This window comes from Variovorax nitratireducens (genome assembly GCF_051216545.1).
Classification (GTDB): domain Bacteria; phylum Pseudomonadota; class Gammaproteobacteria; order Burkholderiales; family Burkholderiaceae_C; genus Variovorax.
Window position 1 is genome coordinate 55735 of record NZ_JBPJZO010000009.1, and the last position, 55174, is coordinate 110908.

Consider the following 55174-nt stretch of genomic DNA (forward strand, 5'->3'; position numbering starts at 1 on the left):
TTGTTGAACACCGCACCGACGGAGGCGATTCTCGCGCGCTATGTGAGCCGACAGTGGGCAAAGCGGCGGGCGTGATGCTCGAGGCGGCGATCCGGCGGAACGAGCACGCCGTAGTATCAGCGTGCCGTGCCGGTCGCCACGGCGGCTGTGCCGGCCGGGTGACGATCCGCCCGCGCGATGCGCAGGTGTGCCCATTCGGCCACGAACAGCGCCACGGCGATGAACACGGCGCCGACGGGGCCGAGGTAATGGCTGTTGATCCACGTGAGGGCCGCGCCGCCGACGAGCCCCGACATCGACACACCGACATAGATGGCTGTCGAATGCAGCCCCAGCAGCAGCGGCGCCGCCGCAGGCGTGATCCCGATCAGACGGTGCTGCTGCGGCACGAGCAGGCCCCAGCCACACAGGCCCCAGACGACAAGGGCGGGCAGGGCGGTCGCGAGCGAGGCCGAGCTCCAAGGGAGCAGTGCGAAGTCCAGCGCGACCACTGCGATGGCAACGTTGATGATGCGGCGGCTGCCGAAGCGGTCGGTCAGTCGGCCGGCGACCAGATTGCCGACAGTCGCGGCCACGCCCCAGAGCAACAGCAGAGCGGCGAGCACCCGCGCGTCGCCGCCAGTGGCCCGGTCGAAACTCGATCCGATGTAGGAGTAGACGAGGAAGAGGCCTGCATAGACTAGCCAGGTGGTGAACAGCGTCAGCAGCACGCGCGCATCGCCCAGCGGCGCGAGTCGGCGCGCGAGGCTGACGGCCGGCGGATTCGGGATGTCCCGCAGGTACCATGCCACTCCGATCGCGGCCAGGGTGCCGACGGCGGCGACGAACCACATCGTTGCGCGCCAGTCCAGCCATCCTCCGATGAAAGTTCCCAGCGGCGCGCCTAGCGCGGTCGCGCTGGACAGGCCGGCTATGACGATGGCGAGCGCACGGCCGCGCTGCTCCGCCGGCACCAGCGACGCGCCGGAAGCCGTCGCCGTCGGGCTGAACATGGCTGCGCCCAGGCCGGCCAGCAGCCGGCTGGCCAACACGAGTTCGATGCTCGGCGCCACGGCGGTGATGACATTGCCGAGCACGAACACCGCGAGTCCAGCAAGCAGCACCCGCTTGCGCGGCCAGTGCGCCGCCGTCGCCGCGATGACCGGAGAAAGCAATGCATAGCTCAGCGCATAGACAGTGATCATCTGCCCGGCCATCGCGATGGACACATCGAGCGAGGCGGACACTTGGCCCAGCACGCCGGCGACGACGAAGCTGTCGGTGCCGATCGCAAACATGCCGCCGGCCAGAACAAGAAGGCGTTTGTCCATGAGAAGAACTCCAGAAAGCCTCGAGCCGCAGATGCGGGAGTCGAGTGAGCGAAGTTGCGTGACGAAACTTACTAAACCATCAAAGTTTCATCACGAAACTATTCTTCACGAGCATGGCCCTGTCACCGGGCGCCCGCGAAGTTGGCCTATTTCGACGCTCCCGCAAGCTTGCCGGTGTAGTCCGGCAGATGCTTTTCGACGTCCGGATCGGTCTGCAGGCCAAGCTCCATCAGTTGTCCGATCCGCTGCTGTGCCGCGGGGCGTTTTACCGAGCGGAGGAAGGCATCCCATTCAGCGCCGATCTGATCGTTCGGCGGCAGGCTGTTGCGATTCACCAGGCCCTTGATGTCGCCGATGGTCTGCTTGTCGAACCCGGCGATGCGACGGGCCATCGAGTCGACGAAGGCGTCCAGCTCGGCGTCCGGCAGCGCACGGTTGACATAGCCGTAGCGCTCGGCGAGCTCGCCGTTGATGTCACTGCCGGTCAACAGCACTTCGAGCGCACGGCCGCGTCCGATCAGCCGCGGCAGACGGGCCATCGGGCCACCGCCGGGAACAAACCCGGCGCCGATCTCGAATTGCGACAGCATGGCCTTCTCGCGGCTGGCGAATCGCATGTCGCTGGCAAGGGCAAGCTCGCTGCCCACGCCGCTGGCGCGCCCGCGGATCAACGCAATAGACACGACCGGCGCCTTGCTGATTCGCACCAGCATGTCCGGCAGCTGCGGCAGCCCGGTCGGCCCGGGAGGCAGGCTGGTCGTGTCGGCCAACGGCGGCACGAAGTCGTAGTGGGTCAGGAAGAAGTTGGGGACGTCGCTGTCGAACACGACAACCCTGACGTGCGGGTCGGCTTCGATCGCAGTCACGACCTTGTTCAACTGCGGGGTCGTATTCGGCCCGTAGATGTTGAACGGCGGGTTATGAAAGGTGACTCGCCAGTATTCGGGCGTCACTCGCGTGAGACGGATTTGGTCCTTGGCATCGGTGGATGACCGAGGCTTCGAAGTCTGCTGGGCTGCCGCTGAGGTGTTCTGCGCATGCGCAGGTGCCGTGATAGCGAAGATGGAGGCGAGCAGTGCCGGAGCGAGAAGGTGAAACTTCATACTGAACTCCTAAGGCGATGGTGAAAAGTCCGCGAGTCGTACGATTCGAAATTGATCGTCGTTGTCAACGGTTCTGCTTAATCAAACCAGACTCGTGACGTCACGTCCATTGGACGATGGTGTTGAAATAACTTCGTATATGGCGGCACGAGGTCGGGTCAGCTCGGTGCCGTTCGCCATGAAACGTGCGATCTCCTGGCTCGATCGACCCCGGGGGCGGGCGTCGATGCCGTAGCAATCGGTGCGCACGCGCAGACCGCCTCGCGGAGGATCGGGCGCGGGCTACTTCGCCTTTGCGTCGCGCTGTCGACGAAACTCGAGCGCCGGCAGGCCACCCCATCCCCAGTTGTCGGTATCGACCTCCTCGATGATTACGAAGGTACTTTCGAGCGGCTTGTTCAGCACGCCGCGTAGCATCTCGCTGGCCCCTTTGATCAATGCAGCCTTCTCTGAAGCCGTGACTGCACTGGCTCCAGGTTGACTGCCTTCGCGGGTGACCTGAATGGTGACAATAGGCATGGGCTGTTCCTTAGGTTGCCGGCGCGGCATCTGGCTCGGTGCGCTCGTTGGTCTCGAGCCGCGCCATCGTGGATCACATCAGAAGTACCAAGTCGAGTCCATTGGACGATGGTGTCGCTCATGCCAGCCGCTCACACCAACGAAAGCTCATCGGTCGGATGCTGAAGAAGGGCTATACGGAGGAGTCGAGGAGCAACTTGGGCGGACCAAGGCGCGGTGCGCGCCGTAGCCAGCTGGGTGGCTCGGGCCATCATCTGTCGCGACAGAAGACCTTCCCCGTGAAGCACGGAGAAGGGCGTTCTGAGCAGTCTCACCAACGACCAGCAGACTGGCCGCCATCGACGTGGAGGATCTCCCCGGTCACGAACGAAGCCCCCTCGAGGAAGAGGACCGCCTTCACGATATCGTCGATCTCGCCCATTCGTCCCACCGGATGCAGTCCATTGAGCGCCTCGTGGGTTTCAGGCGGGTTCATCGGCGTCTTGATGATGCCGGGCGAGACCGCATTCACGCGGATGCCCCGCGCCGCATACTCGATGGCGAGCGACTTCGTGGCGGCGTTCAGCCCGCCTTTCGTCAGCGAAGCCAAAACGGAGGGAACGCCTTGGATCGGTTGATCCGCGAGACTGGTCGTAATCTGAACGATGTGGCCGGACCCCTGCTTCTCCATCCGTTTCACGGCCTGCTGGCTGACGTGGAAGAAGCCCTCGAGGTTGGTCGAGATGTTCGCCGCCCAGTCGGCCGCGGTGAAATCCGTGAACGGCTTGGCCATGAAGATCCCGGCGTTGTTGACCAGGGTGTCGACGCGCCCGTAGCGTTCCACGCCCGACTGCAGGATGCGCTCGGCCGTTGCCGCGTGGGCAATGTCGCCTTGGACTGCCAGGATGTCCGGATCGTCGCTCGGACGAATGGACCGCGAGTTGGCGACGACCCGGAAGCCGGCCGCCCGGTAGGCCTTGACGAGGGCGGCGCCGATGCCGCTGGAAGCGCCGGTGATCACGGCGACTTTGCTAACGCTATTCATGATGCTGTCCTTGGAAGAGGGTTCGGAGGCTTTGCTTTGTTCGATGACGCCGGTCAACTACAGCGTGCCTTCGGTGATGCCGCGCGCAGCGGTTGCGCGCGCCTGGGCACGAACGGCCTCGCGGTCGATCTTGCCGGTGGAGGAGGGCGCCACGCCGGCGAAAGATCCGTCGGAGTAGATGTTGCCTGCGATGGCGGAGGCGAGTGCTTCCGAACGAATGGTGGCCCGATCGCGCCGACTCGGAATGGCGCTGGCAGGGCCAGTCGATGCGCCTTCGCGATAGGGATCGGCGCTGCGTGCGGCGCGCACGGCCTCGCTGCGCATTTCGGCGCGGCTGGAGGTGGATTGGGGTGTGAGCACGCCCTGGTACTGCTCGGCACTGGCGCTGAAAGCAAGCAGGGTCGAGATGGCGGTGGCGGTCAGGAGGGTAGAGGTCTTCATGAGGTTTCTTTCGGATGGAGGAAGATCGGGCAATGGTGGATGGATGCGCCGTCTGCGTTGCATTGCTAGAGACAGACAGGTGGATTGTTGGGCGTGCCACCTGCTTCGGATCCGATTGCTGTACGTTCTTGTATCTCCGCCGACATCCGCGACATTACTTTTCACATTGGCCAATCGCTTGAGTCGTGGGCAATGCCAAATGACGTCCACTCCTGGCATTGGAGTCGCATGGTGCTCTCTGCCTCTCCATTCAAGTCCGCGGCATAGAGCCAGTGCGGGACGAATCTATCGACAGTGACGAACACCGATGCCAGAAACGCCATGGCGCAGATGACGGACGGCATCGAGACGGGTCCCCACTCGGATTGAAGCTAAAGTCACCTTGACTAAAATGCGGGAGGCAAGATCGCCCGCTTTCAGCGTGAACAGCGGCCAATCTACGTTGCTACAGACCGGGAGCTATCGCAGTGATCGAAACGCCGCACGCAGTTCCGCCGCGAAGAGTTCTGGGTGTTCCCAAGCCGCGAAATGCCCGCCTCTGTCGACTTCGTTGAAGTAGATTAGATCCCGGAAAGCTCGCTGGGCCCACGTCTTCGGAGGTTTGTAGACCTCATCCGGAAATACAGTGATGGCAACCGGCACCTTGATGTCGGCCGTCATCTGCGAGCTTGAGCTAGTGAGGCTCCGGCCGCGATTCTCCCAATAGATCCTCGCGGCCGAGGCAGCGCTGTTCGTCAGCCAATACAGCGAGAAGTTGTCGAGTACGTCATCTCTCGTCGGCAGTTGGTTGGGATCCTTTCCGTACGCCCAATGCTCAAATCCCGGATGTACGAGCATGAATCCAGCGAGGCCAGCGGGTGAATCAGTGTGGCCATAACTGACGCCCTGCGGTCGTGCGGTCATCATCGCGACGTAGGTCAAGTTTCCACTCTTGATGAACGATCTCAATGCGTCAACAGAAATGCGTTCCTGCTCCGAGAGTCCCGTTGGTGCGGGTGCGCCTCCAAGCGTAGGTCCTACTTCATCGGGAATGGCTGCCGGTAGATTGGTGTGAATGCCGAGCAATCCTTCAGGGCCCTGCCGACCCATCGCCTGAACGATGCCCGCTCCCCAGTCGCCTCCCTGCGCAACGTAACGCGTGTAACCCACTCGCTTCATCAGAATATCAAACGCCTTGCCCATGCGCTCTAACCCCCAACCCGCTTCGGTCGGCCGCCCGGAGAAGCCAAAACCTGGCAAGGAAGGAATCACGACGTCGAAGGCGTCCTCTGCTCTTCCTCCATACTTGGTTGGGTCGGTAAGCGGACCGATAAGTTTGATCTGCTCAAAGATCGAACCTGGCCAACCATGGGCGATGATCAATGGGGTCGCGCCTTGATGTCGAGAGCGGACGTGAATGAAGTGGATGTCCACCCCTTCAATGTTGGTCATGAACTGGGGTAGCGCATTCAGTTTCGCTTCGGCCTTGCGCCATCTGTAGCCGGTCCCCCAGTATCGAACAAGCCCCTGGAGCTCAGCAAGCTGCGCTCCTTGCGACTGATCATTGACCGTCTCTTTGTCAGGCCACCTGGTCGCGGCAATGCGCCGACGGAGGTCGGCGACTGCGGCTTCCGGAATCGCGACACGGTAGGTGCGAACTGCGGTGTCTGCATCAAACGCGCGCCTCTGGGCAGGACTTGAGGAAGCGAGAACTGGAATACCTAAAACGGCTGCAGCACCGATGAAAGTAGAGAATCGACGCCGCGGGAGGGTCTGAGCAAAGCCGCTTTCGCTCGCGACGTGGAGGGCAGCGCCTTCGGATGCTGAGTTTGGGCGAGTCATGATGGTTTCTCCTTGCAGACGTTGGAGCAGCTCGGATGTTTGGACGCGGAGGTGATCACACCAGACTTATTGGGTTGAGCCTATTGTCCAATGGTGTCGTTTTTGACAGCCTTAGCAAGTTCGCGAGCTTCGCGTTTCAGCATTGCATCCATCAGGTCGATGTGCCATGTTCGGGAGCAGCTACTGTCACCTGATGCGTTATGGCAAATGCATCAGTGCTCTGCATCTTCGTCGCCCGATTTGAGGGTCGGTGTCAACCACACAGCAGGTATCGTTCGGCCCTGGCAGCATCGATTACCGAACGCAGATCGCGCTCGAGGACATCGACTGGCGCAGTGCCAGCAAGCCACGCGTTCGAGTGGGCGAACCAGATGGAGACGTCCCAATCGCCTAGTGCAGGAACCAGCTCGCCGATCACTGCCGTGACGGATGGGCGAATGGTCATGCTTGACAGGTCGAACTGGAACAGCGGGAGCATGGTGCGCGATTCCCAACGAAAACTCAGTACATCATGGTCCACGATCCAGCGCGCCAGTTGCGAGATGGGCTGATCTGTATGCCTGATGAGCAATGTGACAACTTCATCCGAGCTCACGATGCCTCCGCTTGCACGGAAGGCGTTTTCCATTTCGCGGTACTGACGGACGCCCGACGCCTGAAACAGCGCAGGCGCGCAGGGACGCGAAGGTAACGAACGCTGCAGGAAGGGAGTAGGAAAATGTTTTGCGGAACGCACGGCGTATTCACTCATGACGGCTCCTGTTTGGATCGCAAGCTCGCGATCGGTGCGGACGTGGATTCCTCGTGGCTGTCGCCTTCGGGTTCCCGCTCAACGGGCTCAAAGACGTGTTGCATCCAGAACGGCAGCTGCGAAGGCTTCAGGAGCTTCCTGAGGCAGGTTGTGGCCAATGCCACCCTTGATGTGTCGATGCTCGTAGGGCCCAGAGAACTTCTTGGCGTAGACGCTGGGTTCGGGATGGGGTGCGCCGTTGGCATCGCCTTCGAGCGTGATGGTCGGTACGGCGATGACCGGAGCTTTTGCCAGCCGCGCCTCGAGATCGAGATACCTCGTCTCGCCCTCCGCCAGGCCGAGGCGCCAGCGGTAGTTGTGAATCACGATGCTCACGTGATCGGCATTGTCGAGGGCCACTGCGCTGCGATCGAATGTGGCGCTATCGAAAGCCCATTTCGGCGAGGCGATCTGCCAGATCAGCTTGGCGAAATCGTGTCGGTTCTGGTCGTAACCCGTACGGCCGCGCTCCGTCGCAAAGTAGTACTGGTACCACCATTGCAGCTCGGCTTGCGGCGACAACGGCATCTTGCCGGCTTCCTGGCTGCCGATCAGATAGCCGCTGACCGACACCAGCGCGTTCACGCGTGCTGGCCACAGTGCGGCCATGATGCAGGCCGTCCGTGCGCCCCAGTCGCACCCAGCGACGGTGGCCTTCTCGATCTGAAGCGCATCCATCAAGGCGATCATGTCCACGGCGACGGCCGCTTGCTGGCCGTTGCGGACCGTGTCGCTGGAAAGGAATCGGGTTGTGCCGTATCCGCGCAGATGCGGAACGATCACCCGGAAGCCGGCTGCAGCCAGCATGGGCGCAACGTCGACATAGGTGTGAATGTCGTACGGCCAGCCGTGCAGAAGAACTACGGGTGGGCCATTGGCAGGGCCAGCTTCGAAGTAGCCCACGTTGAGTACGCCGGCGTCGATGCTCTTGACCGGCTCGAGGCGTTGCTTCGACGCAGCGCGGCGTGTATTCGCAGGTCCCGGCGGATTGGGCAAGCCGGCAGACTGGGCGAAGGCGGGCATTCTCGCGACGAGCTGAGAAGCGGCGACGCCGATCGCCGTGGCTCCCAGGAACGACCGACGGGGCAAGTTGGATGGGTTGGACATTGATAGCTCCTCGAGGTCAGAGGTCCTGCGATACGTGAGATGCTGTTCGGCGGAAGCGAGAGGCCTTTCGCGTTGTCGACGGGTTCTTTTGCTACGCCATCGCCGCATAGCGCATCACATCAAACGACGACGTAGTTGTCGATTGGACGAAGGTGTCGCCTCTGGACTTCTTCCGACAGAGGTCCCGGCCAAGCAGCCTTTGCGGCTGAGTGTGTGCCGATGGGGCGGTCGCGGCTGCGCTGTGGGAGCCATCTCAGTGCTCCGGTACCTTGAATAGGAGTTTGTTGTCCTGGATGGGATCTCGACGCGACATCAGTGTGGTCTTTGATTCCACTGGGCCTTCGCCCACGCACCCCGCAATGAAACGTATTGTTTTGATTTCACGGGCTGATACAGAAACATACGAGCCCTTCGGCAGCGCCCCGGTTCCGTCACAGAATTCCGCCGTCGCCATCCCAATTCCCATCGAACTCGACGGAGACCTTCATGAAGCTTGCTCGCATTGCCGCGGCCGTCTCGCTCGCTGCGCTTGCCCTCACATCGCTACCAGCCGCCGCGCAGACCGCGCCGGACATAGGCCGTCCAGCGGCAGTCATTCCGCTTGCATCAGAAGCGGACGCGAAGCTCGTCGTGTATCCCCCGTTGCCCGAGCCTCTGGCTCGCGGGGTGGTCATCGTCCAGTACCGGACAGAGAACGTGCGGATCATTCCGATCTTCGGCGAGGCCGCCCGTGGCGTATCGCCGCGTGTTGGTCACCTCCACGTCACGGTCGACGACAAGCCGGGGACTTGGGCTCACACCAGTGGAGATCCCATCATTGTGGTCGGTCTGACGCCGGGCGTGCACAAGATGCTGATTGAAATCGCCGATCCGACGCACAGGATCCTGACCAGCGAAACGATTGCTGTGAAGGTTCCGGAGCGAGCACCGACCCCGTCCCACACGCATTGACTAGCGCCCCCACGCGACGCCTTCCCAACCCTCAACCCAACCTCTTCTCAACCACCCAAAGAAAGTAAACCATGTCACAGATCAACAAGATCGTCTACACCGCCAAGACCCACACCACAGGCGGTCGTCACAACGGCGAGTCGCGCAGCGACGATGGCCGCCTGAAGGTCCAATTGTCGACGCCCGGCTCGACCGGTACAGGCACGAACCCCGAGCAACTGTTTGCAGCAGGCTGGTCCGCCTGTTTCATCGGCGCGATAGGCAAGGCAGCCCAGGCCATGAAGGTGACTCTGCCCCCAAATCTCGCCGTCGACACCGAGGTCGATCTCGCGCTCGGTGACGATGGCTACTCGCTGCAGGCCCGCCTGAACGTCTCGATGCCTGGTATCGACCGGGCGGTCTCGCGGGCGCTGGTGGATGCGGCACACCAGACCTGCCCCTACTCGAAGGCCACGCGCGGCAACATCGATGTGTCGATCAACCTCGCCTGAGCGGTGGGGCGGCGAGCGGTCAACGGAGGCTCGGCTACTTCCATCCGGTCGACTGCATCAACCATCTCGCGCAGGCGTTTGAGCGGGAAGCGACAACACACCGGCCGTTGTTCACATGGGGGTTGTGCCTGAAGACCGACTCGACGTCACCATGATGGCCAAGGGCGGGGCAGCGAGAACAGGAGCAATTGTGTTGTTGGTCTCGCCAATCCTGCGGAATGCCGTGGCATGGATGACGCGCGGGTCGAGCGCGCCGCCGAAGGGCTGAGTTCTCAAGACCGATTAGACGGGATGCCCCGCCGGCGCCTGCCGGGGCCCGGCCCGGTTACCTGGCGAGCCGAAATGCACTGGCAGCTCACCGGGTTGCGCAACTCGTGAGCCACGCCGCCCGCCAGGAATAAAAGCGAGAGAAGCAGTCTCTTCATGTCATGACCCGACCGGTGGTTCCTCGGCCAGAAGCTGCTGGATCTTCTTCTCGGTCGTGCCATAGCTTCCCTCGCCGAAATGCGAGTAGACGATGCGGCCCTGCTTGTCGATCAGGTACACGGCGGGCCAATAGCTGTTGCCGTAGGCCTTCCAGGTGGCGTAGCTGTTGTCTTGCGCCACGGCATGCTTGATTTGCAGCCGGTTGATGGCCGCCTGGACGTTGCGGGTGCTCTTTTCGTAGGCGAACTCCGGTGTGTGCACGCCGACCACCACGAGGCCTTGGTCCTTGTACTTCTCATGCCAGGCTTGAACGGATGGAAGATGGTTGAGACAGTTGATGCAGGTGTAGGTCCAGAAGTCCACCAGTACGACCTTGCCGCGCAGTTGGTCGAGGGCCAGTGGTTTGGAGTTCAGCCACGTGTCGATGCCCTGGAACTCCGGCGCCCGCCTTGATGCCTCGATTGAACTGACGTTGCCAGCCGGTGGCGCGGCGTAAGAAAGCGCCCCGGCGGCGGCGAAGGCGGCGGCGACCAGGAAGCTGGGGACGATGACGTTGGATCGAATGCGCATGATGTTCACTCATTGGTTTGGATTGGAGAAGCTTGTTTTTAAACCCGGGATCCTCCGGCGATGCGCTGGGATGTACGGCTTCGTACCGTGCGCCGATGTCGACACGATCGGATTCAAAGTCCGAGCGGCGGCTCGCAACTTAGTGTGTGCCCGGCACCGCTGGATACATGGAGGTACAAGGTGGGGTGCGATCGGCTCTCGCAGGTCTACAAGACGATTCATGCACTTCCGCCACGCTACTTCACTCCTGATGCGCGCGGCGCTGTCGATGGCGCTGGCCGCCCTGTGCGCTTGCGGTTCCCTACCGCCTGCGCGTGACCGGGCGGCTGACGCGGCTGGCCCATCTGATCCCTCCACCGCTCTGGCGCGGATCGCCGCGGCTTCCACGCCGCCCGGAGAGCATTCGGGCTTCAGGCTCATGCCGTTGGGCGTCTATTCGCTGGACGCCCGAATACAGCTTTCGGCGCGTGCTCAGCGAACCCTCTTGGTCCAGTACTACCACTTCGAAAGCGACGCCACGGGGCGGCTTCTGATGCGAGCCCTGCGCGCGGCCGCGGCGCGCGGCGTCAAGGTGCGCCTTCTGGTGGATGACCTCTACACGACTAAGAGCCAGCAGTCCCTTCTGGCGCTCTCGCGCGTGCCTAACGTCGAGGTCCGGCTGTACAACCCGTTCTGCTGTGGCCGCGGCGGCTTTTTGTCGCGCTTCGCCGCCTCGCCGCACGAGATCGGCCGACTCAACCATCGCATGCACAACAAGCTCCTGGTTGCCGACGGATCGATGGCGGTGGTGGGCGGTCGCAACATCGCGGACGACTACTTCGTGCTCGCCGAGGCGCACAACTTCATCGACATGGACGCGCTGGTCGTCGGCAAGGTCGTACCGCAGTTGGAGGCGGTCTTCGACGCCTTCTGGAACAGCGAAGAGGTCTGGTCCATCGCCGACATCGTGGCGCTCGAAGGCAGCCCGCAAGCCGGTGCGGAGGAATTCGACCGCTGGATTGGCATGGAGATGCCCGCTCCACAGCTGATGTTGCCACCTTCGGACATCCTGGGCTACGGCCCCATTGCGGAGGAACTTGACGACGGACGCATCGGCTTCCTGTGGGGTGAGGCGCGGGTGATCGCTGATCCGCCCTCCAAGCCGCGCACCATGTCCGCCGCGGAAGCTCTCGCAAGCAGCGTCACCATGAAAGTCTGGCGCCTGATCCGCGATGCGAGGAGCGATGTGGCGCTGACCTCGCCCTATCTGGTGCCGGGCGAGCGGGGCATGGAAATTCTCAATGAACTTGCCGGGCAGAAGGTCAAGCTGACGCTGCTGACCAATTCGCTCGCCGCCAACGACGTTCCGCTGGTCCATACGGCCTACGTGCGCTATCGAAAGCGCCTGCTGGTCAGCGGCGTGGAACTCTATGAACTCAGTCCTGCAAAGACCATGGCCAACCTGCGTTTCGGCGAGTTCGGAGCCTCGTTGGGGCGATTGCACGCCAAGATGGTGACGATCGATCGCCGCCAGGTCTTCATCGGGTCCATGAATCTCGATCCGAGATCGGCCACGCAGAACACCGAGATGGGGATCGTCGTCGACAGTCCCGAACTCGCTTCGGAGACGCTGCGGATCCTCAGCATCAGCAAGCTCCAGAATTCGTACCGGCTGCGGCTCGCGCCGGGGACGGGCGATCTGGAATGGTTGACCCACGACGACGGCAAGGAGGTCGTGCTCACGACGGAACCTGAAACCACGTACTTGCAACGGCTCTATATCCCCCTGGTCGCGCCATTCGTGCCCGAGTCGCTGCTGTGAGAAACGAAAGGAAGTGTGTGTTCCGGCATTCCGGATACGCAAGCGTACACAAGGTGCGGCTGCAGCGATTTCGGAGCCTATAACCCAGTCCATGCGACACCCCGCATGCCCTGTGGATCGACGACCATGCTTTTCTTGATAGCTGCCTATCTGGGTGGTGTGCTGACCATCCTGAGCCCCTGCATTCTGCCGGTGCTGCCATTCGTGTTCGCCCGCGCCGATCAGCCCTTTCGCTCGCACGGACTGCCCCTGTTGATTGGCATGGCGGTTTCGTTCGCCGCCATCGCCTCGCTGGCGGCGGTCGGCGGCGGCTGGGTGGTCGAGCTCAACGCGTACGGCCGCTACGCGGCGATCGCGGTGCTCGCCTTGTTCGGTGTCACGTTGCTGTTGCCTGGCCTTGCAGACCGGCTCACCAGGCCGCTGGTGGCGCTCGGACTTCGACTGTCGAAATCCTCGTCCTCGTCCGGGCGAGGGGCCATCTTCTCGCCGCTCTTGTTGGGCGTCGGAACGGGATTGCTCTGGGCGCCGTGCGCAGGCCCGATTCTCGGCCTGATCCTGACCGGCGCGGCGCTCAACGGCGCCAGTGCGGGCACGTCCCTTCTTCTGCTGGCGTACGCGGCGGGCGCCGGAACCTCGCTGGCACTGGCATTGCTTTTCGGCGGTCGGCTGATTGGGCTCCTGAAGCGCTCTCTGCCCGTCGGCGACTGGGTGCGTCGCGCAGCCGGCGTGGCAGTGCTGGCGGGCGTCGGCGCAATTGCACTGGGCCTGGACACCGGGGTGCTGAGCCAACTTTCGCTGGCGACCACCTCGGGGCTCGAGACGCGCATCCTCGAACGCAGCGGCCTGCGGATGCCTGCAACCTTGCCGCCCAGCATCGGCAGCGACACCGATGAATCCCTCATGAAGGTGGCCGGAGTCCGCCCTGCGCCCGCCCTGGCGACCGAGAGAGTCCTGCCGTCGCTCGAAGGTGCAACGGAATGGATCGCTTCGCCGGCGCTCAGTCGGGAGGGCTTGCGCGGCAAGGTGGTGCTGATCGATTTCTGGACCTACTCCTGCATCAACTGCCTGCGGACCTTGCCGTATGTTCGTGCCTGGGCGCAGAAGTACAAAGACGCCGGACTGGTGGTCATCGGCGTCCACTCGCCAGAGTTTGCCTTCGAGAAGCGCTCCTCTAACGTGCATCGGGCCGTCAGGGACCTGGGGATCGACTTTCCGGTCGCCGTCGACAGCGATTTAGCGATCTGGCGCGCCTTCGGTAACCAGTACTGGCCGGCGTTCTATTTCGTCGATGCGAAGGGGCGCATACGACATCACCAGTTTGGTGAAGGCCAATATGCCCGATCGGAGCAGATCATCCAGCAGCTTCTCGCGGAGGCGGGCAAGGATGCCGTGCCACGTGAGTTGGTCGCGCCGGTCGGCCAAGGCGCCCAGGCCGCACCAGCACCATCGCCTGCACTGTCGCAGGAGACCTACCTCGGCTATGAGCGGACGCGCAACTTCGTGCCGCGCGGAGGCATCGCGAGCGACGGCGTGCATCGCTATCAGGCTGCTGCTTCACTCAAGACGGACCAATGGTCGCTCCAAGGCGATTGGAAGGTTGAGCGCGAGCGTGCAGTGGCCAGCGGTGCCGACGGACGCATCGCCTATCGCTTCGAGGCGCGCGACCTTCACATGGTGTTGGGCCCGGCGGCCGACGGAAAGCCGGTGCGCTTCAAGGTGCTGGTGGATGGCAAGCCTCCGCTGGCCGACCACGGCGCCGATGTCGACGCTCAAGGTCGCGGAACGATCGATGTCCAGAGGCTGTACCAGTTGGTGCGCCAAACCAGGGAGCAGGGGGCGCGCCTGTTCGAGATCGAGTTCGCAGATCCCGGCGCCCAGGCTTATGTATTCACCTTCGGCTGAGCGGGTGCGGTGTTGCCGGGGACGTTGAGCAGTAGGGCTTGGTTCTTTGGTATCGGTCCACGCGCAGCCTCACCAAGCGACACCTTCGTCCAATGGCCTCCAGGCCGGGTTTGCGTTCAGATCGTGTCCGCGCATCGCATCCGGTGGCTGGGAGCCTCGAGAAGCGCGATGCCGGAACAGGATTGGAGCGCGCAATGAACATCTCTCAATGGCTTCCTGCAGTGCTGGTCCTGCTGCTGGCGCTGCTTGCGATCGGGAGTTTCCTTGCCTTGCGGCGCGCGAACCAGTCGCTGCGGCGCCTTGCCAACGCAGCGCAATCGTGGCGACCGGATCTGGAGAGCACGGCGTCACCGGTACGGGGCTCGCAGGAGGCGCGGCGCGCTCACGCGGCCTTCATTGAGATGCAGAACCGGATCGCTGGATGCCTGGCCGAGAGAAACCGGGTCTTGGCCACGATCGCTCACGATCTGCAGACACCGATTTCCCGGATGCGTTTGCGCGCAGAAATGATGGGCGACCAGGAGCAACGCGGCAAGCTGGTGGATGACCTCGAGCAGATGGTTGCATTGGTAAGTGAGGCACTGACCTATGCGCGCACCTTGCATGGGATCAAGGAGAGTCCGCGCCGGATCGACCTCGACGCGCTTCTTGACAGCCTGCGCTGCGATTACCAGGACGCCGGCCATACCGTCAACGTGGTCGGCCAGGTCGGGCGTCCGGTCGGCGTCCTGCCGCTGGCGCTGCGCCGCATCGTGACCAATCTGGCCGACAACGCGCTCAAGTTTGACAATGTGGTCGAGCTCACCGTGCAAGTCGATCGCCAGGCGGACATCGAGATCTGCGTGCTCGACCGCGGCCCGGGAATTCCGGAAAGCGAACTCGATGCCGTGATGCAGCCCTTCTATCGTCTCGAAGGCCCTGCTCGGCAGTCGGCTGCGGGCACTGGCCTCGGCCTGGCAATCGCGAAACAGCTGGCGTCCTCGATGGGGGCTCGACTCAAATTGTCGAATCGGCCTGGAGGCGGTCTTGCCGCAAGCCTTTCGATGCCACTTCACGGGTGATGCGTATCGATTGTCAGTCGGGCTTCGAGCCCGCCTTCGCTGCGGTTGGACAGTTTCAGTTCTGCTTTTATTGCCGCGGCGAGTTGATGCGCGATGGCCAGGCCCAGGCCGGTGCCGCCGGTGCCCCGGTTGCGCGAATTCTCCACTCGATAGAAAGGCTTGAGGACAGCCTCTAACTGGTCGGCTGGTATTCCAGGCCCGTTGTCCAGTATCGAGATCACGAGCCGACCGGGCTCGACGAGCGTTCGCAGGCGCACCTCGCTTCCGAACTTCAAGGCGTTGTCGATAAGGTTCGTCAGAATCCGGCGCAGTGCGTGGGGCCGCGTCATGACCGGTTCGCCGATCCGGCCCTCGAGCACCACGGCCTGGCCGGAATCCTCGTAGTCCGCGACCATGCTTTCCAGGAGCGCATCGGCATCGATCCGGCAAGCCGGCTCCTTGGTGCCGTGGAGGGTTCTTGCGTAGGTGACGCCTTCCCTGACCAGCGCATTCATGGCGTCGAGATCCTGGCGAAACTTGAGCTGATCCTGTTCGTTGTCCATCATTTCGGTTCGCAGCCGCATGCGGGTGATAGGCGTCTGGAGGTCGTGCGAGATAGCCGCCAGGATCTCCACGCGCTCCGCCATGTAGCCAGCGATGCGGCGCTGCATCGCATTGAACGCGCGCGCGGCATGCGCCACTTCGGTCGGCCCGTCTACCCCGAGTTCGCGAGCCATGAGGTCGGGGCCAAGGCCATCGGCCGCAGCAGCGAGCCGCGCAAGTGGTCGTGTGACCAGTCGGACCGCGAGCCAGCCACAGATGGCAAGGACGGCGAGCTGTGCCGCAAGCACCCAGACGACCCAGTTGGAGACCGGCATGCCGACTCGCCGCGCGTCGACCACCACCGGGCTGCCGTCGCTGAGCCTGATCTGGATCTGAAGTTCTTCAGCCGGATCGGTGGCCAACGCCACCTTCACGACCTCGAACGGATGCACTGCCTGGACGATCGCGGCGGCGAACTCCTTCAGCGGTGGAGATTCAGGCGCCGCACCTGTGACGCTCCCGCCGAGTGCGAAGCGGTAATTGCGCCGTTCGAGTCGGCTCAGCCAGCCCTCCCGATCGGCGGCGGGCAGGCGGTCGAGGATCGCTACCGAGCTTGCGATGTCTCGCTCAAGTCCATTCATCATCAACTCGCGCATCGCGATGCCGCGTTCATAGCGGATTGCCGCAAAAGTCAGCAGCTGCGCGATCGTCAATCCGATCACGATGATCAGCGTCACGCGAGAAAACAGGGTGCCGGGCATGAGTCGGCGAAGGGCGCCCTCCAGTCGGGCGGCCGGGCCGACGGGCGCGCCTAGCTTTGCCGGCCCGGTCGGGGCCGGGGGACCGATGTCGGAAACATTCATGGAATGGCTTATAGGCCCTGCTGTCGCCGCTAGGCGACTTGGGTGTATCCCAGTGTGTTGCGCTGCAACTGCGACATGGAAGATTACCGCATGGGCCAACGCAGTCATTGTGTGCCACTTGTCGGAAGTGACGCAGCGGCGGCAGCCGACACCAAAGTACGGGTTACATGTCGCCCTCGTTTGTTGCATCCTTGGGTTCTGGCCGGCGCGAAAGGACTGAAATGGACAACGAGCTCGACCCAACGGCTGGTGCGCTGCCGCCGCGGCGGATTCCCTGGCTGGGAGGGACGTGATGGTCCCAGGCCCACTCGTTTCAGTCGTCGACGACGACGAATCCGTGCGCGAATCCCTTCCCGACCTGCTCAGGGAGTTCGGCCTCAGGGTGGCGGTCTTCACCTGCGCAGAAGAGTTTCTTGCCTCCGATCAAATCGAACACACCAACTGCCTGCTCCTGGATGTCGCCATGCCGGGCATGACAGGCCCTGAGCTAAAACGGGAATTGACGGCTCGTCAGCAAGAGATTCCAATCGTTTTCATTACTGCCCAGCGCGAGGAGGCCGTCCGTGCGCGGCTGATTGCGCAAGGTGCTGTGGACTGCCTGTTCAAGCCGTTCAGCGAGGCGGCATTGCTCGAGGCGCTCAAGGCGGCGCTTCAGGTGCGCTGAGCCACCACTAAGCTCCGCAGATCGGAGATGACGATGACTTCGAGGAGAACACCGGCCGGCGATTCGCGACCGTCGCCCATTTCGCATGCCACGCCCATCGTGTACGTTGTGGATGACGACGTCTCTGTGCGCGAATCGCTCGATCCACTGTTTCGCCTCGAGGGCTGGGAGCCGGAGATATTCGCGTCGGCGCAGGAGTTCCTGGCACGGCCACGGCGCCTTGCCCCGGGTTGTCTGGTGCTGGACGTCAATCTTCCCGGTCTCAACGGCCTTGAACTTCAGCGGCGCATCGCTGGTGACCGGGTCGACCTGCCGGTTATTTTCATCACGGGCTATGGTGGCATTCCCATGACGGTCCAAGCCATGAAGGCGGGCGCACTCGAGTTCTTGACCAAGCCTTTCTCCGCTGAAGTGCTGCTGAACGCCGTGCGGATTGCGATCGACCGCCACCGTACTGAGATGGATGACGAGGCAAGAATTGACGTGCTCCGGGAACGACATGCTTCACTTAGTCGCCGCGAACGCGAAGTCATGGCGTTGGTCGTGTCCGGCCTGCTGAACAAGCAAGTGGGATGGGAACTCAACATCAGCGAGATCACGGTGAAAGCACACCGAGGCAGCATGATGCGGAAGATGATGGCCGACTCTCTGCCGGACCTGGTGAACATGGCGGCGGACCTCGGTCTCGCCACGGCAGGCAAGGGTTGATCTGTGGGGCGGCGGCGAACAAAGGTCGAGGCGCCTTCTCAGGCCAGCGTCGGCATTTCAGTCCTTGGGCTCCACAGTCGACGCAAAGACATAGCCTTCGCTCCGTACCGTCTTGATGTAGCGGGGATAGCGTGCGTCGTCTCGGAGCCGCTGGCGCAGCCGGCTGATCAACAGGTCGATCGACCGCTCGAAAAGCTCTGCTTCCCGACCCTGGGTGAGACTCAGCAACTGGTCCCGGCTCAACACCTTGTGCGGGTGGTCGAGAAAAGCGCGAAGTAACCGGTACTCGGCGCCGCTCAAGGCAACCATCACGCCGTCGGCATCGAGCAGATGGCGTGCGTTCGTGTCCACCTGCCATTCGCCGAAGGCGAGCTTGTGGGCGGCCTCTGTGGACAGCATGTTCGGCGGCAGCATTCGCGTCCGGCGCATCACCGCGCGCAATCGAGCGAGCAGCTCTCGCGCAGCGAAAGGCTTGGCCAGGTAGTCGTCGGCCCCCATCTCAAGGCCGAGGATCCGGTCAGCTTCTTCGCTGCGCGCCGTCAGCATCAGGATGGGCGTGGCCTTGTACTTGCCGGTTCGGAGATCGCGGCAAAGTGTCAGTCCGTCCTCACCCGGCAACATCAGGTCCAGGATGATCAGATCGAAGGGACCGGACTCCTCGAGAGCGGCTCGCATGTGACGCCCGGTCGGAACCGCGACCACACGCAGACCGTTCTTGACGAGGTAGGTGGTGAGCAACTCGCGGATCTCTCGGTCGTCGTCGACGATGAGGATGTGATCGGAAGGCCTTGTCATCATGGCGGTGATTCGGAAGTGCTCGAGGGGTTACTGTAGATCACATGGCGTGCCAGGTTGATCTCCTTGTATGCGCATGTATCTGGCATGCAGGAAGCGACATTGTGTTGCGCTGTGAGTCATATGGCGTGGCCGCCGCGGCGAAACAGCGCCACGGCTTTCACGCCCCAAGGTATCTCCCTGAGAATGCCAGCGCTGTGAAAGATGAAACAGCGATCGCCTGTGGTGGCGAGCAGATGAAGGAGCACTCGTCCGACGGCGAATCCAGCAAGACTCACCATGACCCGGCTGCCGAGGTCAGTCCAGGCTGCGGTCAGCGCGATAGCCCCATGACCGTTCCGGGTGAAGGTTTCAGTGTTGTCGAAATCGTGAGTCGTCATGGTGATCCTCGCTATTGCACGTCCTGTTGTGCCAATGCCATGAGACTCCAGGCTCGGTGCCGAGTCCATCGGACGTTGGTGTCGGTCGATACCTATGTACTGCCGCCAGCGCGGCGAAGAGTACCGGCGACTCAACTACCAAGGGGCTGATCTTGAGCCACTACTCCACGCGAACCGAACCGCGGGCTCACACCCCGGTCGCCCGACACTTTTCCGGCACGACGAATTCCGGCAGTCAGCCCCGCGTTTGGGGATGACCGTCTTCTAGCCCTCGAGGATGCCTTTCGCTCGACGGGAGGGATCGCATCTGGTGACGAGATGGTGGCGGCTGTAGACGATGGTGTCGTGCGGCATCTTGCAAGCGTTAGTTTTTCAGCGCTCGCGTTCAAAAGGACCAGCATGAAACGTATTGTGTTGAGAGATCGAGCAGATACAGAGGTATACGCAGTCTCTCTCGGCGCTTTGATGCCAGCGGACAATTCCACTCACTTATCGAATTTCCTCAAACTTTGGCGGCAATCGCCGCTGTGTCGTTCATTCTCTGCGGCGTCGTCGTCACATCCAGCGTCTTCTGAACCTCGAAAGGGCAAGCCATGCCGCATTCGCTCATGAAGAAACTTCTTACCGCGGCTTTTGCACTCTGCCTCTTGGCGTTGCTAGGTTGCGGACACCAGAACATCCAAGAAAAGAAGCCGCAAGCGCAAGTCGGCTTCATAGAATTGAATGCGGGCATCACGCTGAGGAGGGCGGTCGTCCACAACTCGAAGCCAAAGGGGACTGTGCTCCTGTTGCATGGCTTCCCTGAGACTCTTTATGCGTGGAAGGATATGTGGCCGGACCTCTCGAGAGACTACGAAGTCCACGCCTTCGACTGGCCGGGATTTGGTCTTTCATCGAGGCCATCCGCAGACAAATTCTCTTATGCACCCATGGACTATGCGCGCGTTCTCAAGGCGTATATCGAAAAGTCTGAAATCGACACGTCGAGCCTGATCATCTACGCAACGGACATCGGCGCCTTGCCAGCACTCCTTCTTGCCCTCGATGAGCCGACGATCGCAAAAGCGATCATCGTGGGCGATTTCGCCCCCTTTGACAGGCCGCAGTACATGGTTGACTACCTGCAAGCACTGAAGTCCAAGCCTTCTTCTGATGTGGTGAACGCCGCCATGAACAAGAACAGGGACGAGATCCTGGAGAACGTGTTCACGAGAGGCCTTTCCAAAGACGAGAAGTTTGAGATATCGCAGGAATTCAAGGACGACCTGGCTCGGGGCTGGACTCAAGGCCACCTGACTTCAGCAGATGCGTTCTATTACTACTATTCACACTTCACGGCAGATCAGGCGTATTTCGAGAAGAATCTGGCCAAGCTCAAGACGCCCGTAAAAATCATCTGGGGCGAGAAGGATTTTTACATCACGAAAGAGATGGGAATCGAACTCGCCCGGAGGGCTCGGGTGGGATTGACTGTCCTTCCCGGCGTTGGACACTATCCGCATTTGCAGGATCCCAAGCGAGCTATCGCGGAGATTCAAGCGCAAACTACAAAAGAGGGACGGACATGACGGCCCTATTGGATATTGCGATCGATGCCCATGGCGGGTGGGAACGCTGGAAGGATCTCAAGAAGTTGACCGCCCAGGTCTCGGTCGGCGGAGGGCTCTGGCCTCTTAAAGGGAAGGTCGGGATACTAGATCACGTTCAGGTGGAAATAGATTGTCGTCGGCAACGCACGGTCTTCACCCCTTTCCTGGATGCAGGAAAGAAGGGTATCTACGAGCCCAACCGCGTAGCGATTGAACTGGAGGACGGGTCAGTGTTGGAGAGTCGGGAGAACCCGCGTGCTGCGTTCGCCACTCACGTGCGAGAGACTCAGTGGGACAACCTGCATCTGATCTACTTCAGCGGATACGCGATGTGGACCTATCTCACGATGCCGTTTCTTCTCAGGATGCCAGGCTTCAAAGCAGAGGAGATCGAGCCCTGGAGGGAAGGCGATGATGAATGGCGACGCCTGCATGTCACGTTCCCCGCGGATGTTCCCAGTCACGGTACCGAACAGACGTTTTACTTCAACAAGGCTGGCATCCTTTCGAGGCATGACTACAGCGCCGACGTTCTGGGCGGCACGCCAGCAGCCAACTATGCTTTGGACCCCAAAACGTTTTCTGGCCTTGTCGTACCTACAAAGCGGCGTGTGTACGGACGCGCGCCCGATGGTTCGCCGATGCGAGATCTACTCGCCGTCTCAATCGATTTCCACAACATTGTCGCAACGTGACGCTTGATCGAACCGCTGGGCTCATGGGCGATCGCGTCCAGATCCAAAGGGTCTTGGGAAGGCGAAGTCGGCGACTCACTCCAGCCCGAGCATGACCCGGTTGCGGGCCTTGAGCAGTGTGGTGGGGGCCTAGCGCGCCCAGATGTCGTCGTCGACCACGAACACGATGGGCCTGGCCTCCGGGCTTCCGAGGCTCTTCCTCCGATGATTCTCCGTTTTGGAAAGAACGTCCATGGTGGTCGGGTTGCCTGGAGCGTCTCTACACTGCCCGCAACTGCCCAGCGACCGGCAGCTTGCGGATTCGCTTGCCGCTGGCGGCGAAGATTGCGTTAGTCAAGGCCGGCATCACGCACGAAGTGCCGGGCTCACCGATGCCGCCGGGCGCTTCCAGGCTCTTGACTATGTGCACGTCGATTTGCGGGATCTCGTTGATGCGTAGCACCCGGTAATCGCCAAAGTTGGTCTGCTCGACGCGGCCGTTCTTGATCGTGATCTCGCCATGCAGCGCAGCGGACAGGCCGAACACGATGCCACTTTCCATCTGGGCGCGAACCGTGTCGGGATTCACCACGATGCCGCAATCGACGACGCACCACGCCTGCATCGGCACAACGGTGCCATCCTTGTCGGTGCTGACCTGGACGACCTGCGCGATGTAGCTGCCGAAGCCCGTGCAAAGTGCGATGCCGCGGGCTTGCCCCGCTGGCAGCGGCTTGCCCCAGCCGGCTTGCTCTGCGGCGAGTTGCAGCACAGTCTTCGCGCGCGGGTTCTTGTCGAGCATGGCCACGCGATAGGCGAGTGGATCCTGCTTTGCGTCGGCTGCCAGTTCATCCACGAAGCTCTCGACCGCGAACGTCCCGCGTGTCACGCCCACGCCACGCCAGAACGCCGTTGGAATGCCGGGGGGCTCCAGCGCGACCCAGTCGACGTGGATGTTGTCGATCCCGTAGGGCTGGTTCGCCGAGCCATCAACTGCGTCGGGATCGATGCCGTCCTTGATCCATGCGGGGGAGTAGCGCGCAATGATGGACGAGCCAACGATGCGATGCGACCACGTGACTGTCTTGCCGTCCGCATCCAAGCCCGCGCTCAGGCGGTCGTAGTAGTACGGGCGGTACATGTCGTGCTGGATGTCCTCTTCGCGGGTCCAGATCAGCTGCACGGGCCCCTGAACATGCTGGGCGATCTGTACGGCCCGAACCGTGCCGTCGAACTCCAGGCGGCGGCCGAAGCCACCGCCGAGCAGATGATTGTGGACGCGGACTTGTTCGCGTTTCAGGCCCGTCATCTTCATCACGGCTGCTTGCGTCAGACCCGGAACCTGCGTGCCAACCCAGATGTCGCAAGCGTCTTTGGTCATTTGCACCGTGCAGTTCATCGGCTCCATTGCCGCGTGCGCGAGGAAGGGCTGCTCGTAGACGGCATCAACTCTTCGGGCCGCTCGCGCCATGATCGCGGCGGCATCGCCATCGTGACGCGCGACCACCCCCGGCTTTTCCGACGCCGAGGCGAGTTGTGCCGAGATGTCCGCCGTCGAAAGCCTCGCGTTCGGCCCTGCATCCCACTGCGGATCGGCGGCGGCGAGGCCCTGCTTCGCAGCCCACGTATGACGAGCCACGATCGCCACCGCATCGTCGAGCCTGACGACCTGGGTCACACCCGGTACGGCCATCGCCTTCGGCTCATCCACCGAGACGAGCTTGCCGCCGAAGGTCGGCGACGCGCTCACGACAGCGAATTTCATGCCGGGAAGGCGGCTGTCGATGCCGAACTTCGCGATTCCATTGACCTTGCCAGCGGTGTCCAGGCGCCGATGCGGCGTCCCGATCAGCTTGAAGTCACCTGGCTCCTTCAGCGCCACCTTCTCCGGTACCGGCAGCTTCGCAGCCGCATCCACGAGCCTGCCGTAGCCGAGCCGGCGGCCGGTGGGACCGTGCACGACCTCGCCATTCTGCGCACGGCAGGTCGACGGATCGACGCCCCAGCGCTGAGCCGCTGCCGTCACGAGCATGACGAGGGCCGTTGCGCCCGCGCGGCGCAACGGCACATAGGTGCCGCGGATGGCGGTCGAGCCCCCTGTCATCTGCACGCCGATCAACGGGTTCACATAGATACTGTCGTCGGGCGGCGAATGCTCGATCGCGACCTTGTCTACATCGACCTCGAGTTCCTCTGCGATCAGCATCGGAATCGAGGTGTAGGTTCCTTGCCCCATTTCGATGACGGGCATCACGAACGTGACCATGCCGGCGCGATCGATTCGCAGAAAGGCGTTCGGCGCGAACGCTGCGCTCGTGGTCAGGCTGTCTCGTACCTCGCCGCGTGCGGGCAGGCCGAAGCCGAGCAGCATTCCCCCGCCGAGCGCGCTGGACGCGCCGGTGGCGGTGACCGCTAGAAATCTGCGGCGCGAAGCCAATGCAATGATCGGGGTATCGATCAGCTCGGAGCTCATCTCACGCCTCCGTCACGGTGGCGCGATGGGACAGAGCGGCTTTGGCCACGCCGGCTGCCTGATGGATGGCAGCGCGAATGCGCGGGTAAGTGCCGCATCGGCAAATATTTCCAGCCATCGCAGCGTCGATGTCGGAGTCGCTGGGCTTCGGATTGGTCGCTAGCAGCGTGCAGGCCGACATGATCTGGCCCGATTGACAGTAACCGCATTGCGGCACGTCCAATGCGAGCCAGGCCGCCTGGATCTTCTTGCCCGCGGGCGTGGTACCGATCGCTTCGATCGTGGTGATCTTCTTGCCTACCGCCGCCGAGACTGCCGTGAGGCAGGACCGGGTCGGCCGCCCGTCGATGTGTATGGTGCATGCGCCGCACAGTCCCAGGCCGCATCCGAACTTGGTGCCCGTCATACCCAGGACGTCCCGCAGAGTCCACAGCAAGGGCATGTCGCCGGGAACATCGATCGCGCGGTTCTTTCCGTTGACGCTGAGAGTGATCATCACATTTCTCCGTGGCAGGGGACCCAATCACACCAGCGTTAGCGGAGCTAGTCCATTGGACGAAGGTGTCGGCGGACGTCATGGCGATCGGGCAGATCTGCCGATCAACCGATCCCCGCTGTTGCTAGCTGGATCGTTGAAGGGAAGCATTGGCTTTCAAATGGAATCGTCAAACGATGCTGCCGCCTTTCCAGTTCGATCCGCGCAGCATGACGCTGCGCTCTTGAGCCGTCAGCGGTGCGTCGTGCCTTTGGCGTCGCCACCAGTCAGCGCCGCCAGCAGGAAATCAATGAAGGCTCGCACACGCAGTGGTGTGTGATGGCGGTGCGGATAGAGCAGGGAGAAGGGCCTGGACCGCCCGCCAGCCTCAGGCAGCAACTCCTGCAGACGGCCCTGCGCCAGGTCGTCCTGCACGATGTAGCGGTAGGTCTGCAGAATGCCCGCGCCTTGGCGTGCCAACGTCACCGCACCCAGGTAGTCTTCGGCGCAGCGATAGGTTTGGGGCGTGCTGAGTTCGACGTCTCGCCCTTCGGTGCGAAACAACCAGGGCACGGGCAGGCCGGTGCTGGGCAGCATGAACTGCACGCAATCGTGCTGATCGAGTGCGTCGAGGCTGTCTGGCACGCCCGCGTGGGCGATGTAGGAGGGTGCCGCCACGAGCACCAGTTCGGCGTCTTCGAGCTTGCGAGCGATCAGGCCTGAGTCCGGCGGGGTGCGGCCGCGAATCGCGACGTCGAAGCCTTCGGCCGTGAAATCGATGTTGCGATTGCCAAGGTGAATCTCGATCTCCACCTTGGGGTAATGCGCGCGAAAGCGTGGCAGCAGCGGCAGCACGCGGTAGTGGCCGTAGGGCGAGGCGATGCTAAGGCGCAGCTTGCCGGCAGGGGCCTGCTGCGCGCCCGTGAGTTGCGCTTCGGCGTCGCGCATCAGGTTCAACGCCTGACGGCATTGCTCGAAGTAGGTGCGGCCTACGTCGGTCAGATGGATCTGCCGCGTGGTGCGCATGAACAGTCGCACACCCAGGCGCGTCTCCAGCCGCGCGATCGATCGGCTGACCGCGGCCGGGCTCAGGCCGGCGGCCCGGCCCGCTGCAGTAAAACTTTCGAGTTCCGCCGCGATGCAGAACAACTCCAGGCTTCCGAGCATGATGTCGTCGAACTGGCGCCTCATACATGCCTGCTACTTGGAAGACAGATGGATTTCTGCCTGCTGTTGCTATTTCCGCATCATGCGCCTTCCACCTCATTGAGCGCAGCTGCGGGGCGTCGAGCTTCGAGCAATGGCGCAAGGGTCTCCTGGAGTTCGGCAAAGCCCGTATACCCGGCCGTGACCATCTGCAGCTGTCCATCATTCCGCTCCAGGACCAGCGCGGGAAAGCTGCTGATGCCCCAGGCGCGCACCAGCTGGAAGTCGGCTGCGGTCTCGCGGATGGTCGCGGGATCCGACCACGCGGCGAGGAACTCCAGGGTGCTGACGGCGAAACCCTGCTCGCCGATTGCGGCAGCGCCGACTTCCGACAGGGTCGAGCCCTTCGTGATGTCCCGCCCGTCGACGTAGAAGGCCCGCTGGATGGCGCGGAAGATGCGGAGCGGGTCGACGGTCGGCGCCAGCCTGCGCGTCGCCACCATCGCGCGACAGGCGGGTTCGGTGTCGTAAACGAAGCCCTTCAGGGCCATGAACGCCTCACGATTGAAGGGCAGTCCGCTGACGGTTTCGACGCGGCTCCAGTGACCCAGACGAAAGCGCTTCATCTCGTCGCTCAGGACCCGGGTTTCGCCTGCGCCCACTCCGCCCACGCGGATTTCGATCGGCAGACTTGGATGGTGCGCATGGAGCAAGCTCATTTCCTTGGCGAAGCCGTAGCACCAGGAGCACATCGGATCGGCCACAAATATCAGTTTCATGAAGGTCAGTTCGTTCAAGTGTTGAAATGGGAGTTGTTGCTGGCCACGGGAACGTGGCCAGGTTTCGCTCTACCAGTGGCCGGCTGCCTGGCCGCCATCGACGTGGAGGATCTCGCCGGTCACGAACGGTGCGTTCTCGAGGAACAGCACCGCGTCGACAACGTCGCTCACCTCACCCATGCGACCGATCGGATGCAACGTGTCGAGCATGGCGTGCGCTTCCGGCGGATTCATCGGCGTCTTGATGATCCCCGGCGAGACGGCGTTCACGCGAATGCCGCGCGTGGCGTACTCGATCGCAAGCGACTTGGTGGCGGCGTTCAGTCCGCCTTTGGTGATCGATGCAAGAACCGAGGGTACCCCTTTGATGGGTTGGTCGACAAGGCTAGACGTGATCTGGACGATGTGTCCCGAGCCTTGGGCCTCCATCTGCTTCACCGCGCGTTGGGTGACATGGAAGAAGCCGCTCAGGTTGGTGGACAGGGTGTTCGCCCAATCCGCCACAGTGAACTCGGTGAACGGCTTCGCAGTGAAGATGCCAGCGTTGTTCACCAACGTGTCGATGCCGCCGAAGCGCTTGATGCCTTCGCTGAAGATCCTGTCGACCGTGGCCGAATCGGCGATGTCGCCCGCGATGTTCAGGATGTCCGGATCGGTGCTTGCGCCGATGGAGCGCGAGTTGGCGATGACGCGGAACCCTGCCTTGCGATAGGCCTTGACCAGCGCCGCACCGATGCCCTGAGAGGCGCCCGTGATCACCACTGTCTTGGTGTCGTTGCTCATGATGTTTTCCTTGAGAAGAGTCGATGGGAAGCAATGGATTTGGAGAGTGCCGGCCACTGCTGATCCCTATATCTGTGCTCCTTCGTGGTTTAAACATCCGGGGCGTGCACAACTGCAGATACCCGAGGTAATCAATGCTTCGGCGTCACGCGGCCGAGGCGGCCATGACGCTGCCCGGCGACACACCGAATCGCTGCCTGAAGATGCGGCTGAAATGCGCTGCCGTCGAGAATGCCTTGCGGCGACGGATCCGCCTGGCCGTCACGCACGCGGCCGGTCAACCTGGCGATTCCCCCAACGTTGCCAACTAGGGGCAGTGGAGATGCACAGCCGCGAGGCCATGTTCACCAGGTCGGCCAAAGACTCCGCCTCCATCTTGCGCATCACCTGCCCGCGGTGCGCCTTGACCGTGATCTCGCTGATGCAGAGTTCACATCCCACCTGCTTGTTCAACATGCCGGACACCACCAGCACCATGACTTCGCGTTCCCGCCGGCTGAGCGAGGCGTGGCGTTCCCGAAGCGAGCGCAGCCCTTCCTCGTGATCGAGCGCCGCGTGGCTGCGTTCGACGGCCTGCCGGATGGCGCTCAACAGCGCTTCATCATCGAAGGGTTTTGTCAGGAACTCGATAGCTCCAGCCTTCATGGCGCGAACCGTCATGGGCACGTCCCCGTAGCCGGTGATGAAGATGATCGGCATGTCCGTGCGCTCGGCCGCCACGATCATCTGAAGGTCGAGGCCATTGAGGTCCGGAAGGCCCACGTCGAGGACCAGACAGCTCGGAGCGAAGGTGCGGGGGCGAGCCAGGAATTCCTGTGCGGATGCAAATGTCTCTGGGTCCCAGCCCGCGCACCGGATCAACAGCTCCAGCGATTCGCGGACCGAGATGTCATCGTCGACAACGAAGACGGTGGGTGTCGCATGTGCCATGGGGTCACCTCGGTGCATGGGTCAGTGCGCTCAGCTCGTCGGAAGTGCAGCATGGAGCGCGCCGAGCAGGGCGCTCTCGCTGAAAGGTTTGAACAGGCATTCAACCGCACTTTGTGAGAGCAGCCACGAACGAAGGGTGTCGTCCGTTTGTGCGGTGATGAAGATGATCGGTATGTCGTGCGCCCGATTCTTCAGTTCCTGTTGGAGCCCGGGGCCGGACATGCCAGGCATGGCGATGTCGAGGATGAGGCAGCGGGTCTGGTCGATGCAGCCGGACGCAAGGAACTGCTCCGCCGACGAGAACACCTCGACCGCATAGCCACATTCCCGCAGCAGGTCGGGCAGCGACTCGCGCACAGATTCATCGTCGTCGATGACCGATATGAACGTGACGCCCGCCATCAAGGAACCCTCATGCTGGCGCGTCCGCGCGCGCCGCGTCGTCCGGCTGCACGGGAACGGAGAACGAGAACGTGGCGCCCGGAACGTCTGGATGAATGGCTACGGTCCGTCCGTGGCCCTTGGCTTCGCCAAAGTAAATCCCAGTGTTGGCGCGCCGGCGCTGATTCAGGAAGTCGACTGTCTCGTCGAAGCGCGCCGTCCATATCGGTCCTGGAAGTGCATCGACCAGGCGATCGAGCTCGATTTCCATTCCGACCCTTTCGTGACAGTCACCGTGTCGTGAGGATGCGCCACGCCGCGCCGAACGTCTATGACACTTTGGTGTCGTGTAAAAGGCTTCGCATCGCACGCCACGGAACCTCGATGTTGAATGGCTTCGTCAGGAGCTCCACGGCTCCTGCCTTCATCGCCTGGACCGCGATGGGGACGTCATCGAGAGCCGTGATGAAGATGCTCAGGCAGCGATCAGATGCTGCAGATCGAGAGGTTGAGGCCCGGAAGCGCAATGTCGAGGACCAAGTGGCTCGGCGCGGCAGTTGGCGGGCGGGGAATTCCCGGGCGAACGAAGGTCTCCGGCCGCCAGCCCGCGCTGCGTACCGGCCACCGCGATGCAGCGTGATGCCGGGATCGACGATGCACCGGCAAGCTCCGACAGGCGCAGCAAACTTCAGGCGGCGAGGAGTTTCAGCAACGCTTGGGCGGCGGCGGTCGAGGACGCCGGGTTTTGGCCGGTGATAAGGTGCTCATCGGTGATGGCCAAGACTTGCCAATCGTCCACCTTCTCGAACTGACCGCCCAGCTTCTTGAGTTCATCCTCGACAAGGAAAGGAACGATGTGCGTGAGACCGACTGCTTCTTCCTCGGTGTTGGTAAAGCCGGAGACACGTTTCCCCTTGACGATCGACTCACCGTGGATCCTGACGTGGCGCAAGACGCCAGGTGCATGGCAAACGGCGGCAACGGGTTTGCCCGCGTTGTAGAAGTCCTCGATCAGGGCGATCGAGCGCTTGTCCTCTGCAAGATCCCACAAGGGACCGTGTCCACCTGGGTAGAAGACCGCGTCGAAGTCCGCGGCCCTCATGTCGGCCAGCTTCAAGGTGCTTGCCAGTACCTTCAACGCTGTGCCATCACCCTTGAAGCGTTCCGTTAAGACCGTCTGGCCCTCTGGCGTGTCGCTCATGGGGTCGATGGGTGGCTGGCCGCCCTTAGGCGATGCGACCGTGATCTGGTGCCCTGCGTCGAGAAAGGTGTAGTAGGGAGCCGCGAACTCTTCCAGCCAGAATCCGGTCTGGCGACCGGTGTCTCCCAGCTTGTCGTGTGAGGTGACGACCATCAAAATCTTCATTGGCATTGTGTTACTCCGAAGAGGTGAATGAATTTTGCAGGTATGCAGGCACATGCGCCGCATCCCAACCTTTACGGATCATGGCGGCCTTTGGCCAGGCGGGAACGAATGGCGTTTCCCAATGTATCTACGCCAGAGCCCGACACACCATGTTGCCGAGTTCGAACTGCTGCAGAGCGAGACCGGGATTTGCCCGATTCACACCGGCCGGCGAAGTTGGCTGAAGGACTTCGGCCGCGCAGTGGAGCAAGGCCAGTGCGAGATGTCGAAGGAGGTGGATGAAGACCCGCTGGCTGTCGAACTGACTGCGCTTGCAGGCTACGCGGGCACTGGAGAGGACCTTCGACGGCTCCCCGCCACCCCCGCCTGCCTGGGGGCGACTTTCTGGCGTGGGTCTCGGCCCGGGCCAATGCCGTGATGCGCTAAGCGCTCACCGGCATCGCAGCCGGGTCTGGGCGGCCTGACGCTGGGGGTGCGCCAGCGCGCATGCGGCGCACCATCCGAGGCTCTGCCTCCAGCCGATTGGCTGCGAGCGCGCCCGACGCGGATTGATAGCGATGGGGCACGATCAGCACATCGCTGGTGCTGTCACGGAGCACGCCCTGGGCAACGCTTTCGAAGAGAAGATCGACGGCTGCCGATGATGGGTGCTTGCCGACGACGATGAGCTCTGCCCCACTGCGCTGCTGCTGCACAGCCACTTGCCGCGCAGGGTTTCCGTACCGGATGGCGGACATCACACGATTGCGGCGCGCATCGTAGGAGTCTGTCAGCCAGAACATGCGGTCCTGTGCGTAGCGTCGGCACTCCTCGCGGTATGCCCTGATGGCCTGCTCGGAAACCTCGGCATAGCGAAGCTTGCCCTCGTTGGCGGTGCTGACGGCATGGAACAGCTCGACCTGTGCATCCTTGTTGAGTGCGAACGCGAGCTCGACCAAGCCGTGCGACGCTTCCGAGAAGTCGACGGCTACGACCAGACTGCGATAGGGTCCTTCGGACGGGTTTCGCACGACAAGAATCGGACGCTGGCACCTCCTGAGCATGCCTTCCACGGGCTGGCCCAGGAAGAACGACCGAATCCCTCGCACCGGCGCAGTGCCCCAGGCCAGGAGGTCGGCGGATCGCGCCTCTGGAAGGACATCCTCGACGGTGAAAGCGATTCGGCTCACAGAGCGCACCGGGATGTCATGGCGCTCGCTCAGTTGCATGGCATGGTGCGCCAGGCGGCATCCCGCATCGGGCGGCGGCGGTTCGCCGGGGTACGCGAGAAAGATGAGCTTGAGCGCCGCACCGTGTTCCGCGGCGAGATGCGCGGCGCGCAAGAGCGCATTGTCGCCCTGTGCAGAGAAATCGGTAACGGCAAGGATGGACTGTGGGGTCATGGCAAAACTGCTTTCGGAATGGCTTGCGCCTTGCTTGCGGCGCCGAAGGACGCAGACAGAAGCAACGCGGTGAAGAAAGGGATCGGGGTGCGAAGCGTTGGGCCGGGTCCAACTGCTCGGGGCGATTGCCCCGCTACGTTTGGTAGTCGCCCGTGGCCTCGGGCTGGAAGAGGATGGCCGCGACTTCAGCGGCGCAGTCATCGCCATTCGGCGTGAGCCATTTCGCGACGTCCCCAACCTTCAATCCCAGCAGGCTGTTGCCAACCGGCGAGAGCACCGAAATGAAGCCGGCCGCGGGCTCCGCATCGCCCGGATAGCAAACCGTTAGCGTTTGGCGGCGGGCGCTGTGCACATCGACGAGCTCGACGCGTGAGTACATCGTCACGACGTCGGCGGGCACCGCGCGCGAACTCGTCACCTCTGCGCTTTTCAGCAGGTCGGCCAGGCTCGGCGGAAGCTGGTGTCCGAGCAATTTGCTCAAACGTGAGAAATCAAGGTCGGTGAGCATGCGCTCGCCGTAAATCGTTGCATGCATTGACGCACTCCATCGAATGCGAGCGTCGTCCGGGTGGGACGGCGCCGCTACCGCGCGAGGCTTGTGCCCGGCGGTGGATGGTTGCGCTGAAAGGGGAGAGAGCGAACCGCCGGGCTTAGGAATGTGCGGGCGTCAGCTGACGACGCGCCTTCTTTGAAACCGCACGTGCGTAGGTCGCTGCAAGAAGCAGTGCGGCCAGTGCAGCATGGGTGCAAACAAGGGTGATGGTCATGTAAGGAGTGTAGGCCGTAGGGGGCCGCAGTGGTGATTGCGCAAGCAATGCCCTCATGCTTCTTGCCAGATTGAAGCCGCACACCGAGGTCGCCCGCCCGAATACCGGACGCCGCGCGCCAGCAGCCACGGCGCCGTGAACGCCACAAGAAGCCAACCCAATCAGAATGACGCCCCCGAGCGTCAGGGAGCTGAGGAGAGTTGGATGCAAGCGGCGGTGGCGCCGCGCGGGGCCGCGACTTGCCTGTTCATCTTGCGCCGCCTATTTGCATTGCTCGTGCATCGTCTGCATTCGCTGGCGCATCTCCGGTGTCATGGACTTCATGTGCTCCCGCATCATCGCTTGCTGCTCTGCGGAGGGCTTGCCGCTTATCATCTTCTTGTGCTCCTCGCACATAGCCTGCATGTCCATGGTGCCCATGCCCGAGTGAGCATGGGCGTCTCGCTTCTGAGGGCCGGCGGCGCAGCCGGCCAATACGCCGGCCAGGGCCAGGGGGAGCAGATGTTGAATCAGTTTCATGGAATTTCCTTAAGGATTGGCACCGATGTGCCGAGTCGCCCAGTTGCAGACTACGCCGCGGCCTGCGCGACTGCGTTGACATACATCAAGCGGCTACTTGTCGGGCCCTCGCAGCGACCAGCGCTGAAAAACCGGACAAGCACACCAACGCTCAACAGCGTCGGCGAAACGCCGCGCCAGCCTCAGTTCAGTCCACCTTCACCGTGCGCAGTCTCAGTGCGTTGGCAATGACGCTCACCGAGGACAGCGCCATCGCGGCCGCCGCAACCACGGGCGAAAGCAACAGCCCGAAGAACGGGTAGAGCACGCCCGCCGCGAGCGGGATGCCGGCCACGTTGTAGGCAAAGCTCAAGAACAGGTTTTGCCGGATGTTCTTCATGGTCGCTTGCGAGAGCTTGCGCGCGCGGACGATGCCCATGAGGTCTCCTTTCAGGAGAGTGATGCCAGCGCTCTCCATAGCCACATCGGTGCCGGTTCCCATAGCGATGCCTACGTCGGCACTCGAAAGGGCAGGGGCATCGTTTACGCCGTCACCGGCCATGGCCACGACTCGCCCTTCGCTGCGCAGCCGCTGAACGATGGCGGCCTTGTCCTCAGGAACAATCTCTGCCACCACCTCGTCGATGCCCAGCTCCTTGGCCACTGTTTCGGCAGTCGTCTGGCCATCGCCAGTCAGCATGACGATGCGGATACCGGCATCGCGCAGGCCCTTCAGGGCAGCCGGCGTGGTCTGCTTGATGGGGTCTGCGATGGCCACGAAGCCGGCCAGCTTCCGTTCAAGGGCGACGAAGATAACGGTGGCCGACTTCGCGCGCTGCTGTTCTGCGACGGCATTCAGGGGCGCGACGTCGATGCCTCGCTCGGCCAGGAACTTGGCGGCGCCGCTCACCAACTCGAGCCCGGCGACCTTGCCGACGACTCCCTTGCCGACTGGAGAGTCGAAGTCCATGACTTCGGAGAGCTGCAGCTTGCGTTCCTGTGCGGCAGCGACGACGGCCATCGCCAAGGGATGCTCGCTGGCGCGCTCGACGCTCGCGAGCTTCTGCAGCACGTCCTCTGCGTCAAACCCTGGGGCGGGTTCAATGTGCACAACCTTGGGGCGACCTTCGGTCAGTGTGCCAGTCTTGTCCACAACCACCGTATCGACCTTCTCCATGCGCTCGAGCGCCTCGGCGTCGCGAATCAGCACACCCTGCTGGGCGCCGCGCCCGACGCCGACCATGATGGACATGGGCGTAGCCAACCCCAGTGCACACGGGCAAGCGATGATTAGAACCGCCACGGCGGCGATCAGGGCGTATGAGAATGCGGGGGTTGGGCCCCATACGAGCCAGGCAACGAAAGCCAGCGCTGCGACCAACAGCACAACAGGCACGAACCAGCCTGCGACCTGGTCAGCCATCCTCTGGATGGGAGCGCGACTGCGCTGGGCGGCCGCCACCATGTGGACGATTTGGGAAAGCAGCGTGTCCGCGCCCACCTTCTCAGCGCGCATCACGAAGCCGCCCGTCTGGTTGATGGTGCCGGCAGTGACCTTCGCACCTGGCGCCTTCACGACCGGCATGGGCTCGCCGGTCACCATGGACTCGTCCACCGTGCCTTTGCCCTCGACCAACTCGCCGTCAACCGGCACCTTCTCGCCCGGCCGCACGCGAAGCCGTTCGCCGACCAGGATAGTGTCAATCTGCACGGTCTCATCCGAGCCGTCCGCCTGCACCCGGATTGCTGTCTTCGGCGCGAGATCCAGAAGGGCCTTGATGGCTCCAGAGGTCTTCTCGCGCGCGCGCAGCTCCAGCACTTGGCCAAGCAGCACGAGGATCGTGATGACTGCAGCGGCCTCGAAGTAGATTGCAACCGCGCCGCCGTGACCCCGAAGCTCCTGCGGGAAGAGACCAGGCGCGAGCGTGCCCGCCATGCTGTACAGCCACGCCGCGCCCGTCCCGAGTGCGATGAGCGTGAACATGTTCAAGCTGCGGTTCTTTACGGAATCCCAGCCTCGGGTGAAGAATGGCCACCCAGCCCAGAGGACGACTGGAGTTCCGAAGACCATCTGTATCCAGTTCGAGGTCTGTGCACCGACCAAGTGAGCAATGTCGAACAGGTGGCCGCCCATCTCCAGGAAGAAGATCGGCACAGTCAGCGCGAGCCCAATCCAGAAGCGCCGGGTCATGTCCCGCAATTCGGGGCTCTCCTCGGTCTCGCCGGTCGCAATCACTGGCTCCAGCGCCATGCCGCAAATAGGGCAGCTTCCGGGCCCCATCTGACGAACCTGGGGATGCATCGGGCACGTGTACTCGGCGTCCTTGCTGTCGGTCGCCACAGCGACCGGCGATGTTGCAGGTGCAAGGGGATGGTGCTGATGCCCGTGTTGAGCGCTCCCATGGGCGGCATTCGCCGAGGGCGCGCCCACCGGCTCCAGGAACATCCCACACTTCGGGCACTTGCCTGGCCCCTGCTGGCGCACTTCCGGGTGCATTGGGCAGGTGTATTCGACGTCCGAAGATGCCGCTGCAGTTCCTCCTTCGGCAGTGTGCCCTTGGTGGGCATGGCCGGCATGGTCATGCAAGGCATCTTGGTGTCCAGCAGCGTGCTCCGTATGAGACGATTTTTCCTGTTGCATGCTTGCTCCGGTTTCTTCTGCTTTGAGTCAGGCTGGGGCGTCGAACAGCCAGCACCTCAGATTGTGGATAGACGGACCAGGAAGGGAATTGCGAATCCGCGAAGGAAGTCCGGCACCAGCAATGCCAAGCCGGCGCCAAGGACAATCGCGCCCTAGCCGGAGGCGAGCTCTGCAGCCTTAGCCGCTCCGCGTGCCATCGTCAATCGGGCCGCTGCCGTGTGAGTGGCCACCATGGCCGCGCCCGCGGTGCATGAAGACGTGCATTAGCGGACAAGCGGCCAGGAAGGCAAAGGGCAACAGTGCAAGCACGTGGTTCGTGTGGGCAACGTACAAGTACACGCTCGCGGCCACCGTGATGACGGTCGCGATTGCAGCTGATCCATGATGGGCTCCTTTACTTCCCGCAGCATGAGCGAGTGGCCGGGGCCGCCGCTTGACCGGCGTCAATTGACGCCGTCTTTCGGGTGCCGCCGCAGCAGCCACCGCTCGCGCGCGGTGTTGCAGTTCCGGCCGTGGGCGCGAACCGGACTTCCTGTGGCGTGTATCCGGCCTGTTCGATGGCATGCGCCAGCGCGTCTGCCGGCGCGTTGCCGCTGATTCGCACGAGTTTTTGTGGGATGTCGACCTCGGTAATGGCCGTCTTGTCGACACCCGCGACGGCCTTGGTGATGCTGCTGGCGCAGTGACCGCACGTCATGTCGGGGACTTGGAAGGTGACCATTGATAGCCTTTCAGGATTGATGCAGCGACTGTCAACCCTCCCATGGTGTCAAGGTCAAGTTCTTTTTTCAGATTCTGCAAGGCCACTTTGCCGTCGAACTACGCACTTTGTTGGCCATTCGGAACCCATCGAATGGTGGATGCGAATGTGACGTAGCACACGTAGGATTCTTCGCTCGTCCCTTTGCCAGACATCAGGGCGAGACGAGACCCACTGGGCCCGTTGTTAGAACGCCCATCAAAGAAAAGCGAGGACAGCATGGCCAAGCCCAGCGCATCGAAAGACTCGTCTGCCCGTGGGATCAAGATCTCAGTCAAGCCCTTCGGCCCGACCACCGAAGAACTGGCGGCGATCGGCGAGCACGTGGTGCTGAATCCGGCACTGCTCGATTACATCGGGCACTCCAAGGCGCGGCTCCTTTATGTCGAGGCGCTGGAGGAGGTCGAACCGGCCAAGAGCGGCAAGCCGAAACCGCCGCGCGGATTTCGCGCCACCCTGTACGACGACAAACGTCATCGCACCGTCTTCGTCGATGGCCTGCTGAGCGCGCCGCGCAAGCTGTCGCTGACGGAATCCGCCTTGCCTCCGCCGCCCTCGGATGCCGAGTTCGCTGCCGCCGTGAAGATCGTGCATCGCGATGCAGCTTTTGGGGCGGCTCTCGCTGCGGGCCATCTGGAACCCTATCAGCCGATCCCCGCTCTTTCGCTGACTGAATTGCCCGACGGAAGCATCGAACGCCGGATCACGGTCGGCCTGCTGCCGCGGGGGCCGAACGCAGAGCACGAGATCGTCGCCGTCGATCTTGCCGCGCGTGCGTTGACCCGATTCAAGGGTCGAGCGCCGGGCAACGCCCACCCCCATCCCAGTGGACTGTGCGGTGTGCCGCACGATGCCAACCAGACAACGGCCAACAAGGGCACCGCCGGCCAGGTCTGGGTGACGGTGAGCCAGGGCGGGCAGACCCTGTGGCGTTTCCTCGCCGTGCGGCCGGCCGCCTCAAGCGGCACCAATGGGTCGGGCGTCGAGCTGCGCTTCGTCGACTACAAGGGCAAGCGCGTTCTGTACCGCGCGCACGTGCCGATCCTCAACGTCAAGTACGACCAGAATGCCTGCGGTCCCTACCGTGACTGGCAGTACCAGGAAGGCATGATCCAGGCACAGGGCAGCAACGTGGCGCCGGGCTTTCGCCTCTGCACCGCACCCGCCCTGACCATTCTGGACACGGGATCCGACACCGGCAACTTTCTCGGCGTCGGCATCTACCTGCAAGGCAGCGAGGTGGTTCTTGTCAGTGAGATGGAAGCGGGCTGGTACCGATACGTCAGTGAATGGCGCCTCGGCACCAACGGGACGATCCGTCCCCGCTTCGGCTTTGCTGCCGTCGAAAGCCAGTGCGTGTGCAACGTGCACCACCACCACGTCTACTGGCGGTTGGATTTTGATATCCGGACCTCGAGCAACAACCGTGTGCGCGAGTTCAACGATCCGCCGTTGGTCGGGTCGAGCAAATGGCACAGCAAGGCGTTCGAGAGCCGCAGGCCGCGCGACTTTGCGCGCAAGCGCAAGTGGCGCGTCGAGAATACCGTCAGCGGCGAGGGCTATGAGATCGTCCCGAATGCGAACGATGGCATCGCAAGCGCGGCGCCGGATGCCCCCTTCGGCCGCGGCGATGTCTGGATCCTCCGCTATAGAGGCAGCGAGATAGACGACGGCTCGGTCGCGATCGGGCCGCCCTACGAAGCCGAGCTCGACCGATGGGTCAACGGCGAACCCATATCGCAGCACGATGTCGTGGTCTGGTATGGCGCCCACTTCACGCATGACGTGAACCATGCCGGCCCGGCCCAGCCAGATCACATCGTCGGGCCCGACTTGAAGCCGGTGAATTGGTAGGGCGCGCTGGCAGGCTCGCGCGCAGTCCGCGTCCCTTCCTACAGATTGGACGCGTACTCCGCCGTAGCTTCGGGGTCAAAGGAGCAAGCCAACATGACCAACCCGAAGCTGCCGTCTGACGACCCCATGCAGCTACCGGTCGAACCGGAATTTCCGACGGACGACGCGCCGACCAACCCTCACACGGATGAAGGCAAGCCTGGTGCAGACGAGAATGCGGCGGGCTTCGTCAAGACGAAACTCTGACCGTTCGCAGCAGCGCGTTAGACGAGGGGCCGAACCATGGGCGCCGCGGTCAACCTTTTGAACGCGCTGAAATGCCGTATGGCCATTTGCGGCTTTCCAGAATCCGCATACAGCAATGCGGCGTTTCGATGCGCATCGAGAAGGTCGGGCTGCAGCCGCAGCGCTTCCTCATAGCTGGCCAAGGCTCCGTCCACGTCGCGCGCCGCCGGATCTCGCTGACACCGGAGACTTCTCGCGCAAAAAGAACCAAAGCGCCAGCAGCCACGGCGCCGGGAACGCCACAAGAAGCCACTGGAAGTCAGGGTCCATGATGAAGTTCACGACGACCATCAGCCCGATGGACGTGAGACCGCTTAGCGCAACGGCCCTTTGCGCCAGTGGCTTGCCATCGCGCCCTCCGGCTCGGACAATTCTTTCCTGCACGGCACACGCGCTGCTAGGGGATCTGATGAACCTCGACCCTGTCCCTCCTGTCGCACTGGTGGTGGACGACGAGCCGGTGGCCCGACTGATGGTGAAGCTGGCACTGGAAAGCTTCGGCTGCGCTCCGGTCCTGGAAGCTGCCGACGGAATCGCGGCGCAGGAGGTCCTGCGCGAGCACCCGGACGTCGCCCTGGTGCTGACCGACATCATGATGCCGCGGATGGACGGCCTGGAACTGCTGCGCTGGGGACGCCAGGCCGTGCCGGACGCCATGTGGATCGTGCTGTCGGGGCTGGAGACCTTCGACTCGGCGGTGGCCGCGATCCGCCTGGGCGCGTTCGACTTCCTGCCGAAGTCGCCGCGCACGGAAGAGATGGGGGTCGCGGTGCGCAACGCGCTCGAGCGGCGGCAACTGCTGGCTGAACGCGAGCGGCTGCACCGGGAACTGCAGCGCAAGGTCCACGAACTTCAGGAGACTTCCGAAGTGCTGCGCCGCGACCTCGAGCGGGCGGAGGTGATCCAGCGCGCCTTGCTGCCGCGCAGCCCGCCCCCCATGGAGGGCTATTGCATCCAGGCTGTCTACCGCCCGGGGCAGCATGTGGGCGGCGACCTCTACGACGTGATCCGACTGGGCGAGCAGCACCTCGCCTTCTACCTGGCCGACGCCACCGGCCACGGGGTGACCTCGGCGATGCTCTCGGTGCTGTTCAAGCAGCGGCTGGTCCTGGTCGACCCGGCGACGGGCCTCGCGCTGTCGCCGGCGGAGGTATTGGCCGCGGTGAACCGCTCGATCTGCGAGACGCGCGCCGCGCCGGGGCTGTTCCTGACGGCCGTCTTCGGCCTGCTGGATACGTCGGACGCGAGCCTCACGCTGGCATCCGCGGGCCACCCGCCCGTGCTGCACGCACGCGACGGCCGGGAAACGCGCCTGATCCGCCGCACGGGGCCGGCGCTCGGGCTGGCGCCGGACGCGCACTTCGGGCAGGAGCGTCTCCAGCTCCTGGCGGGCGACCGGATCCTCTTCTACACCGACGGGCTCCTGCCCTCCGGGTCGGAGCGCGAGCTGGAACTGCTGCAGCAGGTGCTCGCCAAGCCGCTCTCCAGTGCGCAGGAGGTCATGGCGCACCTTCACGGCGGCGCGCCGGCGGGAGCGGATCGGGACGATGTGACCATCTTGCTCATCGATGCGCACGCGGGCGTCTCCTGGTTCGACAATGGCGCCGCGCTTCCCGCGGCTGCCGCATCCGACGCGCCGCGGCCCGAGAGCGATGCGGTGTTCTATGGCGAAACCGTGGATGCCGCCCACCTTGCGCTGCGCGGCCGGGCCAGCTGGATGCATTGCGATGCCTTCCACGAAACGGCCCTGGCCGTGCTGGACGGGGGACGCCCCCTCGTGCTGGACTTCTCCGGTTGCGAGTACATGGACAGCACCTGCCTCGGCACGGTGCATGAGCTGCTCGCCCGCGGCGGCGTGGTGCTCTCGGGGGTGACGCCGGCCGTGCGCGCCCTGTTCGAGGAGCTGAGCATGCAGCAGGTGCTGGCCGCGATTCGCGAAGACATTCCCGCCGCGCCCGAGCAATACGCGCTGGGCACCGGGGGCGGCCAGGCCGTGGTGCAGAAGCGGATCCTGCAGGCGCACGAGGCCCTCTCCGCGCTGAGCGAACGCAACCGCGAGGAGTTCAAGGACGTCGTCGAGTCGCTGCGTGGTGAGCGGGACGGGGCGACATGACCACTCCCATTCGCGTGCTGCATCTCGAGGACGACCCGGCCGATGCGCAGCGCATTGGGGCCGGGCTGCAGGCCGAGGACCTGGACTGCGACATCACGTGGGTGCAAACCCGGGAAGACTTCGTCGCCGCCCTGCAGCGGCAAGCCTTCGACCTGGTGCTGTGCGACTACGAAGTCGGCGGCATGGCGCTGCTGCGGCAGGTGCTGCAGCAGCATCCGGGCATTCTCCTGATCGTGGTCACCGCCGCGTTGTTGTCCGAGGAGGAGGGGGTGGAGTGCATGGAGGCAGGCGCCACGGACTACGTCATCAGGCTGCGCCTGCGCCGGCTGCGCTATTCGGTGCGGCGAGCGATCGCCGAACGGCAACATATGGCGACCCTGCGCCAGGCGGAAGACGACTTGCGCGCCCTGAACGCCGACCTGGAGGCGCGCGTGCACCTGCGCACCGCCGAGCTGGAAACAGCCAACGCGTTCCTGAACTCGGTGATCCAGCACATTCCCTATCAAGTCATCGTCAAGGATGCCAAGGACCTGAAGGTCGTCCGCGTCAACCGCAGCATGGAGGAGATGACGGGGCGCAGCCAGCAGGAGTTGCTGGGCAAGACGGCCTACGAGTTCGTCAGTTCCAAGGAGGAGGCCGACTTCTTCACGGCCCAGGACAGGGAAGCGCTGGCGCTGGGCCGGGAAGTGGACATCCCCGAGGAGACCCTGCATACGCGCGACGGCAGCGTGCACATCCTCCACGCGAAGAAGATTCCGATCCTCGACGAGGCCGGCCAGCCGCGCTACGTGCTGACCATGGCGGAAGACGTGACGGAAAGGAAGAAGAAGGAGCGTGAAATCGAGCGACTGAATGCGGCCCTGGCGCAGCGCAGCGCCGAGGTGGAAGCCGCCAACCGCGCCAAGAGCACCTTCCTGGCCACCATGAGCCACGAGATCAGGACGCCTATGCACGGCATGCTGGGCATGCTGGAACTGCTGAGCCTGACCGAGCTGGATGCCGAGCAGCGCGAGACGCTCGCGCTGGTGCGGGAATCGAGCCGGGCGCTGCTGCGCATCATCGACGACATCCTCGATTTCACGAAGATCGAGGCCGGCAAGCTGGAGGTCCGCCCCGAGGTCGTCTCCATCAAGCGCCTGATCGAGGAGGTGCAGAGCATCTACCTTGGCAATGCCAGCAGCAAGGGCCTGATCGTGCGGCGGATGGTCGACCCGCGCGTCAGTCCGGCGCTGCGGGTCGATCCGGTGCGCCTGCGCCAGATCCTCAACAACTTCGTCAGCAACGCGATCAAGTTCACCTCCGAGGGCTGGATCGACATCAACGTGCAATGGCTGGGTCGCTCGGAGGGGCAGGAAAACCTGCGCTTCGAGGTGAAGGACACCGGCATCGGCATCTCGCCCGAGGACCAGCAGCGCCTGTTCCAGCCGTTCAGCCAGGCGGACGGTGACGAGGCGCGGCGGCGGCCGGGTGGCACCGGCCTGGGGTTGGTCATCTCCCGCCAGCTGGCGCAGATGATGGGTGGCTCGATCAGCCTGGAAAGCGCGCCGGGGAAGGGCTCGACGATCACGTTGGAACTGTCGCTGCCCGTCGCCGAGCCCCTGCCGGGCAGCGGCGCCGACGGCGCGCGCGCGCTCCCGGCGGCCGCGGCCATGCGCCGCATGGCGCCCGGCACCGCGCAGGCCGAGACGGAAGGAACGCTGGTGCTGCTGGTGGACGACCACCCCGTCAACCGCATGCTGCTTCTGCGCCAGGTGCGAACGCTGGGCTATGCCGCCCAGACCGCCGACGACGGCGTCCAGGCCCTGGCGCTGTGGAAGTCGGGTCGCTTCGGGCTGGTCATCACCGACTGCCACATGCCGCACATGGACGGCTACGAGCTGGCGCGCAGCGTCCGCGGGCTGGAATCCGACGCGGGGCGCGAGCGCGTGCCGATCGTCGCCTGCACCGCTAACGCGCTGCAGGGGGAAGCCGAGGCGTGCCTGGCCGCCGGCATGGACGACTTCCTGGTCAAGCCGGTGGAGCTGGCGCAGCTGATCGAAAAGCTCGATCGATGGCTGCCGCTTCCCCAGGCCCCCTCGCCGCCCGCCGCTCCCGCCGCCGCGAGCCCGGACGCCGCCCCCGCCGCCAGTCCGATCGACCAGGCGCTCCTCACGGCGACATGCGGCGGCGACGCGTCGATGGTGGGCGAGGTTCTTGCAGCCTTCCAGCGAACGTGCGAGGACGATTCGGCCAGACTCGGGCAGGCGGCGGCCGCCGGCGACCTCGCACAAGTCACCCAGTTCTCTCACCGCATGGCAGGCGCCGGCAAGATGATCGGTGCGCCCGCGTTCGCAGCCGCATGCGAGAACATCGAGCGCGCCGGCCGCAGCGGCGACTGGAAGGCGGTTTTCGCTGGCATGTCCGCGTTCGAGCAGGAACGGATGCACCTGGCTGCTTATCTCGAGAGGCGCAAGGAGAAGCGCGGCGCGGACGAGAACGCAGCAGGGTTCGTGAAGCCGAAGCCTTGAATGCCTACGCGCACGGGAATCGTTGCCCTGAGGCAACAGGTCGCCTTTCTGAGTCAGGTAACTACGCTAGCACATAGGACCAGCGAGGTACTTGAGAAGATTCATGGAGGCGCGTTGGACGACAGTCGGCGTTGTCAGCTTTGACGCTCGCGAGCGCCCGGTTTTGCTTGCTCCTCCATGGCGTCACGTAGCCATCGCACGCTATGGCGCCGCGGTCAACCTTTTGAACGCGCTGAAATGCCGTATGGCCATTTGCGGCTTTCCAGAATCCGCGTACAGCAGCGCGGCGTTTCGATGCGCATCGAGAAGGTCAGGCTGCAGCCGCAGCGCTTCCTCATAGCTGGCCAAGGCTGCGTCCACGTCGCGGATTCCCTCCAATGCGACGGCCCGATTGAAATGCATGAGCGGATCGTCTGGGCAAAAGCGCAATCCGTTTTCATAAAGCGCCGCCGCGGACTCAAAGCGACCAGATTCGCACAGCATGAAGCCGAGATTGAGGTAGGCACTTGCGTGCGCGGGATCCTCCACGAGGATCTGTCGATAAAGCGCCTCGGCGGCCTCTGGCTGGATTTCCTCCAAGGCTTCGGCCTCGGCAAAACGGCCGTCGAGTGCGGCGGCAACGGCGCCGACATCGACCGCGCCCGGGAAAAATCGCATCGGGCTGCCGCCCGAGGCAATCTGGAGATCCAGGACGAATTGGCCGCTCTGGGGTTCCCAGTGCGCGTCACCAAACCGCACTGTCACGCGATCGCCCTGGGCCGTGATCCGCATTCCTTGCAACGGCTGTTCCACAGGCAGGGTCGCTTTGAGCTGACGCAGTGCCTTGAGGATTTGACGGGTAGGGATGCGCGCCGCGCGCAACTCATGCGCCGATCGAAGGAGTACCACGTCCTGAAACGAGAACGTCCAAGCCTTGCCGTCCTCCTTCACCGGTCTTACGAACCCGAGCTCGATGAGCTTGAGAACCGCATGACGAGAAAGTCCGAGCGTCTCCAGGATCCCTCGCAATGACCGCGGCGAATCGACTTGCGATCTCACTTTTTCATTCTCGCGCGAGGCGCTGGCACCGCGGCATCGGGCACGGGCTTCGGCGCGCGTTTCGCCTTGGCCGGCGGTGTGCGGATCGGCGTCACGACCAGGGTGTCCTTGGGCTGCGCGGTGCGTGGCTTCTGTGCGCCAGTGGATCGCTTTTCCAAACTGGCCATCAGCATCTGTGTCAAGTCGATGACCTGGCCCGAGGAGCCGCTGTCCTCGGGGTGTTCCGTCGCGATGATTTCCTCGCCCGCGATCTTCGCGTCGATGGCAGCGAGGATGCGCTTCCTCTCCTCGTCCTCGAACATCGACGGGTCATAGGTATCCTGGGAAATCTGCTCGATCAACTGCAGCGCCAGTTTCAACTCGGCAGCCGAAGGTTCGAGTTGTTCGATGTCGAGATCTTCGATGGAGCGAACCTCTTCCGCATACAACAGCTGCTGCAGGATCAGCCCACCCTCCTGGGCGCGCACCTGAACCACGTACTGTTTTGCCCTCCAAGCCCACTTTGCCAGCGCGCACCGGCCGCTCGCCAGCATCGCCTTTTTCAGCAGGTTGTACGGCTTGCCGCCGCGCTTGTCGGGCGCAAGGAAGTAGGGTTTGTCGTAGTAGATCGGATCCACCGCGTCAGCCGGGATGAACGCGACAATATCGATCAGGTGGCTTGCGCCTTCCTCGAGCGCCTTGAGTTCTTCCGGCTGGAAGATGACGAACCGATCCGCCTCGAACTCATAGCCCTTGACCATTTCCGCGCGCGGGACGATCTGCTTCGGATCGACGGCAGAGACGTACTGTTGCTTCACTCGCGTCCCCTCTTTGGACAAAAGATTGAAGTGAACCGAAGCCGCGCTTTCGGTGGCTGTGTACAGGCGAACCGGTATCGACACCAGACCGAAGCCGAGCGTCAGGGAAGCAATCGAACGTGCGGTGGCCATGGCTGCTCCTTTGTCAGGGGGAGATCAACATGCCATTTTTTCTGGCCTTCGAAAAGAGGCGGATGGCTCCTTTTACGCTCCGCCGCGTGAAGCGCGCCGGCCAGAAACGTCACCTTTTGTACCCGAGGCGCTTCATGGCCTGCGCCAGCGGTTGGCGGGTCTTCCAGTAGTCAGCCCATGGATCCACCGTTTGGAAGGACAGGTGCTCGCGTGCGGTGCGCACGTTCCATTGCGATCCACTTTTGATCGAGGCAAGGTTGTCCCAGGCGATCGGCATCGAAACGCCCAGCCCCGGCCTCGCTCGCGCAGCGAAGGCCGCGGCGGTCGTCGCGCCGTGGCCGTTGCGCAAATAGTCGACGAACAGTTTCCCCACCCGATTGCCTGGCCCGCTCTTGGCCACGAAGCGCGCAGGAATCGTCCTGGCCAAATGCTGCACGATGGCCTGAGAGAAGCCCTTGACGGTGTCGTAGTCGTACCGTGGCGCCAGCGGAACCACGACGTGCAGGCCCTTGCCCCCACTGGTTTTCAGCCACGCCGCGAGCCCGATGGCTTCGAGCATCGCGCGCACCAGGGTGGCCGCTTCCTGGATGTGCGCCCAGCTGGTGCCTTCGCCAGGGTCGAGGTCGAAGATCATCCGGTCCGGCTTGCCGATGTTTCGGACCGACGAATTCCAGGTGTGAAACTCGATCACGTTCATCTGGGCCGCACCGGCGAGCGCCTTGGCGTTGCCGATCTCCAGCAAGGCAGCGTGGCCCGGCCACAGGCCTTCGGGCAGTTCGGTGATACCCGGGATGCCGATCTTCTCGCCGTGCTTCTGGAAAAAAAGCTCACCCGTCACGCCAGTCGGGCCGCGCACCAGGGAGCAGGGGCGGCCCTTCAAGTGCGGCAGGATGAATTCGGCGACGGCATCGTAATAGCGCACCAGATCCAGCTTTGTGATGCCGGTGGTCGCGTCGATCACCCTTTCGCCATGGCTGACCTTGATCGACGCGCCGGACAGGGATGTGCCGGTCTTCTTTTGGGTTGCGGCCGCCGGCCCGCCAACGGCCTTGGGCCGCTCGCGCACGATGACCTTTGCAGGCTTGTCGTCGCGCAGCCCGATGAAGGAGGCATGACGGATGTGGTCGTCCGGCGTCCATTCCGCAAAGCTCACCTCTGCCAGGAGCTGCGGCGTCACCCAACGCTCGCTGCCCGCCTTGCGCTTCGACCACCGTCCAGGCTTCGACTCGCCTTTCTCGAAAGGCGAATTGGCGGCCGCGAGCGGCAACAGCTTCTGCTTGATCTCGCGGGCTTCCTCTGCGCTCCAACCCGTACCGACGCTGCCTGCCGAAACCAATTTCCCGGAGAAATCGTGAATGCCGAACAACAGGCTGCCGACTTGGTTGGTCTCGTCGATTCGGTCGGTGTACCCACAGATGACGAATTCCTGGCGCAATTGGCATTTGAGCTTCAGCCACGTCTCGCTGCGTCGGGAGACGTAGGGCGCGTCGGCGCGCTTGGCGATCACGCCTTCCATCTGCATCTGGCATGCGGATCGCAGGAGGGAGATCGGATCGGCATCGAAGTCGGCGCTGAACCTCACATGCTCCGTGGCCTTCTCCGCGAAAAAGTCCTTGAGCAGTTGCCGGCGTTCCCGCAGCGGCACTTGCCTCAGGTCATGGCCTTCGAAAAAGGGCGCATCGAACACGAAGAAGACGATGCGTTCGGCACCCTGGCGGCGGTCGAAGGCGTTTTGCAACGCATTGAAGTCCGGCGCGCCACTGGGGCCCAACACGACAATTTCCCCGTCCAGAAACGAAGCGCGAAGTCCCAGGTCGCCGAGCTCACCCACCAGCGAGGGCATCTTGGCTGCCCAGTCGTGGCCGCCACGCGTCATCAGCGCGACGCTGCCCTTGTCGAGTCTGGCCATCAGGCGATAGCCGTCGAACTTGATTTCATAAAGCCATTCGCCCACGGTAGGAACGCCCGCGGCCAGGGTCGCGAGCTGCGGCTTGATCTCGGCCGGCAGCGCCGTCTTGCGCGCACCCTCGAGGCGCCTGGACGCATTCGCGCGTTCGGGGGTCGGCACAGGGTCGGCCGCGCGGGGACCCGGCCTCTTGAGGGGCTTGGCGATCACGCTGTCCGGAAGGGCCGTCACCACGTCGTAGTCGGCGTGCGCGCGCGCATGCTGATCCTTCTTCTTGAACAGGATCCAGGGCTCCTGCCGCTCGCCGCCCTTGGCAATCTTGACCAGCTCCCAGAGGCCCTCGAGCTTCTGGCCGTGCAACTGGAACACCAGCTTGCCCGCCGCCAGCCCCGCGCGCGGGTCCCCCACTGGCTCCCAGGTGCCGTCGTCCCAGACGATCACGGTGCCTGCGCCGTACTGCTTCGGTGGGATCGTGCCCTCGAAGGAGGAATAGGAGATGGGGTGGTCTTCCACGTGGATGGCCATGCGCTTTTCCTTCGGATCGAAGCTGGGCCCCTTGGGCACCGCCCAGGAGACCATCACCCCATCGAGCTCGAGCCGGAAGTCGTAGTGCAACCGTGAAGCCGCGTGCTTCTGCACGACGAACGTGAGCGCGTGCGGGCTCGGCTGGCCGCCTTCGGCCGGCTCTGCCGTCACGGCAAAGTTTCGTTTGGCCTTGTACGTCGAAAGCGCGTCGCCTTTGGCCATCGGTTCCTCCTTCCTCCAAACGCGGCAGCGGGCGGGGGATCGGCGGCCTTCTACGCAGCCTTCCTAGCGCTGGCGCTCGTCTTCTTCGAAGCCGTCTTGCGGGCCGCGCCGGCGGACTTGGCCGCGGGCTTGGCACTGGGCTTCTTGCTCGCGGGGGCGTCGGCCTTCGTGGTCTTGCCGCCCTTCAGGCTGCGCTGGAGCAGCTCGGTCAGGTCAATCACATTCGAGCTTTCCTCGGGCGCCTCTTCCGCCGGCTGGATGACTGTTTCCGTATCGCCTGCCTTCACCTTCTTCTGAACGATCTTCATCACCGCGTGCTTGAATTCGTCCTTGAAGTCTTCAGGATCCCATCGGCCCGACATGTCGCCGACCAGTTGTTCCGCCATCTTCATTTCCGCCGCGGTCACGTTGGCACCTTTGACACCGGCCGCAGGCAGATCGAGGCCTTCCAGCGTTTTCACTTCGTCGCCCCACCGCAGGAGGTTGAGCACCAACGCCTTGCCCGACGGTACCAGTACAGCGAGGTGCTGTTTGGTCGCAATGACCACCTTGGCAAGGCCGACCTTGCCGGACTTGATCAAGACTTCGCGCAGGAGCGCATAGACCTTCTGCCCCTTGTTGATCGGCGCAACGTAGTAGGGACGCTCCAGGTACACGAAAGGAATTTCGTTGGCGTCGATGAAGCGCTGGATCTCGATGGTCTGGCTCGTGCGGGGATACGCAGCTGCAATCTCGTCGGGCGAGATCACGACGTACTTGCCATCCTCGTACTCGAAGCCCTTGACGATGTTGTCCTTGTCGATCTCCTTGCCAGTCTTCTTGTTGATGCGCTTGTAGCCCACGGGATCCATGCTGCGCTTGTCGAGCCAGTCGAAGTCCACGCCTTGCTCGATGCTCGCCGTGTGCAGGCCGACCGGAATGTGAACCAGCCCGAAAGTGATTGCGCCTTTCCAGAGGGTTCTGCTGCTTGTGGCCATGGGCATTTCCTTGACGCTGCACCGAAAAAATAGACGCCAGCATGGCTGGCGGCGCCAGCATCCTGTCGACCGGCGCACGGCGTTGTGGGACACGACCGGTGCCGTCGGGAGGACAGGCCGTACATCGCGCGTCCCACGACTCGTGAGTTTTCGGGGGCAGGGCGGCGCTTTATTCCAGCACGCCAAATCCGAACGCAGTCCGCCCGGTTGCCTTCGCGGGCGCCTCCTGTTCCCGATGCTTCGATCGAGTGGATCGGGCAGGGCGCTTGCGGGCTTGGCGACGGCCCGGCTCAGGTTCGAGGACACCCGGCGATCGCGGGCCGGTGTCCAGGTCGTCAATCAAGGATTGAAGCGCGACCAGGCCGTCGGCCATCGAGTCCTTGTAGGTCTTGGCGGCGTTGCGAGCGCGCTTCAGGACGCGCCATTGATCGGCATCGGCATCGGTGGCGTCGGCTTCGCTGAGCACCCATTCGAACGCGCCAGTGTGCGGCTCTTCGACATGCACCGAGATCCGCCGCAGGACGTCTTGCGCCTTCATGCTCATGCTCACTTCTCCTTGGATGCGTCATCAACGAAGTCTTGGCGGATCATGCCTTTGTCGAACGCGTTCGTGCCATCGGCATGGAGCCAATGGGAGGATCACCTCGGGAAATGGACACGCTCCTGAGCGCAGAAATCGAGCGTTTGAACCCGGTCGAACTACCATCGCCAGCGCTAGTGCGAGTTCATCTTCGAACTGCCCGCATAGGTCATCCCGTTTTTCCAAACTTCGCTCATTGAGCTCAGCAGTTCTGGCGGTATCCGCTCGTCTGCGGCCGCTACGACGAGGGTCCTGGCCATCGCATCGGCGATGCGTTGCAGGACTTCGGCCGGTTTGGCCACGCCGCAAACCCTGCTCCCGAATTGAAGCAACTCGTCGATGGTGGGGTACACCTTGGTCTGATGCTTCCCGGCAAACAGCTTGAGGGCCAGAGTCCTGTCTTCCAGCTCCGGCCCGCCCTCGTAGCGTGTGTAGCGATAGACCGCTGTCGTCACGACATCGAACATCGGTGCCAGGCGGCAGTCTGCTTCGGAGTGGTAGAGCACGCCGAAATTCTTCAGGTGCCCATCGCCGTTGCGAACCATGATGCTGAAGGCCACTTGCTCGAAGAAGCGAGCCAGGTTTTCGCTTGGAAGCTGGATGTACCGAAGAAGCTCGGCCACGCGCTGGTAGCTGCCGTGGTACTTGCGATCCGACTGGATGTCGCGCACCCGAAGACCCATCAGCGCGGCAACATCTTCGAAGCCGAGCCGGGTGCCGTCCTGCTCGATGTCGAAGCGGTCGACGAGCAGCATCTGACCATCGTGAGAGAGATCGAACGTCGGCGTCAGGATGCCCGCGGCGCGCGCCGCGCTCAGGCAGAGGAACTCGTTGGCCGCCAGGCCTGGAAAGGCCGGAGAGGCGGCCTTGACGATGAGGGTCGGGATATGAATGGTGGGCCGATCCGGCACCATGATCTTGGGCTGCATACCGGCAATACCTGCCCCGGTGCTGAGGTAGGCGCGAACCAGCTCGTCGAAGACACGCGGCGAGTACCGTGTTTCGAGCAAGGTCTGGCGGTCTAGAGGCACGGGCGCAGCCGCGGGCGGTTCATTTGGCATCCTGAAACCCAGGCGTCCGATGCCGTTCGATCCCACCAGGGCCAGCAGGTGCATGGGCGTGAGCTGCTGCTTCGGGAACATCGCGCGCAATCGCAGATAGAGGTCGCCCTCGGGAAGGTTTTGATCCATCACTGCGAACAGATCACCGTCCTGGTAGGTCGGCCGGCTGGGCGGCATGAGGAGGGCGACAGCGGGCTGTCTCGTCTCCGTGTCGGCGTAGCGGAACTCGTACACCGAATGCCTGAGGAGTTGACCCGCGGGCGCGCCGCCGATCGCGACGTCGATCTGCCGGATCTTCTCAGGCAGCATCGTCATCCTCATCGTCCTGCGCGAAGCGACGCTGCACGTCCTCCAGAGACGGCATCCCCAAACGCTCAAGGCGAATGGTCAGACCCATTGCGCGCAGGATGTCGAGCAACGAACCCACCGTGACATCCTCTCCGCGCTCCAGTCGATAAAGCACATTGCGGGCTCGACCCGAGCGATTCGCGATGTCCGTGGCTTTGAGCTTGCGGGCCTTGCGCTCAAGCTTGATGGCATTTCCCAGCTCCTGGGGGAGGCGAATTATGTCCTTCATACGCCACAATTATGGAGAATTAATTCGAAATGTCCACTATAAAGGACATTATCAAAGCAGAGTATCAGCCGATATTTCTCAGCGACGCAGCTTACGAAGCTTTGAATCAGATCATTGAGATCTGATGGAGTGTGGGCCGCTCAAGGTCTGAGGAATAGTTATTTAACGTAAGCATTCTTGCCAGTCACCCATTTGGATGGGGGGATTCGCGTTGTCCCAGAGCCGGCACTACAATACAGAAATCTGTACTCGCACGCCGAGATCAGGCTACCCCATGAAGACCACGCTCAACCTCAACGACTCGTTGTTAACCCAAGCCAAAGCGCTGGCAGTGCAGCAGCGTACGAGTCTGACGCGCCTGATCGAAGAAGGCCTCCAACTGCGCCTGCGCTCGCGCCCGTTTGAAAAGAAATCCGTGCGCCTTCCCATCTACCGAGGCAAGGGCGGTTTGACCCAGGGGCTCGACGGATTGAGCAACAAGGCAATGCTGGATATCGCCGACAGTGACGCCTGACGTTAACGTGCTGGTCGCTGCATCGCGCAGCGATCATCCGCACCATGTCGTGGCTCGCGCCTGGCTGGAAAACGCCCTCGCCAGTGCAACCCAAGGGAAGCTGCTGAAGCTGCAGCCTATGGTGCTGGCAAGCTTCCTTCGGCTAGTGACGCATCCAAAGATATTCGTTAACCCGACGCCGACGACTGAAGCCTTGCGCTTCTTGGACGTGCTGTTGGCTGCGCCGGGTGTGGAGCAACCCGCGCTCGGCGCCGAATGGCCCGCGTTCCGCAAACTGTGCGCTGACAAGGTGCTGGGTGCGAATGACTTACCGGACGCCTGGTTGGCTGCTGCAGTCATCCATCAAGGCGAGCATTTGGTCACGTTCGACGGCGACTTCAAACGGCTGCTATCGAGAGCGCAGTTCACGCGGCTCGCGGCGTAGCAGGGGCGCGCACGGTTTTCACTGCAAAAAGCCACGGCATGCTCGGCATGCACGGCGCTCTCGAAGCCAACCTGGCCATGCACGAGGCCGACCTGGTGGTGTGCACCGGCGCCCGCTTCGACGACCGCGTGACTGGCAAGCTCGACGAGTTCTGCCCGCATGCGCGCAAGATCCACAGGCGAATGTTCAATCGGGGTGGGCTGCGTCTATCGTGTCGCGGCAGCCCGCGACCTTGTGCAGAAGTTCAGCCAACAGGGCACGCTCACCGAAGCTGAGTCGAGACAGCATTGCCTCTTCGGTCTTCAGGATCGCCAGTGTCGCGCTAACGACGATCTGCTCGCCATGAGGGGTCAGGCGCAGGTGGTTCGACCGACGATCTGTCGCACTCGGTATGCGGTCCACCAAACCTTTGCCGGTAACCCGATCGAGCCACAGTGCCATGTTCGGCGTGGATATGTCGAGGGCCTTTGCCAGACTCGACGCAGTGCAGCCGGTGTTCTCGCGCACCAGCATCAAGATCGTGTACTCCAAGCGATGCAGACCGGTCTTTCGGCCGACGGCGGCATCGTAGATGCGGCTTGTTGCCACCGACGCCTGGGCAAGCTGGTAGCCGATGACTGATTTCAGCTGAGCCTCGGACAAGTTGCCACGGGGAGTGGTGTCAGGTCGAGCGTGTTTGTGAGCCATCCGCGCATTGTCGGTCACTGTCACGGGCTTCCCAGAGGTACTCGACAAGACGCGATGTATCTCCACAATGGAATCAAAATGTAAGCAGCCCATGGAAAACACTGACGCAAAGTAATTCCAGCGTGGAGTTAAATCTCGCCGCGGACGGTTGTTCTGGCGCCCGCGACTCACCCACAGGAGACAAGCAAATGCGCACTGGGATAACGGCCGCTGGCGTCGGCCTGACAACGCTGATTGGGCTGATGGCTTGTGGCGGTGGCGGTGGAGGAGGGGGCGGCTTCATTCCGCCCATTGCAGCCACTCCAGCTACCCCAGCTCCAGCTCCAGCTCCAGCTGCGCCCGCCCCGCCGGTCACACCAGTCACATCAGTCACACCAGTCACGCCAGTCATTCCGCAGCTCTCCGCTGCACAACCCGGCACACTGGGCGTCTGCACCACTCTTGCCAGCACGTTCTCCGCGCCCAACACCACGATCGACACGGCTGTTGATATCGCCGCCGGCGCGCTCAGTGTCGGGGGCAGCTCGGTGGCCGCACATTGCCTTGTCACCGGCAAGATGTACAGCCGAACCGGAAGCGATGGTCAGACCTATGCCATCGGTTTCGAAATGAGGCTGCCGCAGGCCTGGAACGGGCGCTTCTACTACCAGGGCAACGGGGGCTTGGACGGCACGGTGGTCACTGCGGACGGTGCTGGCACCGGTGGAGGGCCCCTGACCAACCCGCTCCTGCAGGGGTTTGCCGTAGTTAGCTCCGATGCCGGGCATACGGGAGCGCAGTCGGCAACCTTTGGCTTCGAACCGCAAGCTCGGCTCGACTACGGCTACCAAGCCGCGCAGAAGATCACGCCAATGGCCAAGGCGCTTGTCAAGTCCGCTTACGGAAGGCAGCCGGATCGTTCCTATTTCGGCGGATGCTCCAACGGGGGGCGCCATACGCTCGTCGCCACCTCCCGTCTGGCGGAGGAGTACGACGGTTTCCTGGCGGGCGCGCCGGGCTACAACCTGCCCAAGGCGGCGGTATCCCAGATCTGGGGTACCCAACAGTACGCGAAGGCGGCGACACCGGGCGCGATGACAACGGCGCCCCCGTTTCTCGGTGGCTTCCCGATTCCGGATCTGTCCACGGCCTTCACCACAGCGGAACGCACGACCGTTGCCAACAAGATCCTGGCGAAATGCGATGCGCTCGACCTGGCCACCGACGGTATCGTGTCGGACACCGCCAAGTGTCAAGCAGTGTTCAGCTTGAATGACGACGTTCCCACCTGCACCGGCTCGCGCGACGGGACCTGCCTGACAGCACTGCAAAAGCAGGTGGTGGGCGACATCTTCGCCGGCGCCAAGACGTCGACCGGCGCAGCGATCTACAACACCTTCCCGTTCGACCCGGGCATGGCAGGCTCCGACTGGGCGGGATGGGAATTCGTCCTGTCGCAGGTGCTTGATCCGTTGGCCGTGGGATCCGTGTTTGGCGTGCCCCCGGGGCCGCCTGTCGATGCGCTGACCGCTTCGATCGATGCGCTCACGGCATCCATCACCGCGACCAACGCAACCTTCACCGTATCCGCAATGGATTTCATGACGCCTCCCAACCCGTCGGACTTGTCGAAGCTCAAGAATCGCGGCGCCAAGGTCATGGTCTGGCACGGCGTAAGCGACCCCGTCTTCTCGTACGACGACTCCGTCACCTGGTACAGAAACCTGACCGCGGCGAATGGGGGGGATGCATCCAACTTCGCCAGGCTGTACGGTGTGCCGGGTATGAACCATTGCGGCAACGGGCCGTCGACAGACCAGTTCGACATGCTGAGCGCGCTGGTCAAGTGGGTCGAACAGGGAGCCGCGCCAGACTCGGTCATCGCGAGCGCAAGAGGGCCGGGGAACGCCGGTGGTGTCAACCCCGAGGTGCCATCAGCCTGGTCCGCCACTCGCGCGCGGCCTCTTTGCTCCTATCCGAAAGTCGCCCGCTACACGGGGACGGGCAGCCTCGAGTTGGCGGAGAGTTTTGCGTGTCAGTGACGTGATCGCGCGGCGGCTCGCTGAAGTCCGAGAGGAAGCCCAGCGCAGAAACTTCCACTCTCCGAATGAGATAGTCGTTCCACAAATACATCCATGAGTACCACCACCATGAGCTTCGCATTCCCAGAGTCGCTGCGCAGTTACGTCGAGCAACGGGTTCGCTCCGGACTCTATGGGAATACGAGCGAGTACCTTCGGAACTCATTCGCAAGGATCTTCTGCTGCTGCTTGCCAAGCCTTGCTTCCTGCCTCGACGGCGCCTGCGCTATTTCAGAGCCACGCCCGCGCCCATCTCGTCGAGCAGGTCGATGATCTGCTGCTCATAGGCCTTGAGCGGCCGAGAGTCACTCTCATCGGTGATTCCTGCGGGAATGCGGTCGCCGAAGAGCACGATCACTTCGGCACGGTTGTCGCGCTTCGACATCCAGTGCAGGCCCTGTGCATCCGGCATCGAACTCCAGATCCACTGGGCCCAGGTCCGCGTACGGCCGTAGTCGCCCTCCTCACCGGCGAAGAGATCCGAGAAGGTGAGTCCGGCCGCCCTGAGACCAGTGGCCGTCAGATTCACGAGCTTGAGCTCTGGCGTACGAATGCGGCTCAAATGCAGATGCGCCGCGTAGTTGGCCTCGAGGTCGTGCAGATAGCCGGTCGACGGCGTGGGAACGTTGTGCAAGACGATCTCTGCAATCGCCGCGTTCTCATTGCTGGCAGCGTAGATCGTGGGAATGGGCAGCCCCGTCAGGGGGTCGGTCAAAGGGCTGAAACGCGCCCAGCCGCGCCCCGAGTCATTGAAAGCGGTCGCCGCGTACTCGCCGGTGGTCGCATCGAATTTGTGCACCCGAAACCACACCCGCTCCTTGTGAGGCAGGAGACGGAAGGGGTGGTCGGGAGGGGGTAGACGAGGTGCTGCCGGACTAGCCATGCACCGCGCCCACCAAGTGCCGCTCTGCAGCCTCGATCACGACTTTTGCGTTGCGTTTCAACAGCTCGCGCGGGCGCTTGCCCTGGAGGGTGGCGTTGGTGGACTCGAACCATGATGCAAGTCGGAATGGCGAGTAGTC

The 55174-nt window shown here is 63.1% G+C and carries 54 protein-coding genes and 1 pseudogene (1 of these 55 cut by a window edge); 17 read left to right on the plus strand and 38 right to left on the minus strand.

Annotated features, from left to right (window positions below):
* Positions 1 to 116 precede the first annotated feature (116 nt).
* From ACSFA8_RS19600 to ACSFA8_RS19635, 8 genes are all read right to left on the minus strand, one after another.
* Entirely contained in the window at positions 117 to 1310 is a 1194-nt protein-coding gene (locus tag ACSFA8_RS19600; RefSeq protein ID WP_435481152.1) for an MFS transporter, read from the minus strand.
* Between the two features lie 146 nt (positions 1311 to 1456).
* Complete coding sequence (locus tag ACSFA8_RS19605; protein ID WP_435481153.1) at positions 1457 to 2413, minus strand: enoyl-CoA hydratase/isomerase family protein; 957 nt, start codon at positions 2411 to 2413, stop codon at positions 1457 to 1459.
* A 282-nt stretch (positions 2414 to 2695) separates the two neighbouring features.
* A complete protein-coding gene (locus ACSFA8_RS19610; RefSeq protein ID WP_435481154.1) occupies positions 2696 to 2932 on the minus strand; it encodes a tautomerase family protein in 237 nt (78 codons plus the stop codon).
* A gap of 310 nt (positions 2933 to 3242) precedes the next feature.
* The gene (locus ACSFA8_RS19615) at positions 3243 to 3956 is read right to left on the minus strand and encodes an SDR family NAD(P)-dependent oxidoreductase (RefSeq protein WP_435481299.1); all 714 of its coding nucleotides are present in this window, start codon (positions 3954 to 3956) and stop codon (positions 3243 to 3245) included.
* A gap of 57 nt (positions 3957 to 4013) precedes the next feature.
* On the minus strand, positions 4014 to 4397 hold the full coding sequence (locus ACSFA8_RS19620) for a helicase SNF2 (RefSeq protein WP_435481155.1): 384 nt from the start codon (positions 4395 to 4397) through the stop codon (positions 4014 to 4016).
* Positions 4398 to 4856: 459 nt separating this feature from the next.
* The gene (locus ACSFA8_RS19625; RefSeq protein ID WP_435481156.1) at positions 4857 to 6218 is read right to left on the minus strand and encodes an epoxide hydrolase family protein; all 1362 of its coding nucleotides are present in this window, start codon (positions 6216 to 6218) and stop codon (positions 4857 to 4859) included.
* A 253-nt stretch (positions 6219 to 6471) separates the two neighbouring features.
* Positions 6472 to 6969, minus strand: coding sequence for a hypothetical protein (locus ACSFA8_RS19630; RefSeq protein WP_435481157.1), 498 nt, complete (start codon positions 6967 to 6969; stop codon positions 6472 to 6474).
* 87 nt (positions 6970 to 7056) lie between these two features.
* Positions 7057 to 8115 carry an alpha/beta fold hydrolase gene (locus ACSFA8_RS19635; RefSeq protein ID WP_435481158.1) on the minus strand — a complete coding sequence of 353 codons (1059 nt, stop codon included), beginning with the start codon at positions 8113 to 8115 and terminating at the stop codon, positions 7057 to 7059.
* Positions 8116 to 8601: 486 nt separating this feature from the next.
* On the opposite strand from ACSFA8_RS19635, the gene ACSFA8_RS19640 reads away from it, so the two are divergent.
* Together ACSFA8_RS19640 and ACSFA8_RS19645 are read left to right on the plus strand one after the other, a co-directional pair.
* Positions 8602 to 9066 carry a DUF6130 family protein gene (locus tag ACSFA8_RS19640; protein WP_435481159.1) on the plus strand — a complete coding sequence of 155 codons (465 nt, stop codon included), beginning with the start codon at positions 8602 to 8604 and terminating at the stop codon, positions 9064 to 9066.
* Between the two features lie 71 nt (positions 9067 to 9137).
* Positions 9138 to 9557 carry an organic hydroperoxide resistance protein gene (locus ACSFA8_RS19645; RefSeq protein ID WP_435481160.1) on the plus strand — a complete coding sequence of 140 codons (420 nt, stop codon included), beginning with the start codon at positions 9138 to 9140 and terminating at the stop codon, positions 9555 to 9557.
* 426 nt (positions 9558 to 9983) lie between these two features.
* Here the strand turns inward: ACSFA8_RS19645 and ACSFA8_RS19650 are convergent, their stop codons facing one another.
* Positions 9984 to 10553: a thioredoxin family protein gene (locus tag ACSFA8_RS19650; RefSeq protein ID WP_435481300.1), complete on the minus strand. Its 570-nt coding sequence runs from the start codon at positions 10551 to 10553 to the stop codon at positions 9984 to 9986.
* A gap of 220 nt (positions 10554 to 10773) precedes the next feature.
* Between ACSFA8_RS19650 and ACSFA8_RS19655 the strand changes: the two genes are divergently transcribed.
* From ACSFA8_RS19655 to ACSFA8_RS19665, 3 genes are all read left to right on the plus strand, one after another.
* Entirely contained in the window at positions 10774 to 12354 is a 1581-nt protein-coding gene (locus ACSFA8_RS19655) for a phospholipase D family protein (protein ID WP_435481161.1), read from the plus strand.
* A 126-nt stretch (positions 12355 to 12480) separates the two neighbouring features.
* Positions 12481 to 14256: a cytochrome c biogenesis protein DipZ gene (locus ACSFA8_RS19660; RefSeq protein WP_435481162.1), complete on the plus strand. Its 1776-nt coding sequence runs from the start codon at positions 12481 to 12483 to the stop codon at positions 14254 to 14256.
* A gap of 194 nt (positions 14257 to 14450) precedes the next feature.
* Complete coding sequence (locus ACSFA8_RS19665) at positions 14451 to 15317, plus strand: sensor histidine kinase (protein ID WP_435481163.1); 867 nt, start codon at positions 14451 to 14453, stop codon at positions 15315 to 15317.
* Here the strand turns inward: ACSFA8_RS19665 and ACSFA8_RS19670 are convergent.
* On the minus strand, positions 15308 to 16600 hold the full coding sequence (locus ACSFA8_RS19670; protein ID WP_435481301.1) for an ATP-binding protein: 1293 nt from the start codon (positions 16598 to 16600) through the stop codon (positions 15308 to 15310). The two genes, ACSFA8_RS19665 and ACSFA8_RS19670, sit on opposite strands and share 10 nt — an antisense overlap.
* Positions 16601 to 16994: 394 nt before the next feature.
* Between ACSFA8_RS19670 and ACSFA8_RS19675 the strand changes: the two genes are divergently transcribed.
* Positions 16995 to 17366, plus strand: coding sequence for a response regulator (locus ACSFA8_RS19675; protein ID WP_435481164.1), 372 nt, complete (start codon positions 16995 to 16997; stop codon positions 17364 to 17366).
* 33 nt (positions 17367 to 17399) lie between these two features.
* A complete protein-coding gene (locus ACSFA8_RS19680) occupies positions 17400 to 18074 on the plus strand; it encodes a response regulator transcription factor (RefSeq protein WP_435481302.1) in 675 nt (224 codons plus the stop codon).
* Between the two features lie 57 nt (positions 18075 to 18131).
* Here ACSFA8_RS19680 and ACSFA8_RS19685 read toward each other — a convergent pair whose 3' ends face one another.
* Together ACSFA8_RS19685 and ACSFA8_RS19690 are read right to left on the minus strand one after the other, a co-directional pair.
* Positions 18132 to 18872 (minus strand): response regulator, encoded by a 741-nt coding sequence (locus ACSFA8_RS19685; RefSeq protein ID WP_435481165.1) that lies wholly within the window; start codon positions 18870 to 18872, stop codon positions 18132 to 18134.
* 116 nt (positions 18873 to 18988) lie between these two features.
* A complete protein-coding gene (locus ACSFA8_RS19690) occupies positions 18989 to 19249 on the minus strand; it encodes a hypothetical protein (RefSeq protein WP_435481166.1) in 261 nt (86 codons plus the stop codon).
* A 608-nt stretch (positions 19250 to 19857) separates the two neighbouring features.
* Between ACSFA8_RS19690 and ACSFA8_RS19695 the strand changes: the two genes are divergently transcribed.
* Together ACSFA8_RS19695 and ACSFA8_RS19700 are read left to right on the plus strand one after the other, a co-directional pair.
* Positions 19858 to 20817: an alpha/beta fold hydrolase gene (locus tag ACSFA8_RS19695; RefSeq protein WP_435481167.1), complete on the plus strand. Its 960-nt coding sequence runs from the start codon at positions 19858 to 19860 to the stop codon at positions 20815 to 20817.
* Positions 20814 to 21533, plus strand: coding sequence for a hypothetical protein (locus ACSFA8_RS19700; RefSeq protein ID WP_435481168.1), 720 nt, complete (start codon positions 20814 to 20816; stop codon positions 21531 to 21533). Before ACSFA8_RS19695 ends, ACSFA8_RS19700 begins: the two co-directional genes overlap by 4 nt.
* Positions 21534 to 21792: 259 nt before the next feature.
* Here the strand turns inward: ACSFA8_RS19700 and ACSFA8_RS19705 are convergent, their stop codons facing one another.
* From ACSFA8_RS19705 to ACSFA8_RS19775, 15 genes are all read right to left on the minus strand, one after another.
* Positions 21793 to 23985, minus strand: coding sequence for a xanthine dehydrogenase family protein molybdopterin-binding subunit (locus tag ACSFA8_RS19705; protein ID WP_435481169.1), 2193 nt, complete (start codon positions 23983 to 23985; stop codon positions 21793 to 21795).
* 1 nt (position 23986) lies between these two features.
* On the minus strand, positions 23987 to 24481 hold the full coding sequence (locus ACSFA8_RS19710) for a (2Fe-2S)-binding protein (protein ID WP_435481170.1): 495 nt from the start codon (positions 24479 to 24481) through the stop codon (positions 23987 to 23989).
* 231 nt (positions 24482 to 24712) lie between these two features.
* Entirely contained in the window at positions 24713 to 25651 is a 939-nt protein-coding gene (locus tag ACSFA8_RS19715) for a LysR family transcriptional regulator (RefSeq protein ID WP_435481171.1), read from the minus strand.
* Positions 25652 to 25707: 56 nt separating this feature from the next.
* Complete coding sequence (locus tag ACSFA8_RS19720) at positions 25708 to 26403, minus strand: DsbA family protein (RefSeq protein WP_435481172.1); 696 nt, start codon at positions 26401 to 26403, stop codon at positions 25708 to 25710.
* 51 nt (positions 26404 to 26454) lie between these two features.
* Complete coding sequence (locus tag ACSFA8_RS19725) at positions 26455 to 27168, minus strand: SDR family NAD(P)-dependent oxidoreductase (protein WP_435481173.1); 714 nt, start codon at positions 27166 to 27168, stop codon at positions 26455 to 26457.
* A gap of 261 nt (positions 27169 to 27429) precedes the next feature.
* Positions 27430 to 28098, minus strand: coding sequence for a response regulator transcription factor (locus ACSFA8_RS19730; RefSeq protein WP_435481174.1), 669 nt, complete (start codon positions 28096 to 28098; stop codon positions 27430 to 27432).
* A gap of 30 nt (positions 28099 to 28128) precedes the next feature.
* Positions 28129 to 28500: a response regulator transcription factor gene (locus ACSFA8_RS19735; RefSeq protein WP_435481303.1), complete on the minus strand. Its 372-nt coding sequence runs from the start codon at positions 28498 to 28500 to the stop codon at positions 28129 to 28131.
* Between the two features lie 10 nt (positions 28501 to 28510).
* Entirely contained in the window at positions 28511 to 28750 is a 240-nt protein-coding gene (locus ACSFA8_RS19740; RefSeq protein ID WP_435481175.1) for a hypothetical protein, read from the minus strand.
* Positions 28751 to 29167: 417 nt separating this feature from the next.
* The gene (locus ACSFA8_RS19745) at positions 29168 to 29845 is read right to left on the minus strand and encodes a type 1 glutamine amidotransferase domain-containing protein (protein WP_435481176.1); all 678 of its coding nucleotides are present in this window, start codon (positions 29843 to 29845) and stop codon (positions 29168 to 29170) included.
* A 422-nt stretch (positions 29846 to 30267) separates the two neighbouring features.
* Positions 30268 to 31227, minus strand: a complete 960-nt coding sequence (locus tag ACSFA8_RS19750) for a universal stress protein (RefSeq protein WP_435481177.1) — start codon at positions 31225 to 31227, stop codon at positions 30268 to 30270.
* Positions 31228 to 31360: 133 nt separating this feature from the next.
* Complete coding sequence (locus ACSFA8_RS19755; protein ID WP_435481178.1) at positions 31361 to 31762, minus strand: GreA/GreB family elongation factor; 402 nt, start codon at positions 31760 to 31762, stop codon at positions 31361 to 31363.
* Between the two features lie 493 nt (positions 31763 to 32255).
* Positions 32256 to 32513, minus strand: a complete 258-nt coding sequence (locus ACSFA8_RS19760; RefSeq protein WP_435481179.1) for a hypothetical protein — start codon at positions 32511 to 32513, stop codon at positions 32256 to 32258.
* Between the two features lie 187 nt (positions 32514 to 32700).
* Entirely contained in the window at positions 32701 to 35133 is a 2433-nt protein-coding gene (locus ACSFA8_RS19765) for a copper-transporting P-type ATPase (RefSeq protein WP_435481180.1), read from the minus strand.
* A gap of 177 nt (positions 35134 to 35310) precedes the next feature.
* Positions 35311 to 35502 (minus strand): DUF2933 domain-containing protein, encoded by a 192-nt coding sequence (locus ACSFA8_RS19770; RefSeq protein WP_435481304.1) that lies wholly within the window; start codon positions 35500 to 35502, stop codon positions 35311 to 35313.
* Positions 35503 to 35527: 25 nt separating this feature from the next.
* A complete protein-coding gene (locus ACSFA8_RS19775) occupies positions 35528 to 35854 on the minus strand; it encodes a heavy-metal-associated domain-containing protein (RefSeq protein WP_435481181.1) in 327 nt (108 codons plus the stop codon).
* A gap of 258 nt (positions 35855 to 36112) precedes the next feature.
* Between ACSFA8_RS19775 and ACSFA8_RS19780 the strand changes: the two genes are divergently transcribed.
* Both ACSFA8_RS19780 and ACSFA8_RS19785 read left to right on the plus strand, forming a co-directional pair.
* Positions 36113 to 37747 (plus strand): copper amine oxidase, encoded by a 1635-nt coding sequence (locus ACSFA8_RS19780; RefSeq protein ID WP_435481182.1) that lies wholly within the window; start codon positions 36113 to 36115, stop codon positions 37745 to 37747.
* Positions 37748 to 37840: 93 nt separating this feature from the next.
* Positions 37841 to 37993, plus strand: coding sequence for a hypothetical protein (locus ACSFA8_RS19785; RefSeq protein WP_435481183.1), 153 nt, complete (start codon positions 37841 to 37843; stop codon positions 37991 to 37993).
* Positions 37994 to 38010: 17 nt separating this feature from the next.
* Here the strand turns inward: ACSFA8_RS19785 and ACSFA8_RS19790 are convergent, their stop codons facing one another.
* Positions 38011 to 38187 (minus strand): tetratricopeptide repeat protein, encoded by a 177-nt coding sequence (locus tag ACSFA8_RS19790; RefSeq protein ID WP_435481184.1) that lies wholly within the window; start codon positions 38185 to 38187, stop codon positions 38011 to 38013.
* A gap of 254 nt (positions 38188 to 38441) precedes the next feature.
* On the opposite strand from ACSFA8_RS19790, the gene ACSFA8_RS19795 reads away from it, so the two are divergent.
* Both ACSFA8_RS19795 and ACSFA8_RS19800 read left to right on the plus strand, forming a co-directional pair.
* Positions 38442 to 40145, plus strand: a complete 1704-nt coding sequence (locus ACSFA8_RS19795) for a SpoIIE family protein phosphatase (RefSeq protein ID WP_435481185.1) — start codon at positions 38442 to 38444, stop codon at positions 40143 to 40145.
* The gene (locus tag ACSFA8_RS19800) at positions 40142 to 42652 is read left to right on the plus strand and encodes a response regulator (protein ID WP_435481186.1); all 2511 of its coding nucleotides are present in this window, start codon (positions 40142 to 40144) and stop codon (positions 42650 to 42652) included. The genes ACSFA8_RS19795 and ACSFA8_RS19800 overlap by 4 nt, the downstream gene beginning before the upstream one ends.
* A 201-nt stretch (positions 42653 to 42853) precedes the next feature.
* Here the strand turns inward: ACSFA8_RS19800 and ACSFA8_RS19805 are convergent, their stop codons facing one another.
* From ACSFA8_RS19805 to ACSFA8_RS19835, 7 genes are all read right to left on the minus strand, one after another.
* A complete protein-coding gene (locus tag ACSFA8_RS19805) occupies positions 42854 to 43690 on the minus strand; it encodes a tetratricopeptide repeat protein (RefSeq protein WP_435481187.1) in 837 nt (278 codons plus the stop codon).
* The gene (ku, locus tag ACSFA8_RS19810) at positions 43687 to 44619 is read right to left on the minus strand and encodes a non-homologous end joining protein Ku (RefSeq protein WP_435481188.1); all 933 of its coding nucleotides are present in this window, start codon (positions 44617 to 44619) and stop codon (positions 43687 to 43689) included. Before ku (ACSFA8_RS19810) ends, ACSFA8_RS19805 begins: the two co-directional genes overlap by 4 nt.
* Positions 44620 to 44728: 109 nt before the next feature.
* The gene (gene ligD / locus ACSFA8_RS19815; RefSeq protein ID WP_435481189.1) at positions 44729 to 47272 is read right to left on the minus strand and encodes a DNA ligase D; all 2544 of its coding nucleotides are present in this window, start codon (positions 47270 to 47272) and stop codon (positions 44729 to 44731) included.
* A gap of 50 nt (positions 47273 to 47322) precedes the next feature.
* Entirely contained in the window at positions 47323 to 48249 is a 927-nt protein-coding gene (gene ku / locus ACSFA8_RS19820) for a non-homologous end joining protein Ku (RefSeq protein WP_435481190.1), read from the minus strand.
* Positions 48250 to 48418: 169 nt separating this feature from the next.
* Positions 48419 to 48793: a hypothetical protein gene (locus tag ACSFA8_RS19825; protein WP_435481191.1), complete on the minus strand. Its 375-nt coding sequence runs from the start codon at positions 48791 to 48793 to the stop codon at positions 48419 to 48421.
* A 170-nt stretch (positions 48794 to 48963) separates the two neighbouring features.
* Positions 48964 to 50205: a type II toxin-antitoxin system HipA family toxin gene (locus tag ACSFA8_RS19830; RefSeq protein ID WP_435481192.1), complete on the minus strand. Its 1242-nt coding sequence runs from the start codon at positions 50203 to 50205 to the stop codon at positions 48964 to 48966.
* Positions 50189 to 50467, minus strand: a complete 279-nt coding sequence (locus ACSFA8_RS19835) for a helix-turn-helix domain-containing protein (RefSeq protein WP_435481193.1) — start codon at positions 50465 to 50467, stop codon at positions 50189 to 50191. The genes ACSFA8_RS19830 and ACSFA8_RS19835 overlap by 17 nt, the downstream gene beginning before the upstream one ends.
* Before the next feature lie 274 nt (positions 50468 to 50741).
* Here ACSFA8_RS19835 and ACSFA8_RS19840 point away from each other — a divergent pair, with 274 nt between their 5' ends.
* The 3 genes and pseudogenes from ACSFA8_RS19840 to ACSFA8_RS19850 all read left to right on the plus strand — a co-directional run.
* Positions 50742 to 50981 carry a DUF6364 family protein gene (locus ACSFA8_RS19840; protein ID WP_435481194.1) on the plus strand — a complete coding sequence of 80 codons (240 nt, stop codon included), beginning with the start codon at positions 50742 to 50744 and terminating at the stop codon, positions 50979 to 50981.
* A complete protein-coding gene (locus tag ACSFA8_RS19845; RefSeq protein WP_435481195.1) occupies positions 50971 to 51405 on the plus strand; it encodes a TA system VapC family ribonuclease toxin in 435 nt (144 codons plus the stop codon). Before ACSFA8_RS19840 ends, ACSFA8_RS19845 begins: the two co-directional genes overlap by 11 nt.
* A gap of 35 nt (positions 51406 to 51440) precedes the next feature.
* Positions 51441 to 51581 (plus strand): annotated as a pseudogene (locus tag ACSFA8_RS19850) (hypothetical protein); the annotation flags it as partial.
* A gap of 10 nt (positions 51582 to 51591) precedes the next feature.
* Here the strand turns inward: ACSFA8_RS19850 and ACSFA8_RS19855 are convergent.
* The gene (locus ACSFA8_RS19855) at positions 51592 to 52116 is read right to left on the minus strand and encodes a MarR family winged helix-turn-helix transcriptional regulator (protein WP_435481196.1); all 525 of its coding nucleotides are present in this window, start codon (positions 52114 to 52116) and stop codon (positions 51592 to 51594) included.
* Between the two features lie 164 nt (positions 52117 to 52280).
* On the opposite strand from ACSFA8_RS19855, the gene ACSFA8_RS19860 reads away from it, so the two are divergent.
* Positions 52281 to 54113: a tannase/feruloyl esterase family alpha/beta hydrolase gene (locus ACSFA8_RS19860; RefSeq protein ID WP_435481197.1), complete on the plus strand. Its 1833-nt coding sequence runs from the start codon at positions 52281 to 52283 to the stop codon at positions 54111 to 54113.
* Positions 54114 to 54378: 265 nt separating this feature from the next.
* On the opposite strand, the gene ACSFA8_RS19865 is transcribed toward ACSFA8_RS19860, so the two are convergent.
* Together ACSFA8_RS19865 and ACSFA8_RS19870 are read right to left on the minus strand one after the other, a co-directional pair.
* Complete coding sequence (locus tag ACSFA8_RS19865; protein WP_435481198.1) at positions 54379 to 54951, minus strand: RES family NAD+ phosphorylase; 573 nt, start codon at positions 54949 to 54951, stop codon at positions 54379 to 54381.
* Between the two features lie 76 nt (positions 54952 to 55027).
* On the minus strand, positions 55028 to 55174 hold the final stretch of the coding sequence (locus tag ACSFA8_RS19870; protein ID WP_435481199.1) for a hypothetical protein. It continues 546 nt past the right edge of the window; only the last 147 of its 693 coding nucleotides appear in the window; its start codon lies beyond the right edge, outside the window; the stop codon is at positions 55028 to 55030.

Excerpts from the sequence above, each read along its gene's own strand:
- ACSFA8_RS19600 (WP_435481152.1), bottom strand. The coding sequence starts at position 1,310 with ATGGACAAACGCCTTCTTGTTCTGGCCGGCGGCATGTTTGCGATCGGC.
- ACSFA8_RS19605 (WP_435481153.1), bottom strand. The coding sequence starts at position 2,413 with ATGAAGTTTCACCTTCTCGCTCCGGCACTGCTCGCCTCCATCTTCGCT.
- ACSFA8_RS19610 (WP_435481154.1), bottom strand. The coding sequence starts at position 2,932 with ATGCCTATTGTCACCATTCAGGTCACCCGCGAAGGCAGTCAACCTGGA.
- ACSFA8_RS19615 (WP_435481299.1), bottom strand. The coding sequence starts at position 3,956 with ATGAATAGCGTTAGCAAAGTCGCCGTGATCACCGGCGCTTCCAGCGGC.
- ACSFA8_RS19620 (WP_435481155.1), bottom strand. The coding sequence starts at position 4,397 with ATGAAGACCTCTACCCTCCTGACCGCCACCGCCATCTCGACCCTGCTT.
- ACSFA8_RS19625 (WP_435481156.1), bottom strand. The coding sequence starts at position 6,218 with ATGACTCGCCCAAACTCAGCATCCGAAGGCGCTGCCCTCCACGTCGCG.
- ACSFA8_RS19630 (WP_435481157.1), bottom strand. The coding sequence starts at position 6,969 with ATGAGTGAATACGCCGTGCGTTCCGCAAAACATTTTCCTACTCCCTTC.
- ACSFA8_RS19635 (WP_435481158.1), bottom strand. The coding sequence starts at position 8,115 with ATGTCCAACCCATCCAACTTGCCCCGTCGGTCGTTCCTGGGAGCCACG.
- ACSFA8_RS19640 (WP_435481159.1), top strand. The coding sequence starts at position 8,602 with ATGAAGCTTGCTCGCATTGCCGCGGCCGTCTCGCTCGCTGCGCTTGCC.
- ACSFA8_RS19645 (WP_435481160.1), top strand. The coding sequence starts at position 9,138 with ATGTCACAGATCAACAAGATCGTCTACACCGCCAAGACCCACACCACA.
- ACSFA8_RS19650 (WP_435481300.1), bottom strand. The coding sequence starts at position 10,553 with ATGCGCATTCGATCCAACGTCATCGTCCCCAGCTTCCTGGTCGCCGCC.
- ACSFA8_RS19655 (WP_435481161.1), top strand. The coding sequence starts at position 10,774 with ATGCACTTCCGCCACGCTACTTCACTCCTGATGCGCGCGGCGCTGTCG.
- ACSFA8_RS19660 (WP_435481162.1), top strand. The coding sequence starts at position 12,481 with ATGCTTTTCTTGATAGCTGCCTATCTGGGTGGTGTGCTGACCATCCTG.
- ACSFA8_RS19665 (WP_435481163.1), top strand. The coding sequence starts at position 14,451 with ATGAACATCTCTCAATGGCTTCCTGCAGTGCTGGTCCTGCTGCTGGCG.
- ACSFA8_RS19670 (WP_435481301.1), bottom strand. The coding sequence starts at position 16,600 with ATGCCCGGCACCCTGTTTTCTCGCGTGACGCTGATCATCGTGATCGGA.
- ACSFA8_RS19675 (WP_435481164.1), top strand. The coding sequence starts at position 16,995 with ATGGTCCCAGGCCCACTCGTTTCAGTCGTCGACGACGACGAATCCGTG.
- ACSFA8_RS19680 (WP_435481302.1), top strand. The coding sequence starts at position 17,400 with ATGACTTCGAGGAGAACACCGGCCGGCGATTCGCGACCGTCGCCCATT.
- ACSFA8_RS19685 (WP_435481165.1), bottom strand. The coding sequence starts at position 18,872 with ATGATGACAAGGCCTTCCGATCACATCCTCATCGTCGACGACGACCGA.
- ACSFA8_RS19690 (WP_435481166.1), bottom strand. The coding sequence starts at position 19,249 with ATGACGACTCACGATTTCGACAACACTGAAACCTTCACCCGGAACGGT.
- ACSFA8_RS19695 (WP_435481167.1), top strand. The coding sequence starts at position 19,858 with ATGAAGAAACTTCTTACCGCGGCTTTTGCACTCTGCCTCTTGGCGTTG.
- ACSFA8_RS19700 (WP_435481168.1), top strand. The coding sequence starts at position 20,814 with ATGACGGCCCTATTGGATATTGCGATCGATGCCCATGGCGGGTGGGAA.
- ACSFA8_RS19705 (WP_435481169.1), bottom strand. The coding sequence starts at position 23,985 with ATGAGCTCCGAGCTGATCGATACCCCGATCATTGCATTGGCTTCGCGC.
- ACSFA8_RS19710 (WP_435481170.1), bottom strand. The coding sequence starts at position 24,481 with ATGATCACTCTCAGCGTCAACGGAAAGAACCGCGCGATCGATGTTCCC.
- ACSFA8_RS19715 (WP_435481171.1), bottom strand. The coding sequence starts at position 25,651 with ATGAGGCGCCAGTTCGACGACATCATGCTCGGAAGCCTGGAGTTGTTC.
- ACSFA8_RS19725 (WP_435481173.1), bottom strand. The coding sequence starts at position 27,168 with ATGAGCAACGACACCAAGACAGTGGTGATCACGGGCGCCTCTCAGGGC.
- ACSFA8_RS19730 (WP_435481174.1), bottom strand. The coding sequence starts at position 28,098 with ATGGCACATGCGACACCCACCGTCTTCGTTGTCGACGATGACATCTCG.
- ACSFA8_RS19735 (WP_435481303.1), bottom strand. The coding sequence starts at position 28,500 with ATGGCGGGCGTCACGTTCATATCGGTCATCGACGACGATGAATCTGTG.
- ACSFA8_RS19740 (WP_435481175.1), bottom strand. The coding sequence starts at position 28,750 with ATGGAAATCGAGCTCGATCGCCTGGTCGATGCACTTCCAGGACCGATA.
- ACSFA8_RS19745 (WP_435481176.1), bottom strand. The coding sequence starts at position 29,845 with ATGAAGATTTTGATGGTCGTCACCTCACACGACAAGCTGGGAGACACC.
- ACSFA8_RS19750 (WP_435481177.1), bottom strand. The coding sequence starts at position 31,227 with ATGACCCCACAGTCCATCCTTGCCGTTACCGATTTCTCTGCACAGGGC.
- ACSFA8_RS19755 (WP_435481178.1), bottom strand. The coding sequence starts at position 31,762 with ATGCATGCAACGATTTACGGCGAGCGCATGCTCACCGACCTTGATTTC.
- ACSFA8_RS19760 (WP_435481179.1), bottom strand. The coding sequence starts at position 32,513 with ATGAAACTGATTCAACATCTGCTCCCCCTGGCCCTGGCCGGCGTATTG.
- ACSFA8_RS19765 (WP_435481180.1), bottom strand. The coding sequence starts at position 35,133 with ATGCAACAGGAAAAATCGTCTCATACGGAGCACGCTGCTGGACACCAA.
- ACSFA8_RS19775 (WP_435481181.1), bottom strand. The coding sequence starts at position 35,854 with ATGGTCACCTTCCAAGTCCCCGACATGACGTGCGGTCACTGCGCCAGC.
- ACSFA8_RS19780 (WP_435481182.1), top strand. The coding sequence starts at position 36,113 with ATGGCCAAGCCCAGCGCATCGAAAGACTCGTCTGCCCGTGGGATCAAG.
- ACSFA8_RS19785 (WP_435481183.1), top strand. The coding sequence starts at position 37,841 with ATGACCAACCCGAAGCTGCCGTCTGACGACCCCATGCAGCTACCGGTC.
- ACSFA8_RS19795 (WP_435481185.1), top strand. The coding sequence starts at position 38,442 with ATGAACCTCGACCCTGTCCCTCCTGTCGCACTGGTGGTGGACGACGAG.
- ACSFA8_RS19800 (WP_435481186.1), top strand. The coding sequence starts at position 40,142 with ATGACCACTCCCATTCGCGTGCTGCATCTCGAGGACGACCCGGCCGAT.
- ku (WP_435481188.1), bottom strand. The coding sequence starts at position 44,619 with ATGGCCACCGCACGTTCGATTGCTTCCCTGACGCTCGGCTTCGGTCTG.
- ligD (WP_435481189.1), bottom strand. The coding sequence starts at position 47,272 with ATGGCCAAAGGCGACGCGCTTTCGACGTACAAGGCCAAACGAAACTTT.
- ku (WP_435481190.1), bottom strand. The coding sequence starts at position 48,249 with ATGGCCACAAGCAGCAGAACCCTCTGGAAAGGCGCAATCACTTTCGGG.
- ACSFA8_RS19825 (WP_435481191.1), bottom strand. The coding sequence starts at position 48,793 with ATGAGCATGAAGGCGCAAGACGTCCTGCGGCGGATCTCGGTGCATGTC.
- ACSFA8_RS19830 (WP_435481192.1), bottom strand. The coding sequence starts at position 50,205 with ATGACGATGCTGCCTGAGAAGATCCGGCAGATCGACGTCGCGATCGGC.
- ACSFA8_RS19835 (WP_435481193.1), bottom strand. The coding sequence starts at position 50,467 with ATGAAGGACATAATTCGCCTCCCCCAGGAGCTGGGAAATGCCATCAAG.
- ACSFA8_RS19840 (WP_435481194.1), top strand. The coding sequence starts at position 50,742 with ATGAAGACCACGCTCAACCTCAACGACTCGTTGTTAACCCAAGCCAAA.
- ACSFA8_RS19860 (WP_435481197.1), top strand. The coding sequence starts at position 52,281 with ATGCGCACTGGGATAACGGCCGCTGGCGTCGGCCTGACAACGCTGATT.